Origin of the sequence: Schaalia sp. HMT-172, assembly GCF_030644365.1 — a bacterium.
GTDB lineage: Bacteria > Actinomycetota > Actinomycetes > Actinomycetales > Actinomycetaceae > Pauljensenia.
In genome coordinates, this window is sequence record NZ_CP130058.1 from 2,189,814 (window position 1) to 2,246,795 (window position 56,982).

Consider the following 56,982-nt stretch of genomic DNA (forward strand, 5'->3'; position numbering starts at 1 on the left):
GCGACCCTAGTGTCATGTGCACCGCATTCGGCGCGTGCGCTGCTTGGGTTGCGTGCACTGCACGGACTCCACGCGTTCTTCGTGTTGCCGCCCGCCCCCGCATGATGCGGGGGCGGGCGCTTCGCGTGATGCGTGGGGTGAGGCCCCCTCACGTGCGCGACCGGGCTGACCCGGCGGCACTGACCGGGCTGCTCACGTTCCGGATAGGTTACGCCGATCCGGATAGGTTATCGCCACGTGGATAGGTTAATAAGCTATCCGGATGCTCATAACCTATCCGGATCGCAACAACCTATCCGCGTACACAGCAGCTCGTAACACCACTACTAGTTCAGGAAGCAATGCACTAGTAAGCGCAGCATTGCACGAGCAGCTATACAGCGTCATTCCTCCCCAAGCGGCGCACGATCCCCGAGCAACAAGCTCAATCACGAATTCCAACCACGCCGCCGCCGTGGAGGCTGCCGGAGGGCCGGAGCATTCAACCTCATCGGTAACGTTCAACCTCATCGGGTACACGCCACACCGCAACGAGTATTTTCATGAATTCAGGGGCCAAGGAGCCGCTCCCAACGCCTGCAGGCATCGGCAGGGCCCGAGCCAAACATAAGTCGCACGTAATTTAACGCGGTCAGTTTTAAAGAATGCCCCAAAACGTTGCAATTCCAACGATGCGAATTCAACGTTTGAAATACTCGAAGGGGAATTACGTGCGACATTGATGCGGAGAGACGGGTCCTGGCCGGGCTTCAAGCCGACGTGTCGAGCAGAGTTCGCGGCATAGACAGCAAGCGGGCGGGCAGGCCGCGGTGCCGGTGGGCGGCGGCAGGGCCAGGGCGAGCTCCGAGACGACGCACCGAGCCACACGTCAGCGACCCTGCACCACTGGTTTGGAGGGCGCCGGAGGGTCCGAAGGGCCAGGGCGGGCTTCGAGATCGACCACTCCGAGCGATAGCAAAGCGTGTGGCGATCTCGCGGGCGGCCGGACCCGAAGGCGCCGGGAAAACCCGTGGCGCCGCAAGCACCGCCGGAGATCAGGCGGCGCTGCAAGCACCGGCCCAACCAGTCAGAACTCCTCGTAGTACTCCGGGTTCTGGTCGGCCTGGCGGCCGCCCGGACGCCCGAGCGCGCCGATCGCCGCCATTTGCTCAGGAGACAGCGAGAAGGAGAAGATATCGAGGTTCTCGCGCTGACGCTCAGGGTGACCGGACTTGGGCAGGGGCAGGGCGCCGAGCTGGTAGTGCCAGCGCAGAATGAGGCGTGACGGGGACACGCCCGCCTCGGCGGCCAGGGCGACGATTGCGGGGTCTTCGACGATGCGCCACTTGCGGCCCAGCGGGCTCCACGACTCGGTGCGCACGCCGATCTGCTCGTGGTAGGCCAGCGCCGAGGCCTGCGGGAAGTAGGGGTGCAGCTCGATCTGGTTGACGCTCGGGTACTCGCCGGTCTCAGCGTGCACGCGGTCGAGGTGTTCGGGCAGGAAGTTACACACGCCGACGGAGCGGATCAGGCCGCGGTCGCGCGCGTCCAGCAGGGCTTGGTAGGCCTCGACGTAGAGGCCGCGCTTGGGGTTGGGCCAGTGGATCAGGTACATGTCCCAGTAGTCCAGGCCGGCGCGCATGAGGGATTCTTCGACGGTGTAGACGGCCTCGTCGTAGCGCTGGTGACGCCCGGGGAGCTTGGAGACGAGGCGCAGCTCCTCGCGGGGAACACCGCAGCGGCGCACGGCCGCGCCGAGGGCGCCCTCGTTCTCGTAGTTAAAGGCGCTGTCCAGCATCCGATACCCGGCGTCGACGCCGGACACCATGGAGGCCACGCCCGAGGCGCCGCGCAGGTTGTAGGTCCCCAGCGCGATCGCGGGAACGTCCAGGCCGTCATTCAGGGTGTATGAGGGAATCTCGCTCATGGCACAAGCATAGCTGCCCGGGAGCGTCCTACCATGGGGGTATGGCACAGCTTGAACTGGATGAGGTCCACGCGAACGCAGTGGACTATCAGCATTTCCTTCTTGATTCTCCCACCCCCTATCACGCGGCCGAGGTCGTGGCTCAGCGCCTGGTGGACGCCGGCTTTACGCGCGTCGACGAGAAGGGCGCGTGGGACGCGTCCCCGGGCGGTCACGTGATGGTGCGCGGTGGCGCGGTGGCCGCGTGGTTCGTGCCCGAGACGGTCGCCGAGGACGCGGGTTTCCGCATCGTGGGCGCGCACACGGATTCGCCGGCGCTGTCGGTGAAGCCGTCGGTGCAGTCGACGACGCCGGATGGCTGGGGCCAGATCGACGTCGAGGTGTACGGCGGGATGATGTGGAACTCGTGGCTGGATCGCGAGCTGACGTTGGCGGGCCGCCTGGTCCTGACCAGCGGCGAGGTGGTGTTGGCGCGCACGGGCCCGATCGCGCGTATCCCGCAGCTGGCGATTCACCTGGATCGCGACGTGAACCCGGTCGGCCTGAAGCTGGATCCGCAGAAGCACCTGCATCCGGTGTGGACGGTGGACAACCCGACCGGCAGCGTGTTGGAGCATGTCGCTCAGTCGGCGGGCCTGGAGGACGCGTCGCAGGTCGCGGCCTTCGACCTGATCCTGACCCCCAGCCAGGGCCCCGGTTTCTTCGGCGACAAGGGCCAGTTCGTGGCGGCCTCGCGTCAGGACAATCTGTCGAGCGTGCACCCGGGCCTGGTGGCCCTGGAGCGCCTGGCGGCGGAGGGCACGCCCGCGGGCGGGGATGTCGTGGTGTTCATGTGCTTCGATCACGAGGAGGTGGGCTCGGGCTCGCGCACGGGCGCGGCCGGCCCGATTCTGGAGACGGTGTTGCGCCGCACGGCTGCCGCGCTGGGCCGGGACGAGGATGGCTTCGAACGCATGCTCGCGGCCTCCTCGTGCGTGAGCGCGGATGCCGCGCATTCGGTGCATCCGAATTACGCGGGCCATCACGATCCGGATAACCGCCCGGTGATGGGGCGCGGCCCGGTCATCAAGATCAATTCGAAGCAGCGTTACGCGACGGACGGCGAGGGCGTTGCACTGTGGAATCGGGCGTGCGCGGCGGCGGGCGTGGCCTCGCAGAGTTTCGTGGGCAACAACGCGATGCCGTGCGGCACGACGATCGGCCCGATCACGGCGACCCGGCTGGGGATCCTGACGGTGGACGTGGGTATCGGCCTGCTGTCAATGCATTCGGCGCGCGAGATGAGCCACGTCGATGACCTGCTGACGCTGTCGAAGGCCCTCGCGGCGTACTGGCGCGGCGCCTGAGCGCCTGACGCACGGGCACGCCTGAGCGCATGAAGATACCCCGACCTCGTCCTGAACTGCGCCCCGAAACTTGGACGCTTTAAATGGTAGCCGTTATGCGGCTTCCCGTAGGGCCTGATCCCGGTATTCTGCCGGGGTCAGGCCCTTGAGCTTTACTTGGCGTCTTGTTGTGTTCCAGTGCGTGATGTAGGCGTCGAGGTCGGCTTTGAAGCTCTCGAAGGTCTGCCAGTCTTGGCCGCGAAAGAACTCGTCCTTGATGTGCCCAAAAACCTGCTCGGTGGCACCGTTGTCGATGCAGTTGCCTTTGCGTGACATGCTCTGGATGAAACCGTTCTCGGCAAGCGCACTGATGTAGGTTCCGTGCTGGTACTGCCATCCCATGTCCGAGTGCAAGATCGGCTCGACCCCTGCTGGTTTGGCGTCCATGAGCATCTGGAGCATCTCTTGTTGCTGGGCGAGGTTGGGGCACATAGAGATGGAGTGGGCCACGATCTCTTTGCTGGCAAAATCGTAGACCGGAGCGAGGTAGGCCTTACCGAAGGAGAGCTTGAACTCGGTGACATCGGTACCCATTTTCTGCCAGGGCCCATCGGCTGTGAAGTCGCGGCCGATGATGTTGTCGAAGCTTTGCCCCACGTCCCCCTTGTAGGAGTTGTACCTGTGGTAGTTCGTCTCGCGGCGTATGCCGCAGCGCAGCCCCATCTCACGCATCATCTTCAAGACCGTCTTGTCGGCGATGCGCTCTCCTGCCTCAGCGCGCAGGCACATGGCTACCTGCCTGTGACCGCACCCGTTGGGGGTTCGCGAAAAGATCTGGGCGACCTTGGGCCGCAGATACGCCCTGGTTGGCTGCTGGGGGTGAGCCAGCGCGTAGTAGTAGCTCGACCTGGCAAGACCGGCGGCCTCGAGGAGATCACCCACCGCGTGTCCACGCCCTGAAAGCTCGGCGACCGCTAGGGCTTTGTCCCGGTTTGGGAGCGCCTCTGCGCCTTCAGGGCAATCGATTTTTTTAGGTACGCCACCTGTGCCTCGAGCTTACGCACGCGCTCGGCGAGTTCCTCCTCACGCGTTGGTGGCACTGCCCGTACTGATCCCTTTGGCCTGCCCTTAGGCTTAGGCATGAGGGCCTGCGCGCCGCCCTCACGGTACAGCCTGCACCAATTCTTCAGCGGTGTCGCGCTCGCAATACCGAAGCGCACCATCGCCTCAGGTTTACTCATCCCGTCATCAACCACGGCCCTGGCTGCGGCGACCTTGGTCTCATAGTCGTATTTGGTCCGCTTTACTTCCATGGCAAGAAGCCCATCCTTCCCAATTGCGCGGTACGTCTTCTGCCAGTGTCGCACGGCCTCAGCAGGCACACCCAGCCTCTTGGCGGTCAAACGATAGCCAAATCCCCTCTCAAACATCTCCACCGCCTGCTCCCGAAGCAAACGATCATGCCTCAACCGCAGATCCACAGACATGAAAAGCCTCCCATTCCCTGGACTTCAATTTCGATGTCCAAGAAACGGGAGGCAGTTCATCCACGACGAGGCCGGGGTTCTTGTCGTCTGTCGGGCGTCCTCAGAAGGATGCAACGGCGGTGACGGTGACGGGCACGTTGCCGCGCGTGGCTTTGGAGTAGGGGCACAGCTGGTGGGCGCGGTCGACGAGGGCCTGGGCGCGGTCGAGGTCGACGCCGGGGATGAACACCTCGATGTCGGCGGTCAGGGCGAAGGAGTCGCCCTCGGGGCCGAGCCCGATCGTGGTGCGCACAAGGGAGTCGGTGGTGTCGATGCCCATTTCCTTGGCGGCCAGTCCCATGGCGCCCTGGAAGCAGGCGCCGTAGCCCATGGCGAAGAGGGCTTCGGGGTTGGCGCCGTCGCCGGGGCCGCCCAGTTCCTTGGGCATGCGCATGACGTGGGTGATGCCGAGCGCGGGGACGGAGGAGGTGCCGGCGCGGCCGCCGGTGGAGTCGGCGGTGACGGTGTATGCGATCTTGCTAGGTGTATCCATACCCCTATTCCATCACTAGGACTTCAGTCCCGCAAGGGGTTTGACAGAAACACAAGCGCTTTCGCGCGGGGACGAGGCCGGGGCCTACCCGCGGATCACGCGCCGTCAGGCGGTGAGGAAGTCGGCGGAGGCCTCGGCGCTCAGCGCCTTGGCGACGGCGCGGCGGAAGCGGTCGTTCATGGGCGGAAGCTGGTCGCCGCGGAAGAACGCGGTCTCGCTGTTTTCGCCGTCGGCGGGACTCGGCTCGCCACTCACCCACTGCGCGGCGAAGGCGACGTCCAGATAGGTGGTGACATCCCCGTTGTCGTAGGTGACGGGGCCCACGACCTCGACGGACAGGAGGCGGCGCACGTCGATGCGCACGTCGGCTTCCTCCCAGGCCTCGCGGGCGGCCGCGACGGCGGGTTCCTCGCCGGGGTCGACGATGCCGGTCACGGGGGTCCAGGCCCCATTATCGCAGCGGCGCACGCACAGGACCTCGACGGCCTCGGGCGCGATGGGGCGCTCCCAGTCGATCGCCGCACAGCCCGGGGCGGGACGCGCGATAACGACGGTCGTGCCGGGCATCCACAGGGGCGCGTGGCCGACGTGACGGCGCAGCTCGAGGACAAAGTCGGGGGTAGCCATGGCCCTAGTCTACGGCGCTCACAGGAAGGACGTAATGATCGGCAGGAGCAGGATCTTGATGATGATCGCGAAGGCGAAGAGGGTCGCGTAGGCCGCCTCGATGCGCTCGTCGGTGACGCGGGCGTCGGCGGCCTGCAGGACAGCGGGCTGGCCGAGGAACCCCGCGATGCCGCCGGCGGCGCGCGCGGAGGACAGGCCGATAAACTTCGCGCCGAGGGCCTGAACAGCACAGCACACGCCGACCATGACGGCTGCCAGGACGGCGGCGCGCCAGCCGTCGTGGCTAGTGAGAAGGCTCGCGAATTGGGGGCCGGCGTTCAGGCCGAGGGCGGCGAGGAAGAGCATGAGGCCGATCTGTCGGATCGTCAGGTTCGCGGCGGCGGGCAGGGTCCACACGAGGGGGCCGGTGCGACGCAGGGCACCGAGGAGCATGCCGACGATCAGGGGGCCCGCGGCGGCTCCCAGCTGGAATCCCTGGCCGCCCGGCAGCGGGAAGGAGACGATACCGAGCAGCAGGCCCAGGACGAGGCCGATGCCGAAGGCCATGCCGTCCACCTCGGCAACGCGGCGCTCGGAGTCACCCAGCCACTCGGCGATATCCTCGAGTTCGTCCGTGGGGACGACGACGGCGACGTGGTCGCCGAGCTGGAGGTCGAGGTCGTCGCGGGCCAGGAGGTCCAGGTCCCCTCGGCGCACGCGCGTGATGACGGCGCCGAAGCGCTTGGTGACGTTGAGCTCGGAGACGCTGCGGCCGGCGACGTCGGGGTTGGACACGACGATGCGCTCGAAGGCGAGGTCGGAGCGGTCATCCTCGAGGTTGTGGTCGAGGATCTCGCCGACGAGGGACGCAGCCTCCTTGATGGACGCGGGGTCGCCGACCATGACGACATGGTCGCCGGGCAGCAGGTCCTCGCCTGGAGCTGTGACGCGGGTACGGCCGTCGCGACGCAGGTAGGACAGGCGCACGCGCTGATCGCGCCACGCGCCGATGTCGCGCGTGTTGATGCGCTTGGACACGTGCACGCTGACAGCTTCGAGAGAGGCACCCGCGAGGGAGGGCGTGTCCTTGGGACCCAACCACTTCCTCGTCACCGTGATGGTCACGATGAGGATGCCCCCGATGACGCCGATCGGATACCCGAAGGCGTAGCCGACCGCCGCGTTCGGATCCCCCGTCAGGCGGGTGGCCGTATCGAGGGCGGGGGCGGCCGTCAAGGCGCCCGTGAAGAGACCCGACGCAAGGCCGGACGACAGGCCGAGGAGGCGGCCTCCCACGAGCGCGATGACCGCGCCGACGATGCACACGACCGTGGTGAGGGCCAGGAGGTTCGTCTGCTTGCGAAGGTCCTGGAAGAATGTGGCACCCGCCGAGATGCCGACGCAGTACACGAAGAAGGCCAGGCCCATCGGCTGGACGATCGACATGTGGGTGCTGACGACCTCGGGGTGAATGGCCGACACCGCGAGGCCGACAAACAGCGCACCGGCTGCTCCGAAACGCAGCGGCCCAATCCTGATCGCCCCGATCGCCGCCCCCAACGCGACAACGACAAACAGCGCGAGTAGGGGCGACGACGAGAAGAGAGCAGCCATACCTTTCAGGGTACCTGTCACCCACATCTGCGAGCGTGAGGACCGGAGTAATCAACACGTTATAAGTCTCACGGGATAGGTATAGACTGCAACCAGAAACTGAAAGGATGGTCATGTCTCAACCAGCACCCGGATGGTATCCAGATCCCGCAGGTACCCAGCGTTTGCGCTGGTGGAACGGCGGCATGTGGCTCGACCAGTACCAGCCCATGCCCGGCGCCGCGCCGCAGCAGGGCTTCCCCACCCAGCACAATGCGCCGGCTCAGCCGGGCCTGCCCGCCCAGCACAATGCGCCGGCTCAGCAGGGCCTGCCCGCCCAGCAGGCGGCCCCCGCTCCCGGCCCGCACATGCCCTCCGCCCAGCAAGCACCGACCGTGTCCGCCGACCCATACCACGCGTCGGGGACGACCCCGAGCTTCGGACAGTCGGACACCGGCATGTCCGGCGCGACGGCGCCCGCGGCTTCCACGAGCTCGAGCTCCGGGAAGGGGTGGCGCATCGGGACGGCCGTCGCGTGGGCGCTCACCGTCGTCTTCGCCGTGACCGCCGTGTACACCGGAATGCTCTTCGCGAAGGCGGGTCACGAGCTCTCCGATGCCGAATCCGAGCAGACGAGCGCGCAGCAAGAACTCGATCAGGCCAAGTCCGACCTTGATCAGGCAAAGAAGGAACTCGAGGAGGCACAGAAGTGAGCTACGTTCCGATGCCGGCAGCCAAGACCGGCTCATCCTCCATGGCATTCAAGATCATGACGTTCGTCGGCGCGGCCCTGGCCGTGTGTCTCCTGCTCGCCAGCGTCCTCATGGGCTTCGGCGCGCATTCGCGTTCCGCCCAGGCTGAGGAAGCCCGGTCCAACGCCGAGTCGCTGCGTAACGAGAAGAAGGACACCGACACCGAAACGGCGAGCGTGCGCACGCAGATCACGGCCGCGAAGAGCAACAAGGCAGCCAACAAGTGGTGCGACGGCTTCACTGAGGCCGACTCCGGGTTCGTGGACCTGCTCAACAATGCCACTGCCCTGAACTTCAAGCCCGCCGACGAGCTCGCGGCGATCGCGAAGGCATGCCCGAAGAAGAAGGAGTTCGCGGAGGCGTTCCGCGACGCGCCAAGCCCCGCATTCAAAGGCCAGGTGACGGATTGCACCCTATCGGGCAGCAACGTGACGATGACGGGAGAGCTGACCATCACCGACACGACGCTGAGCAACCTCGGGCCGATGAACGTCACGGTCAACATCTTCCTCACACCGGGCGAGCCTTCCGACTCCGACACCCCCGCCGGCACCGCGTCCTTCACCATTCCGGCCGGAGGCAAGGGGACATTCACGCAGACCCTACCCTCCGGCGGACTGACAACAGGTTCGTGCGCATTCCGAGCCACCAGCCTCTGGCCCAAGGGCCTCTGACCCGATAGTTGCCCACCATCCGTCGGGCGACTAGAATTCCTGACCGAGCAAACGATTTTATTCGACCAGGGAAAGAGAGCCGCGATGAGTGAGCCCGCGGAAGGCTGGTACCCGGACCCGAACGGTGCCCCGCACCTGCGCTGGTGGGACGGACAGGCCTGGACCGACTACGTCGAACCCTACATGGAGCCGACTTCCTCGGCCCACGCTGCCCCGGATCCCTCTCCCGGCGAGGCCCTAACCTCGCCGGGAGAGACCGACCAGCTGGAACACACCCCCGCACCGACGCCCGCGGCAGGCGACGGGGCCACCCACGCCTCGTCCCCCGCCCGTGTGGAACCTCAGCCCACGCGGGACGAACCCGCGCGCTCGGGTACCCTCACGTGGACCCTCGGCGCGGTCGCCTCGTGGTCGCTCGTCGTCATCTTCATCGTTGTCCTCGTCGTCGCATGGTCCCACCTGGGGGCCAGCGGCCGCGTCCACGACGAGGCGAAGGAACGCGCCCGCATCGCACAGCAGGAGCTCGACACCGCCCAGTCCACGCTCGACGACATCAACCGACAGATCGAGGAGGCCCAGAAGTGAGCGCCGCCCCCGCCCCCCTGCGCGCAGCGACCGTCGCCGGCGCCATCCTCGCCGTCATCTTCATCGTCCTCTCCGCGGTGGTGGGCGGTATCAACGTCTGGCGCACCCACTCGGCGGCAGGCTACGACGAGCAGGCCGCCCAGGCTCAGTCCGACAAGGCCGCGCTCGACAAGCAGATCACCGAGGCCAAGACGCGACTCGACGCAGCCAACGTCCAGCGTGAGGCCAAAGAATGGTGCAATTCCGTGACGCGCGAGTCCTCCTCATCGATCCGCGACGCGATCAAGTCCTACGACTCCGCGACGCAGGCCGTCAAGGACACCATCCACACCGAGTGCGCCGAGAAGGAGACGCTCGCCAACGCCCAGCGCACCCTCTCGGACGCTGACTTCGCCATCGCGATCGGCGAGTGCACGACCGACAAGGTCACGACCACGGTCACCGGCACGCTGACCGTCAAGTCCTCCAGCGCCGTCAACTCCCTGGGCCCCCTGGACGTCACCATCGTCGGATACACCCTCGAGAAGAACACCGCTTTCAACTCCTCCACCCCCTACCAGGCAACCACCAACACGACGCTGACCCCCGGCACGCCCGCCACCTTCACGATCTCGGTTCCCTACGATCCGAACATGTCGGATAAGACCGAATGCGGCGCCTCCATGGTCTCCTGGTGGCCCTCCAACATGTGACCCCCAAACAATCACCCCACCCCTCCCGTCCGCACGCAAATTCCCCTAAAATAGCGGGATAGCGCGAAAGGAGTCCACCGTGAGTAACCCCGTCGAAGGATGGTACCCAGACCCCGCCGGAACCGCCCAGCTGCGCTGGTGGGACGGATACTCCTGGACCGACGACTACCTCCCAGACGACACCGTGCAGGACTACGGCGCCGACTCCTACAGCGAGGCGGACCAGGCGTACACGGGGTTCCAGGACGCGGCGCCCACCTACGACGCGGGGTACCGGGACGCGGCGCCCACCGACGGCTCGGTTCCCCATGCGCGGCCCAAGGCCCCGGCCAAGCAGCTCGCGACCACCGTCATCCTGTCGCTGCTCATCGCGGCCTTCACCGTCGGCGCGATTGCGACAACCAGCCTGTTCCTCTCCGCCAACAAGGAGTACAAGCAGGCTGAACAGACGCTGAACCAGGCGAATGAGGACCTGCAATCGGTACAGGGAGACTCGAAGTGAGCACAGTGAATGCCGCCAACGCGGCCGCCAAGAAGGGCATGACGCCCCTGAACAAGGTCCTCGCCATCATTGCCGTCGCCATGGCAGCCATCACGGCCGTATTCGGCGCTCTGGCGGGGCTGCGCTTCTACCAGGCCCGGCAGATGAACGCGGAAGCCGAGCGCGTCACCGCCCAGGCCCAGTCGATTCGCGTCTCCTCGTGGTGCGCCAAGGTCACGCCGGACAACGTCCCCCGCATCGATCAGATCTACGGGGAGTACCGCGCGTTCGAGCAAGAGATGCGCGACGCCGTCGACGCCGAATGCCCCGGGCGCGTCAACGCCGCCTACATGGTGAGCACCTACCGGGCCGCGGACATGTTCACCGCCTCAATCGAGTGCAAGACCATCAAGGACAACACCGCGGTCTCCTGCACGGGAACGGTGACCACGAAGACCGAGAAGGTCCCCTCCCTGGCCAACTACTCGAATACGACGGTGAAGCTCTCCCTCGAGGTTGGCACCTCACAGGGCTTCATAATCCCCGCGCATTCGACCCCCGACGTCGTCACGGTGACGGTTCCCCCATCGGGCAGCACCACCGTCGAGTTCGAGACGAGTTACGACAGCGCGTGGGGCGATTTCTACAAGGTTCCGGTAACCTCCTTCTTCCCCAACGACTAGACCCCTCAAGGAACTCCCGTGACGACACCCGTGCCCGGCTGGTACCCCGACCCTCAGGGTCACCCCCGCCAGCGCTGGTGGGACGGCGCCCGGTGGACCGAGCAGTATCGGCACACGAGCGGCGTCGGCGCCCCGATTTCCGGCCCGCCCGCGGCCATCGCCACGAGTCGGAGGGCGGCCCACGAGGCTGCCGCCCCCATCCCGGCACCTCCCATCGCGGCCACGGCCTCGTCCCCCCGGCCCCGGACTGAGGGCGCCGCTCAACCCCCTATCCCGCAGCCGCCCGCCCCCAGGAGGCTCACGCGCCTGCCGGTCGTCCTGATGGTTCTGTCCCTGTTCTTCGCCGTCAGCGCGATCATCGCCGCGCAGACGTACTCGACGCTCGGCACGCAGCACCAGCGCGCCGAGCAGGAGGTCACAGACGCACAGACCTACCTCCAGAAAGTCAAGGAGCTCTTCCGATGAACGCCCGGAAGAAAGCGGCGACGCCGCGCGCCGCCGCGAAGAAGCGCCTCGGGCCCGCCCACGTGATCCTTCTCGTCATCACCATCGTCCTGGGGCTCGTGGCCGCTACGATGACGACACTCGCCGTCATGCGGGCCAGGGAGGTGCACGCCGTGCGCTCCGAGGCCGCGCAGACGCGCCAGGAGGCCAACGACTTCTACGCGACGCACTGGTGCAATCTGATCGCACCGACGATGAGGGAGCGCATCGCCCGCCACTACAAGGAATACCTGCGGGCCACACCCGAGCAGCGCTCCGCCGTCGACGCGACGTGCCCGGGCAACGTCGCGACCGCCTCCGTCATCGCACAGTACAAAATCTTCAAGAACATCGAATTCAGCGACTACTCCTGCAGCCCTACCGCGGACAGCACCGCGTTCGCGTGCACCATCGACGTGGCCATCGTGAACGAAGACCTCATCAAGAGGCTCCCCGAGTTCAGCTCGTTCGATATGACCATCACCACATACTTCAAGACTGACGAGGGCAACCCCCACTTCTCGCCGGATTTCAAAACGACCGAGACCGTCACCATGACGTTCGACGCACAGGGCCACGGCACCGCCCAGTTCGAGACGAAGTACCAGAAGAACTGGGGCGCAAACTACGCCCTGTCGATCAGCGATTACTACCCGAACGTGTAGGCCGAGACAGGCCGGAGGGCATCAGTAGTGCTCGTGCGAGTCGTAGCCGCGCAGCCGATCCAGCTCCCGGCGCTCCTTCTTCGTGGGGCGCCCGCTCCCCCTCTCGCGCATCGCGATGGGGATGTGCACGCGGGGCCGCTCGGGCGTGCGGTCGTCGTAGGCGGTGCGCGCCTGGGGGTAGGACACGCGCTTGGCCAGCAGCAGGACGACGCCAAGGACTCGATCAAAACCCTCGATGCGCAGGCGCACCTCGTCGCCCACGCGCACTTTGTAGGCGGCCTTCACGGGCTCACCGTTAACACGCACGTGCCCGGCGCGCACGGCGGCGGTGGCCTGTGAGCGGGACTTGAGCTGGCGGGTCGCCCACAGCCACGTGTCGACGCGCACGCTGGCCGAGGCCAGGGCGCCGGGCGGGATGACGACCGTGTCGGGTGCTTCACTCATCGGCGCTGCCTAGTTGATGCGCCGGATACGATTCTGGTGGCGGGGGGTCAGGACGATCGCGACGAGCGCGCACAGGAGCGGCATCCCGATCAGCATGCCGAGGAGGGCACCCCACGGAATGACCGGCGTGAGGGTCACCAGGGTCCCAAAAATGCCCGAACGGGCGAGGGTGATCACGGCGAGAACGCCGACGATCAGACCGGAGAGGACCGCTGTGGGGATCGCGTTGAGGGCCAAGACGACGCCCTGCCACGTCGTGACGTGGCGGCGCATGGCGGGGGCCGCACCGATCGCGTCCAGGGTGTCGAGGTCGGGGCGCATGTCGGAGGCCGAGAGCGCCACGACGAGGGCGACCGTGGCCGCCGCAGCGACGATCGCGATCAGGGCCGCGACGTAGGGCAACACGATGGAGCGCATGGTCGGCGTGATGACCTGGGCCGAGGCCCCCGGGACCTGACGGGCGATGGTCGCCTGGAAGGCCGGCGCATCCACCGTGTTCACGGGCTTGTTGACCGTGAGGAGCTGGCCCAGGGGCACCGAGTTGAGCCTGAGAGCCGTGGCCGCGGCCGGGGACAGGACCATGACGTTGACGCGGGTGAGCGGGGAGGCCGCAAAAGTCTGGGAACGCAGGACGCGCGCGTCGGGCAGGGCGCTGTCACTGACGCCCTGAGCCCTGGCCGCCGCAATGTCCGCCATGTCGAGGCTTCGCAGCTGCACCTGCCCCGCGCCGTTGATCAGATCGGGGTCGGGGACGAGCACGCCGCCGGCGTTGAGGGTGGCCAGCGCACGCACCATGTCGGCCTCCTTGAGGTAGCCGGCCTGACGCAGGTAGGTGCCGTCGTCGACGATGTAGGCGACGTCCAGCTCCGCCATCGGGGCCATATCTGGCCGCTGCGTGAACGTCTTGCCGGTGATCGGGGACACTGCCTCGACCATCGTCTCAGGGCCGCCTGGGCCGCTATTCCACGCCATGCCGCGCAGGGTCGCCTCCGAGGTGACGGTCCGTTCGGCGTCGACGGCCTGGGTCGCGGAGCGCATGAGGGTGTTCGAGCGGGTCACCGAGTCCGTCTTGTCCAGCGTCGAGACGAAGATCTGTCCGCGCTGGCCCACGTGGGGGCGCGAGTTCCAGCCGGCCTCGTTCGAGGAGGAGAGCGTAATCAGCAGGGCGCAGGCGACGAAGACGGTCGTCAGGATCGAGGCCATGGCGGGGAACGTGCGGTGCCCGTTGCGGACCGCGTCGCGCAGCGCCAGGCGCATGCTCATTGAGGCCCGACGGTTGGGGGCGCGCCAGCGGGTGAAGATGTAGGGAATCGAGCCGATGAGGCCGATTTCTAGGAGGGCGACGCCGAGCACGAGCGCGAGCACCGAGCCGCGCCACGCGGCCACGCCCAGCAGTGGGAGACCCGCCAGGAGCGAGATCGGGTAGATCATGCGGCGGCGAACCAGGCGGGAGGGCTCCCACACGCGCCCGCCGATCACGGCGGAGGTGTCGATGTGGGAGGAGGTGTGCGCCGGGGAGACGGAAGCCATGAGGGACAGGAGGATCGGCAGCAGCACCGACAGTCCGAGGGGCCACCAGGGGACGATACCGATGCCGAGGCCGGACCACAGGCCGACGCCGACCATGGCGGCGGCGGACAGGACGACCGAGAACACGGCGGAATACCCGCCGATGACGAGGCCGTGGGCGATCGTCAGGCGACGCCCATCCGAGCGGTCGCCACCGTTGGCGACGATCATCGCGGCGGTACGCATGACGGAGCGCTGGGCGACCGTGTACAGGGGCGAGATGAGCAGGATCATCTCTGTGAGGATGAGGAGGATCCCGGCGACCAGGAGCAGGTATTGCCACGGGTTCGAGGTCAGCGGGGGCTGAGGTAGCTCGTATTGGGCGATCTGTGCGGGCAGGGCAGAGGCGTCCGGCGGGCTGGCCAAGACATGGCGCGAGACGACCGAGAAACCGGAGGCGTTGATCTCGCGGACCTTGTCCCACGAGACGGGGACGGGACCCGTCACGTACCAGGCCGTCTGGGTGCGCCCGGCCACCGCGAGGCGATCGATGTCGAGCGTGCCGTCGCCTATGATCGCCCGGCTGCTGCCACCGATGATGGCGTCGATGACGGCGGAGCCTTCGAGGTCCTGGGTTGTTCGTTCCTTGGCGACCGTGAGCGTCAGGCTGACGGTGTCCCCGACCTGCACGCCGAGGGCGCGCGCGACGTCGTCAGAGAGGACGGCATGGTTGGCGGCGAGGCCGCCGTGTCGTCCGCCCGCCGCGACTCGGGGGGCGTCCAGAGATGCTGTCTGAGTGCCCGAGTCAACCGTGAAGCCTGTCCCATCGGGGGCTGTGACGTGCAGCTGGTACAGGGTATCGACGGCGATAAGATGGTCGCCGTCGGGGACCCAGTTCGTGAGGGTCTCCATGGTGACGTCGATTTCGTCGTCCGAGGCCGTCTTCGAGAGTACGTCGGCGGTGATGTCTTGATCGAGGGCGGTCGATGAGCGACGGAGGGTCACCGCCTGAACGTCGGAGGTGTGGCCCAGCCAGGACGAGGCCTGGTACCGCTGGGAAGTCGTGACATCCCAGAAGGTGATCGAGCCGATCGCGACGATGATCGGCAGGGAGATCAGGATGACAGCGGTGAGAGTCCGCCCGAAACTCTGGCGCGCATCACGAGAGGCGATGCGGAGTACCACTCCCCATCGCCTCATCCGTGTGCTGAGTCGACTCATTAAATCCCTGGTGCTGTGTCTGCCAGCAGGTCCCTCAGTGAGTCCCCGCGCGAGCGGTCGACGATGCGACCGTCACGCAGGAAGACTGTCCGGTCTGCCCATGCGGCCATTCTGGCCTCATGAGTCACGAGGATACCGGCTGCACCCGCATCAATGTGGTCACGCAACACCAACATGATCTGTTCGCCAGTGTGAGAATCCAACGCGCCGGTAGGCTCGTCGGCAAGAATGACCGAGCGGTTACCGACCAGTCCGCGCGCGATAGCGACGCGCTGACGCTGGCCTCCCGAGAGTCTTTCTGGGAAGCGGTCAGCAAGTTCGGCGACGCCGACCTCTTCGAGGGCGGCCATGGCGGCCTCGCGCACCTTCGAGGGGCTCACTCCGTCGAGCTGGAGCGGCATTTCAACGTTTTCGAGCGCCGACAGCGAGGGAATCAGGTTGTAGTCCTGGAAGACGTACCCGATCGAGCGGCGGCGCACCTCTGCACGGTGCACGCTATCGAGCGTCGCCAGGTCGACGCCGTTGACGTAGACGCTCCCGTGCGTGGGGCGCTCGAGTCCGCCGGCGATCGACAGCAGCGTCGACTTACCGGATCCGGACGGTCCCATAACAGCGAGAAGCTCGCCGGGCGCGACCTCAAGGTCGATCCCGTCGAGCGCTCTCACTCGGACGCCGTTTGCGCCGAACTCATGTCCGACGCCGGTCATCCTGATCGGTAGCGGCGCAGGCTGGCTCATCGCACCCCGGCGCGCTCCGAAATGCCAGCCTCAGCCTGGGCCCAGTTCATCAAGCGACCCTTCGCCGCGGCGAAGGCCGCACGGCGAGCGGCCTCGGAGACCGCGCCGGACTCGATGTGGTCAAGCCAGTTGAGCTCGGCCTCGAGGTCGAAGATGTGACGCTCAAGGATGAGCTTCCACGCTAGCTCGCCCTCGTCGGCAGAGGCCTTCAGGCGGGTGACGTCGCGCAGGGAGCCCAGGGTGGAGCGACGCTGGGTCTGGATCATGGCCTCAACGTCGACCGTCGGATCGGCGGCGGCCACAGCGAGCTTCATGACGAGCTCATCGCGCTCGGGATGCTCACGCGGGACCGGAGTGGACCACCAGGCGGTGAGAACATCGCGACCGGCATCGGTCAGCTCAAAGACTTCAGAATCGCGGCCCGCGTTGGTCTCGGCGTGAGACACGACCTGGCCGTCGCGCTCGAGGCGCTGCATCGTCTGGTAGACCTGGCCGATGTTGAGCGGCCAGGCTCCACACGTCTGCTCCTCGAACATCTGCTTCAGACGGTAGACACCCGCGGGCTGCTGCGCGACGAGTGCCAGCAGTGCATTGCGAACCGACATAACTCTCCGTTCGTTGTCGTGACGTGGTGGCGATCGTGGTTGAACAGTATCTATCCTACGCCAAAGTGCCACGTGGAGCGAACAAATCACGGTGGGTTACCTAACAAAAACCCTACCGGATGGTTAGGTCAGACCCCTTGTCATTCCGGGAAATATCGACACTATCGACCGACGGTCCAATAAAAGTGCCAACCATGTTGCAGACGACGGTGAGCAGTTTTCCAGTCATATTGCAATGTTTTATAAGTCAAGCGGTCAGAGTCCTCACACTCGCCGCCACGACACACTCAAAACCGCTAAATTCGACCCCTCCCCACAATTTCAACAATCGAGACTGCGATATTTGACAGCACAAAATCTCACTAGCTGAGACTTTGCTCTCACGCGTCGGACAACCCGCGTGCCCCACCATACATGTCGGCACTGACGCGCCTTCATCCCCACCGCCCTGCGGCCAGCCCGAACGAGAAAACGCGCCGACCTCCCGGGACGCTACACTGGAGACGATCAGGAGGATTCACCGATGAACGTTCCTTTCCCCGCCGACCCAGCCCCGGCCTCGTCCCCCATCCCCACCCTCACTCTCCCCACGGGTTCCCCGATCCCAGTACTCGGCTTCGGCACCTACAAGGTCGCGCCCGAGGACGCCTACGATGCCGTCAGCCGCGCGCTCGAGATCGGATACCGCCACATCGACACCGCGCAGATGTACGGCAACGAGGCCGAGGTCGGGGCCGCGCTCGAAGCATCCGGCATCCCTCGCGAACAGATTTTCCTCACCACCAAGATCGACAACTCCAACCACGAACCCGAACGCGCTGCGGCATCCATCGCCCACTCGCTGGAGGAGCTACGCACCGACCACGTCGACCTGCTCCTCGTCCACTGGCCCCTGCCCACCCTCTACGGGGGCGACGTCACCCTGCCCTGGCCAGCCCTCGAAGACGCCTTCAACGCCGGCGGCGCACGCGCGATCGGCCTGTCGAACTACGAGCGCGAGCACGTGGACGCCGTCCGCGCCATCGCCACCGTCACCCCCCACGTCCTCCAGGTCGAAGCCCACCCCTTCCTCCCCAACGCCGAGCTGCGCGCCTACGCGCACGAGCTCGGCATGGTCTTCGAAGCCTGGTCCCCCCTGGCACGCGGGCGCGCCATCACCGACCCAACCCTGCGCGCCATCGGCGCAGAGCTGGGAGTGAGCGCCGCCCAGGTAGCCATACGATGGGCCATCGACCGCGGCCACGTCGTCTTCCCCAAGACCCTGAGCCGCCAGCGCATGGCCACCAACATCGACGCCTTCTCCTTCACCCTGAGCCCCGACCAACAAGCCCGCATCGACGCGCTCGACCAGGGAGAAGCCGGGCGCACCGGATCGCACCCCGCAACCATGAACAGACTCTGACGACAGGTACGATGAAGACATGGCATCGAAGCTCACCCGCGCCGACCGCGCCATCGTGCGACTCGCCGACGGCACCGTCAAACAGCAGAACCTGCTCACCGGCACGGAAGTCTGGACCGTCCCGGGGCGCGGAAACCGCCCGCTCGCCGCACCCCGCGCCGACCACGACCCCATCGACCACGAGGCGCACGGGCGCCACTGCGCATTCTGCTCCAAACGCTACCTGGAGACACCGCCCGAAAAGTCCCGCCTCGTGCGCCACGACGACGGGACGTGGGAGCAGCTGGACGCCCTTGGCGCCGACAAGCTGAGCGACACGGTCGCCGAGTTTCGGCGCATCCCCAACCTCTTCGAGATCGTCTCCTACAACTACTGGCACCTCAACCACGGGCACGTCCCCTCCGAGAACGACCGCCACCGCATGGCCCGCTACCTGGCCTCGGACGCCGGCTACGAGCACGTCATGAACGTCGTGCGAGCCCGCATGCTGGCCTCGGGCATGAGCGAAGGCGAGTTCGCCGCCACCAGCGAAACCGCGCGCCTCCAGGCCGCCAACGGCTTCTTCTCCGGAGGGCACGACCTGATCGTCGCGAAGCGCCACTTCGTCGACGGCGCCACCGAGGCACACCAGCTCGCCGGGTCGGGCACCCTCACGCCCGAGGAACACGCGCAGTACACCGCCTACACGGCGCGTTCCATGCGCGACCTGTACGACCTCAACCCCGCCGTGCGCTACGTGGCGACGTTCCAGAACTGGCTGCGCCCCGCCGGCGCCTCCTTCGATCACCTCCACAAGCAGCTGGTCGCCATCGACGACCTGGCAGTCCAGACCGAGGCCGAGCTCGAGCGCCTGCGCGCCCAGCCCGACATCTACGACCAGATTTTCACGGTCGCTGCCACCCGCAAGCTCCTGATCGCCCAGAACGAGCACGCCGTCGCCCTGGCCGGATTCGGCCACCGCTTCCCGGGAATCGCGATCTGGCCGCTGCATTCGCCGCGCAACCCGTGGGAGGTCAGCGACGAGGCCATGGCCGGCATCTCGGACATCCTGCACGCCGCGCACGCCGCGACCGGGGCGGAGGTGCCCGCCAACGAGGAGTGGTACCACCGCCCGCCGACCGTGTCCACGCCCATGCGCTGGAGGATCCTCCTCAAGTGGCGCATCTCCACCCTGGCAGGCTTCGAGGGCGGCACCCGCATCTACCTCAACACGATCGACCCGTGGAAGGTCGTCGAACGCACGGTCCCGCGCCTGCGCGAGCTGCGCGACAGGGGCCTCATCGCGCCCATGCGCCTCGGCGACGAGTGCCGGGTCAGCCCCTCGATGCTGCGCGACTAGGCGCGCGCCGCACGCCCGCGAACGGATGGGCCGACACGCAGGGCGTTGCCTCGTCAGCGCGGTGCCTACTCGTCGTCGTCGGAGTCCGCGGCATCGTCGCCTGTCGCCCCGGCCTCGTCCTGCGCGGGGTCGGCGGCGGGGCTCGCCTGCGGTTCGGTCGTGGGTTCCGGCGTCGGGTCGGTCGTGGGCGCCGGAGCGGGGGCGGCGAGGGCCGAGCTCCACGTCGCCAGCCACGCGTTCATCGCGTCCAGGGAGCCCATCGTCTCGTCCGCGACAACGGCGTCGCCGGTGATTCCCATGAGCCACGAGGCCTTCGTATCCGCCGCGAGGACCCCGTCGATCGGGTACGCGGCGCCCGTGGTCGCCAGGGAACGTTGCGCGGTCTCGCCCTGGAGCCACGCGATGAGGGACTCGGCGCCGTCGCTGGCGGGCGCCTTCGTCGCGGCCGCATACATGATGCGGGCGATGCAGGTAGAGGACACCGGCGCCCCGAACGAATCGGCGCCCGTATTCGTCGCGGCCGCCGCGGCCAGGGACCTGGGCGCGACCACGAGCGGGTAGGCGCCCGACGCGCCCGACGCGCTACCCACGACCTCGGACAGGTAGGCGTCGGAGACGCGGTCGCCTGCCGTCCACGCGCCGATCGCCGCCCCCAGGGTGGCGTCCACGCGCGGGCTCATGGACTGCACGAAGGTTCCAAGGCCCTCGCCGGTCTGCGAGGCCGCCTCCTGCACGAAGGCGCGGCCCACCGACGACGAGGCCGGGTCGGGCACCGCGAGGAGGGCGCGCACGCGCGGGGACGACAGATCCGCGAAGGACGTCGGCAGCGGGCGGTTGTTGGCGCTCATCCACGACTTGTCCGCGATGACGCACACGTCGTCGCGGCCGTAAGCCACCGCCGCGGGGGCCCCGTCGACCGCCGTCCCCGCCAGCGTCGTCGTGTCCTGGGGCGCGGCGTCCGCGACCGTGCCCGCCGCGCTCGCCTGCAGCGCGTCCGCGCCGTCCAGGCCCAGCACGACATCTGCCTCGGCCTTCGCCACCGCGTTCACGCCGTCGACGGGGACGACGGCGACCGTGAAGCCCGTGGCCTTCGTGAACTCCTGCGCCGTCTCGGTGGGCAACTGGGCGCCGCCCACGAGCGCCACCGTCACCGTGCCGGACCCGCTGCGCGGGGTTGGGGCGTCAATCGTTCCGTGCCCCCCGCCGGAGGCCGCCGAGGCGCGCGCGCTCTGGCCGGGCACGATCGGGGCCGCGAAAGGATCCTGCGGGGCGCTCGACGACACCGACGGCGAGCAGGCCGCGACGGTCGTGGAGGCAGCCACGAGGGCCGAGAGCGCGAAAAGTAGGCGGGCGCGAGCCATGAGGAATCCTTCGGACGGGGACACTACCTCTCAAGCATAGGGCAGCGGACCCGTGGGCCTCGCACAAGAGGGCCGTGTGGGGCATCATGGAAGCACGCGCGCACGCGCGGGGACAATCAGACTGACGCCAGGAGACATCCATGGATTCCGCCATCATCGAAAAGGTCGCCACGACCGCCGTCATCGCCGGAGCAGCCTTCTTGGCCTCCAAGATCTTTGAAACCGGCTGGAAGATCACCACCAAGCGCCCCGTTCCCGCCGAAGATGCTGACGACGTCACCCTGACCTCGCTGGTCATCTTCGCGGCCACCTCCGCCGCCCTCGCCGCCGTCGCCCAGCGCTACGCCTACAAGGGCTCCCAGAAGTACCTGGCTCCCAAGATCGCCGCGCGCTTCGGCGCACCCCAGCTGGAGGCCTGAGACCCCGGCCCCCTCCCCTGCCCTCACACGAGCGGCAGGAGGGGTCCCAGGTCCGTGCGCTCACCCGAGGCGCTCACCAGCGAGCCCGCCACGGCCTCGTCCCACGTGAGAAGCCCGCACGCCAGCGACAGCCACGTGCGCGCGTCCGTCTCCACGACGGCGGGCGGCGTCCCACGACGATGCGTCGTCCCGGGCAGGATCTGCACCGCGCCCGCGGGCGGCACGCGCACCTCCACCGACCGGCCCGGGTGCAGCGCCCCCAGCTCCTCGAGCGTGAAGCGCACGGCCGTCAGGACCACGGGGCGCGGCGCCTCCCCGCCCCGCTCAACCGCCTCGCGCCACGCGCGCAGCGCCTCCATCCCACGGGCCGTGTCAATCCGTCGTTTCGCCATGCGTCGATTCTACGGCTGCAACGATTCCCGCGTGGGCGCGCATTCCGACCGCTCAGTCAGGCACAATTGAGTGGACAACCCCCAACCGAGAGGCTAACCGTGAGCGAGACAGCATCCCTCATCACGCTGCGCTCGATCCTCGACATCGAGATCGCGCGCACCTACCAGTGGGATGTCGCCACCATCATCTCCATCTCCGGCGTCGACCGCGCCGGCGACCTAACGACGCGCATCGTCGAGCAGCCCGGCGCCCTCACCGACATCGCCGCCGAAGGATTCTCCCCTCACTCCGCCGCCGGCCACGCGCTCTCCCACGAGCTCCACGACGCCATCCAACGCCGCGTGCGCCTGTGGATTGCGGAGATCCCCACCGACCAGCTGCCGCGCCTGCGCGAGGCCCTCGGCTCCGACGTCATTCACGAGGCCGGCGTCCCCTCCGGCGGTTACACGCCCATCGCGCTGTCCCCCCTCACGCTGCTCGAGGCGTGGGCGGACGGCACCGACGAGCAACGCGCCTTCATGCGGGTTGCCATGGCCGGCCTCGATACGCTCTCCACCGCCTCGCACGCCACCCGCGCCTCGCGCGCCGTCGGCGCCTCCATCATCGAACGCTCCGCTTTCCTCAAGCTGTGCCGCAACCCCAAGTTCATCGCCTACGTCGTCGTCCTCGTGTACTCGATGGCGCGGGCCGTGCCCGTCATGTACGTCCCGCACTTCCGGGGCGACTGGCGCATCCTGTGGGCCATCGACATGATCACCGCCATCCCCTACACGTGGGGCCTCATCGAAATGGTCGCCGGACAAAAACTCTGGCACCGCATCGTCGGCGCCGTTACCGCCGCCGTCACCTTCCTGGCCCCCTACGTGTACTTCCTCATGTACGGGCGCCACGCTCCCCCGGGCGTGTGGACCGCCATCGCCCTGATTTTCTTCGGCGGCATCTTCCTGGAGGTCTTCCGCTACCAGCGCGACCGGGCCGTCAAGAAAGGCCTCGCGGAGCTCTCGTAACGCCGATTCCCGTGACCTCGGTTGCTCCGCACGGGCGGAGCACGGGCGGAGCACGGGCGGAGCGCCGCCTCGCCGCACGCCCGCCCCGGCCTCGTCGCCGGCCGCGGGCACCACCCCGCCCCGGCCTCGTCGCCGCCCGAACGAGGCTCGCATAACAAACATCCCCCGAGCGCCAGGCCCGGGGGTGTTCGTCGGTGATCGTGGGGCGGGAGCTACTTGTCCTCGCCGGTGGCCGTGCGGATAAAGCCCGCGACCATGAACCAGCCGCCGCCGACCCAGAAAAGGATGAGCGTCCACAGGGGCTGGACCGGGTAGATGACGACCAGGTACGCGCAGGCGACGATCCACGCGGCGGCGCCGACGATGTTGGGGATCTGGAAGCGCTTGACGCGCGCGGGATGCGTGTAGTGCAGCGGGACGAGCGTCATGATCGCGAGGAAGATCGTCGCCGCGATGTTCACCCACGCGGGGGTCTGCAGGACGTACATGACGATCGCGACGCAGTTCCACGCGGCGGGGAAGCCCACGAAGTAGTTGTCGTTGGATTTTTCGCCGTCGTTCGCGTAGCAGAACAGGGAGGAGACGATGATGACGATCATCATGACGACCGGCACGGGCTGCGGGCCGAAGGGCAGGTGCAGCGCCATGAACAGTGCGGGCAGGAAGGTCCACGTCAGGTAGTCGACGAGGTTGTCGACGACGCCGCCGTCGAACCATGGGATGGCGTCGCGCACGCCGACCTTGCGGGCGAGGGTGCCGTCGACGCCGTCCACGACCAGGGCGATGACGAGCCACAGCCACATCATGGGGATGTTGTTGTTGAGGATCGCGAACAGGGCGAGCGTCGCCCACACGAGACCCGAGATGGTGAACGCGTGGACCCCCCACGCGGCGATGACGCGGCCCAGGCTGGGTTTGTGTGTCGCGGACGAGGCCTGGGCGTCGTTTTGCGATTGGGTATCGATGGCGGTTTCTTCGGGCACGGCGGCTCCTGTAGGACGGTTATTTTCCGTTCCACAGTATGCCAAAGATTGGTGATCAATCGGTAGGACTTTGGGAAAACTCTCAAGAGTTGTATTGTCGCGGGCGACTTGTTCGTTGCCATCCACGACGAAACAGCATGAAACGCATTCAAGCACAGGCACGATAAGGCCACTCCAGAGCGTGTACTGGCAAGCTTTCAGAAACATAACAATGTGCGGAGCGCGGGCTCCGACGGGGGCGTCGGCGCATCGCCGCGTCGGTTGTCTGTACACGTCGTTGACGCGGACAATGAGCGGACAGCGTCGGGGCCCGTGAGAGGACCCTCGAAGGCCTCTGGCGCCACGGCGTTCTCGTCGAAGGCTCCTTCGGACAGTTCGCCCCACCGGCGCGAGACGCCCGGGCTACCGCGCGAAACGAGCATGATCGGTATGCCTGTATTACTACTAATACCTTAGTTGACAGACCCTTCCCGGGAATCTATTCTCAGAGCAATTCCTCTCCAGTGAAAGAGAACACAACGATGTTTCACTCTCAATGTACCGGGTCCAAGCGCCGCGCAGCCATCATCGCCGCTGGCTTGTCGCTCTTGCTGGCGGCATGCTCGCACGCCCCCAAGCCAGACGCCACGCCCACTCCTACCGCCACCCCGGAGCCCACCACGGCCTCGCCGAGCCCGACGGCCACGACACCCTCTCCTACCCCGTCCGCCTCGATCGCGTCGCCGACGCCGAGCGCAATGGCCAGCAAGTCCCCCGAGTGGAACCCGACGCTGGACCAGGCGGTCACGAAGCAAGAATGCGGACAAGGAGACTACCGGCAAAACTTCTGGGAGTCTCTCGATAGTTCGAGAGACACCTCCGCCATCTCGCGCAAGGTTTACAACAACGGCTTCAAATGCGAACTCGAGAAGAAACTGGACGACGGCTCCGTTGAGCTCCTTGTGCCGCAAGGCGCCAAGACCTTTGCCATCACAGCGGGCCAGTCGGACTACTCGCGCGACACAAACATCACGGTGACCTTCGAGATCAGCGACCCTATCTCGGACAAGGTCCTCGACACGGCGTCCCTACGCCTCAACGAGGCGAAGGAGTTCAGCATCGACGTCTCGTCGGTTCCGCGCCTCAAGCTAAAGGTAGTCGCGGAGGCGGCGCAGGGAGAGAGCCGCAAGAGCGACATTAGCGTCATCCCCATCTGGGCAGACCCCAAGTTCTCGTAGGAGGACGCTTCCACGGGGACGACACTGCCGCCTCATCGACTCGGCCCGCGAATCGTGCGATTCGCGGGCCGGCGTCCGTTAATTTAAGCCGCTGGTCCGACGCCTCAGACCAGCGGCCCAGCTGGCATGAACAACGCCGACAAGCAGGCACCGCACAGCGAAGGGGCGCGGGCCGACAGGCCCGCGCCCCCAGGCGCTCGATCAGACGCAACTCAGAAGTGCTTGCGTCCGGTCTCGCTCAGCTCACGCAGCTCGTCGATCGAGGCGATCCAGCCGCAGCCCTCGCCCTCGGCGGCGAGCAGATCCACGCCGCTGATCGCGAGCATGTCACCACCCGTCGTGCCGATGCGCACGGCGTCCACGCCCTCCGCCTCGGCGGCCGCGAACACGGCCTTGAGCGCCGCCTCGGGCACCGCGACGAAGGCGCGGGCCTGAGACTCGGACAGGAGCATCTCGTGGTCGCCAACGCAGTCGCGGCGCGCGGCGCTGGCGACGTCGAAGGTCCCACCGATGCCGAAGCGCAGCGCCGAGTCCACGAGGGACTGCACGAGGCCGCCGTTCGACAGGTCGTGTGCGGCGCGCACGAGGGGCCGACCGTCCGGGCCGTCGGCGGCGCTCAGCGCGCGCACGACGTTACCGAGGGCCACCTCGGCCTTCAGGTCTACCTCGGGCGGCAGGCCGCCCAGGTGCGAGCGGGCGATGCGCGCCCACGCGGACCCGTCGAACTCCTCGCGGGTAGTGCCCAGGAGGATGACGGCGAGGCCCTCTTCGGTGAAGCCGGAGGGGTTGGCGCGCGTCACGTCGGGGAGGATGCCGAGCATGCCGATGACGGGCGTCGGGTTGATCGACGAGTTCGGCAGGCCCTTCTCGGTGCCCGACGAGTTGTACAGCGACACGTTGCCGCCGGTCACGGGGATCTCCAGCTCGATGCAGCCGTCCGCGAGCGCGGTCATGGCGGTCACCAGCTGCCACATGGCGTCCGTGTCTTCGGGGTTGCCGAAGTTCAGGCAGTCCGTGATGGCGACGGGCTCGGCGCCGACGACGGCGACGTTACGGTAGGACTCGGCGAGGGCCTGGCGGGCTCCCGCGGCCGGGTCGAGCTTCGTGTACCAGCCGTTCGCGTCGGTCGACAGAGCGACACCGAGGCCGCTTTCCTCGTCGATGCGGATGACGCCCGCGTCGTCGGGCTGGGCCAGGGCGGTGTTGCCCTGCACGTAGCGGTCGTACTGGTCGGTGACCCACGCTTTGGAGGCCTGGTTGACGTCGGAGAGGACGGCGCGCACGTCGGCGATGAGCTCCTCGCGCGTGGCGGGGCGCGCAAGCTCCTCGGAGGTGGCGGCCTGCAGCTCGTCCTGCCACGCGGGGCGCGCGTAGGGGCGGTCGTAGACGGGGCCCTCGTGGGCGACGGTCTTCGGGTCGACGTCGACGATGCGGTGGCCGTAGTGGTCGATCGTGAGGCGCCCGTCGCCGGTCAGGTGACCGATGACAGCGGCCTCGACGTCCCACTTGTCGATGATCTCGAAGAAGCGCTCGCGATCCTGCGGGGTCACGATCGCCATCATGCGTTCCTGGGACTCGCTCATGAGGATCTCGCCTGCGGTGAGCGTGGGGTCGCGCAGGAGCACGTTCTCGAGGTCGACGTGCATGCCGGAGTCGCCGTTGGAGGCCAGCTCGGAGGTCGCGCACGAGATGCCCGCGGCACCGAGGTCCTGGATGCCCTGGACGACGTCGGCTTCGAACAGGTCGAGGCAGCACTCGATGAGAACCTTCTCCATGAAGGGGTCGCCCACCTGGACGGAGGGGCGCTTGGCGGGCATGCCGTCTTCGAAGGTCTCGGAGGCGAGGATGGAGGCGCCGCCGATGCCGTCGCCGCCGGTGCGCGCGCCGAAGAGGACGACGAGGTTTCCTTCGCCGGTTGCGTTGGCCAGGTGGATGTCGTCGTGGCGCAACTTGCCGATGCACAGCGCGTTGACGAGGGGGTTGCCCTGGTAGGAGGGGTCGAACTCGGTTTCGCCGCCGATGTTGGGCAGGCCCAGGCAGTTGCCGTAGCCGCCGACGCCGGAGACGACGCCGTGGACGACGCGCGCTGTGTCGGGGTGGTCGACGGCGCCGAAGCGCAGCTGGTCCATGACGGCGATCGGACGGGCGCCCATGGAGATGATGTCGCGGACGATGCCGCCGACGCCGGTGGCCGCGCCCTGGTAGGGTTCGACGAAGGACGGGTGGTTGTGGGACTCCACCTTGAAAGTAACGGCCCAGCCGCCGCCGATGTCGACGACGCCGGCGTTCTGGCCCATGCCGACGAGGAGGTTCTTCCTCATGGCGTCGGTCGTGCGCGCGCCGAACTGCTCGGCGAGGTGCTTCTTGGAGGACTTGTAGGAGCAGTGCTCGGACCACATGACGGAGTACATGGCGAGCTCAGCGTTCGTGGGTCGGCGCCCGAGGATGTCGCAGATGCGCTGGTATTCGTCCTCTTTGAGGCCGAGTTCCTTCCAGGGCATGTCCTGGCCGGGGGTCGCGGCGGCGTTCTCGACGGTGTCGGGCAGCTCGCGGGTATTTTCGGAGGTCATTCGTGTTTCCATTCGAAAGATCATGGACGAGGCCGGGGCGCCCTCACGGGAGAGGGCGCGGTGGCGTCGTCAGCCGACGAGGGATGCGAGGACGGAGTGGAAGATGCCCAGGCCGTCGATGCCGCCGTGGTGGCTGGCGCCGTCGGGTCCGAGGGAGAGCGGGCCGAAGCCGACCTCGGTCGCGTGCTCGGGGTGGGGCATGAGGCCGACGACGTTGCCCGCTGCGTTGGTGACGCCCGCGATGTCGTTGGCGCTTCCGTTGGGGTTAACGTCGACGTAGCGGAACACGACACGGCCCTCGCCCTCAAGGCGTTCGAGCTCGGCGGGGGAGGCCTGGAAGTTGCCTTCGCCGTTCTTGAGGGGGACGGTGATGGTGTCGCCGGCGCTGTAGGCGCGCGTCCACGCGGTGTCCGCGTTTTCGATGCGCAGCACCTGGTCGCGGCACAGGAACTTCTGGTGGTCGTTGCGGATGAGGGCGCCGGGCAGCAGGTGCGACTCGCACAGGACCTGGAAGCCGTTGCAGATGCCCAGGACGGGCAGGCCTCGTCCGGCCTTGCGCACGATCTCACCCATGACGGGGGCGGTCGCGGCGATCGCGCCGCAGCGCAGGTAGTCGCCGTAGGAGAAGCCTCCGGGGATGACGACCGCGTCGACGCCGTGCAGGTCGGCGTCCTTATGCCACAGGGACACGGCCTCAGCACCGGCGGTCTCAACCGCGCGGGCGGCGTCACGGTCGTCAAGGGTGCCGGGGAAGGTGACGACTCCGACGCGGGTCACTGCGCGCCTCCCGCGTAACGGGCGTCGGCCTCGTCGATGGCCTCGACGCGCACGACGTCCTCGATGATCGGGTTGGACAGGACCTCTTCGGCGGCCTTGCGGGCCTGCTCCAGGAGCTCGTCGGTGACGGGGCCGTCCACGGTCAGGTGGAAGCACTTCCCCTGACGCACGGCCGTAAAGCTCGTGATTCCGAGCCTGGGCAGCGCCGAGCCGACGGCCTTACCCTGGGGATCCAGGATCTCAGGCTTCGGCATCACTTCCACGATGATTCGCCCCACGGCGTTCCTCCTTGTGTTGTTGGTGAGGATCCCGCCGTGCACCTTGCCCGGCGGGCACGTTGGTTACAGGACCGGGTCGACCCCGGTAAGTCGGCGATACGCCTCGACGTAGCGGGCAGCGGTCGCGGCGGCGACGGCGTCGGGCAGCGCGGGCGGATTCTGCCCGGAGGCGCGGTCCCACCCCGACTCCTCCGAGGTCAGCCAGTCGCGCACGTACTGCTTGTCGAAGCTCGGCGTCACCTGGCCTTCAACCCAGCGGTCCGCGGGCCAGAAGCGCGAGGAATCGGGGGTAAGGATCTCGTCCGCGAGCACGATCGCGCCCGTGGACACGTCGATACCGAACTCGAACTTCGTGTCCGCGATGATGATGCCCCTCTCGGCGGCGATATCGCGGGCGGCCCGGTACAGGGCGATCGACAGGTCACGGATCGCGCTCGCGTACTCCTCGCCGATCCGCTCGACGGTCTGCTCGAAGGTAATGTTCTCGTCGTGCTCGCCCAGCTCAGCCTTCGCCGCGGGCGTGAAGATCGGCTCTTCCAGGCGCGAGGCCTCGGTCAGCCCCTCGGGCAGTATGATGCCGCACACGGACCCCGACTGGCGGTACTCCGCCAGGCCGGAGCCCGTCAGGTAGCCGCGCACGACGCACTCGATGGGGATCATGTACAGGCTGCGGCACACGACCGCGCGCGCGTCAACCTCGGCGGGCACCGCGAAGCGAGTGGCCGGCGCACCCTCGAGGGCGCGCGAGGCCTCCGCCGGGACCTTGCTGCCCACGGCCAGCAGGTGGTTTTCGACGAGGTGACGCAGCTTGCCCATCCACCAGATGGCCAGCTGGTTGAGCACCGCACCCTTGCCGCGGATCTCGGTCGGCAGCACGTAGTCGTAGGCGCTGATGCGATCCGACGTCACCATGAGAAGCGCCTCCGGGCCCACCTTCGCGTGACGCGGGCGGCCCTGGGCGGCGGGCGTGTCCGGAGCGGAGCCCACCACGGCCTCGTCGGGAGCGTAGATGTCGCGAACCTTCCCCGAGCTCAGGGGGGTCCAACCGTGCAGGGAGGCGGGCATAATGCTCCTCAGTATCGTGTCGTTAGTCGAGTGTGACGGCCAGGTCGGCGGGCCACGTTGCGATGTCGCTACGGTGGTGCTCGCCCTCGAAGTGGATGAGGTCCACGCCCCGGTAGGCGAGCGCCCGGGCCTCGTCGAGGGTGGCCGCGCGGGCGACGACGTCGAGAACGCGTCCGCCCGAGTTCACGAGCGCGTAGGTCGGCTCGAAGCCGCAGCATCCGGCCGCAACGTCGGCCGGGTCGTCGGTGATCTCCTCGGAGGTGCCGGCGTGGATGACATGGACGCCCTCCAAGGCCTCGGCCGCCTCGATGCCGGTGATGGGGTGCCCGGTGTCCGTGGCGCCCGGGTAGCCGCCCGAGGCCATGACGACCGTGACGGCGGCATCCTCGCTCCACACGGGGGCGGGGACCTTCGCGAGAGTGCCGGTGGCGGCCGCGTACAGGATGGGCGCCAGCGGGGAGTCGAGGCGTTCGAGAACCACCTGGGTCTCCGGGTCGCCGAAACGCACGTTGAATTCGACGACGCGGATGCCCTTCGAGGTCATCGCGAGGCCGCAGTACAGGAGGCCGCGGAAGGGAGTGCCACGCCGGGCCATCTCGGTGACGACGGGCTGGGCGACCTCCTCGACGATGCGCTGCGTGGCTTCCTCGGGCAGCCACGGGAGGGGGCTGTAGGCGCCCATGCCGCCCGTGTTCGGGCCTTCGTTGCCATCGCCCACGCGCTTGAAGTCCTGGGCGGGCTGGAGCGGGACGACGGTCGCGCCGTCGGCGAAGCAGAAGAGGGAGACCTCGGGGCCGTCGAGGTAGTCCTCGATGACGACCGCTCCCCCGTCGCGCGCCAGGCAGGCGCGCGCGTGGTCCGAGGCCTGGGCGCGGTCGGTGGTCACGACGACACCCTTGCCGGCGGCCAGGGCGTCGTCCTTCACGACGTAGGGGGCACCAAGGTCGTCGAAGGCGGCCTCCACCTGATCCATGGTCGTGCAGGTGAAGGAGCGGGCGGTGGCCACGCCGGCGTCCGCCATCACCTGCTTGGCGAAAGACTTGGAGGCCTCCAGGCGGGCCGCATCTTTCGTCGGTCCGAAGACCGGAATCCCGTAGTCGAGGACCGCGTCGGCGACGCCCGCGACGAGCGGGGCCTCGGGACCGACGACCACGAGGTCGACCTTCTCGGATGTCGCGCGTCGCACGACATCCTTCGGGTCCAGCGGATCCATCGTGAGCGAGCGGCCCAGCTGTTCCAGCGCGGGGTTACCGGCCTGGACGACAAGCGACACGGGATGCTCGGGGGTGGACGTTCGTACAAGCGCACGGGCGATCGCGTGTTCGCGACCTCCGTTACCAACGAGAAGAACCTTCACGTTTCAAGCCTATCGGTGTTTGGTGGCCTTCCGGGCCACCGCGGGGTTTTATGGGTGCACGTCACAGCGAAGTTGAGACGCGCGATCACGACTCACCAGGCACCGTTAGGGTTGCCGCTGCGCTTGTCGTCGGTCTGGTCGCGGCGTTCCTTCGCGCGGCCGCTGTTCTGGTCCTCCAGCTTCTGACGCTGTTGCTTTTCGTCGCTGTTCTCGCCCTCGTAGGGGTCGGACGTCGGGCTGTTGGAGGGGGTCGGGCTCGAACTCGGGTTGGGCTTGGGATCCTGGTTATTCTGGGGATCCTGCTTGTTCTGGTTCGGGTCTTCGCCCTGCTGTTCCTTTTCGGTGTCTTCCTTCTTCTTCTGGACGCGGCTCTTGTTCTCATCCGCGGGGTTCTCCGAGGAGCCGCCCGACTGCTGATCGTCGCCGGATTGGCCCTGGCCTCCGGATTGGCTCTGGTTGCCGGATTGGCCCTGGCCTCCGGACTGGCCGGACTGGCCGGACTGGCCGCCGCCTCCGCCGGCGGTCTGGCACGGCGAGATCAGGTCGACGGCCTCCTGGTAGGCGGCGATGGCGTCATCGAGAGATTTGGCCGAGCGCAGGGCGTCCGCCTGGATTTCGATGCCGATGCCGAGGTTGACGCGCACCCGGCACTCGTAGGAGAAGGGTTCCAGTCGCCCGGGCTGCACCTCGGTGGCCTTGGGCACCAGGTCGTAGGCGGTGCGCAGCTCGGCCACGCCCTCGTCGATGGCATCCTGGCGCACCAGCGTGGTGCCGAGGTTGTAGTGGGACACCCAGCGTTCGATGCCGATGGAGGTCCACGTCATCTGCCCCTCGTACCCTGCCTGCGCTGCCGGGTACTCTCCCTTCGTCCAGTGGCCCAGCGACGAGCGCGACCACAGGGTCATGCCGATCAGGTACGCCGAGATCACAAGGGCGATCACGAGGATCGGGATGGAGTACCACAGGGGGCGCAGGGCTCGCGGGGAACGCTGAATCTTCTGCTTGCCCGACGAGGCCTGGGTGAGCTTGGCGCGCACCGCGGGGTCGACGGAGTCAGCCTGGGGGGCGCCGAAGGGCAGGAGGTCATCGTCGCGGGCGGAGTTCTCAGATTGCATGGGAATTCCTCAGCTGTTGGGCGCGCAGCGCCAGGGTTGCACCCTCCCACGCGAGGAGGCCGCCCAGGATGAGGGCGAAGGGCCAGATGATGTAGCGGTAGGTGGACTGCATATTGCGCGACTCGGAGATCGTCGAGGCGTTTTCCAGGAGCGAGCGCGCGTGGGACTCGATGGCCGACTTGTCGGGCGAGTGCACGTAGTCCACGCCGATGCGCGACGCGACGGAGCGCAGGGCGGCCTCGTCGATCTTGGAGATCGCGATGGGGTCGCCGGGCTGGGACTTGTCGTGAATGTACTCGTCCCCGCCGCCACTCTGCGCGCCCGAGTCTCCCAGGCGCAGGACCTTCATCTTGCCGCCCTCCTCGGTGCCGTAGCCGATGACCAGGCCGCCGTCGACGTACTGCTTGACCTCGTCCCAGTCACTCTCGGAGCCGGTGGGAGCGGTCGACCAGTGATCCTGGTTCGAGGTCTCACCGTCGGAGAAGACGAAGACGGCGCGAATATTCTGGGGGTGACGCTCCTTGTTCTTCTTCAGGAGCTTGGCGAGTTCCGCCGCGGGGCGGTTGGGTGAGGAACCCTGCGAGGAGGAGGACAGCTCGCGATCGAAGCTGCCCATGTAGGCGTCGACCGCGGAGGAGTCGGTCGTCAGCGGCATGTCGATGTGCACCTTCGAATCCCACGACAGGATCGAGAAGCGCGAGCCGGTGAGGGATCCCATGAGGAGCGCGACGTCGTTGCGCACGCCGTCGATGCGGGGCTTGGCGCCGTCCCAGTCCTCCGCTGCCATCGAGCCGGTGCGGTCAATGACGAAGTAGACCTCGAGGGTGGAGGTGACCTCGACGGCCTCGCCGGGGATGGAGGGGCCAGCACCCATGACCAGCACCGTGACAACGATGAGCGAACGCCGGATGACGTCCTTCACGTTCTTGCGCACCGCTCGGTGCCACGTGAGGAACACGAAGACGCCCGCGACGACCGTGATGAGGATCAGCAGGAACAGGTTAATGACGGGGTGAAATACCATGTCAGAGCCTCCCGAAGGCGAGCAGACCAAGCAGTGACACGACGCCCACGAGGGTCCATCCCAGGGCCGCCGTCGGACGGTCGGTTTCGAGCATCTTGCCGTTTGAGTCCAGGTCTTCCTTCTGCTCGGCCTCGATCTGCTGGACCACGCTATCGACGGACGCCGGGGAGGAGGCGTCATAGAAGTCGCCGCCCGTGGACTGGACCTGATCGCGCAGGTCGATGGCCTCGGAGGAGAGCATATCCATCGACCCGGGGTACAGGGCGGTCACGGTCACGTTCTGACGCTTGGCGAAGGCGATCGCCTCACTGAGGTTGTAGATGCCCTCGCCCCACACCTCGTTGTCGGTCGCCAGCAGGATCGTACGCGAGCGGGTCTTGTCCTTGTGGTCGAAGCCCATGACGCACGAGGCCAAGCCGTCACCCACGAGGGAGGCACGCTCCTCGTCGTCGTCAGGCAGCGTCGGCTGGAGGTATTCGATGAGCTCCCGCGTCGCCGTGTAGCGCCCGCCGTAGGAGGAGAAGCCCCGATCAATGACGTCCGACATCTCCGTGAGCGTGTCGTCGGCCATCTCGTAGTCGTCGGTGAGCGGGAACATCGTGGTCGAGTAAACGTTCCACAGCTGCAGGGAGATTCGCTCGCCCTCGAAGTGGGAGATGATCTGCTTGAAAGCGTCGCCGATCTTCGAGTCGTAGGGCAGCATCGAGGCCGAGGCGTCCAGGCAGAGCACGATGTCACGGCTCGCGGACTTGTCGTGCTTGACGTAGCGGTCCACGGGAGCCGCCGCGGACACCGACGCCGCGATAACCGCGATGATGAAGCACACGAGGGCCATCGCCAGGGAAGAACGGGTCCTGCGCACCAGCGCCTGGTACTTGGGCAGGCCACGCAGGTAACCGGAGTTCGCCACCCAGCCCTTCTTGCCCGAACGCTGCCCGGCGCGACGAGCGAACCACCAACCGACGCCTGTCGCGGCGGCGACCGCCACCAGGACGAGGGGAATAAGCCACCAAAACCTCATACGTTTACCGCCTCCACGGCCTTGCTCAACACGTTCGTCACAGCCTCGTGCGAGGGCTGGCCGACGGGGATGTTCTCACCCGTGAAGCTGGGGACCTCGCATGCCTCCAGGACGTCTGCCAGTCCCGGCCACACGGGCACGAGCTCGCGGACCTCACGCACGGTCGCGACCTCAAGGTCACGACCGGTACGCTCCGTGCCGAGTGCGCGCATGAGGCCGGCGATCGCCAGGTGCACGCCGCGGGCGTCCAGGTCCGCGTCGGCGTAACGATCCGCGATCTGATCGATGTAGCGCAGGTACTTCTTGCGGCGCGCATCCGTGATCGTCTGGAGCTCCATGACCTCGCCGATGCGCGAGGTCCACCACCGCCACAGGCAGTAGACGATCCACCCGATGACGGCCGCCAGCAGGGTGACCCCCAGGACCCACATCCAGTTCGGATAGATCACCGGATCCTGCAAGTATTCCTTCGTGTCACCGGACATGTGATCCCCTTTCAAGAGCGCGCATGAGCGCGCGAGGGACTTCCTCGCTGGACGACACGTCCACGTGGATGACTCCCCTCCTGTCGAGCATCTGGGTCACGGCGGCGCAGCGCGCGGCCATGACGTTGGCGGCCTCGCCCGCCAGCTGCGAGTCTCGCAGCAGGAAGTCGGGCAGCGGCCCCTCGTTGACGTCGACGACGTCCGTGCCCTTCTCGAGGCTGGTGGGGTCGACGTCGGCGACACACACCTGGATGACCTGGTGGCGCACGGTGAGGGACTTGATAAGGTCATCGGACTCGCGCGAGGGGGTGGGCTGCGTGGAATCGGTGACGATCACGATGAGGCTGCGCCGCCGGGTGACGGTCCTGGCCCGCGCCAGCAGCTTGGGGACGTCCGAGTGGGGCGACCCCAGGGTGATGTCCTCCTCGATGCGGCGCAGCACCGTTTCCGCGTGCGCGTTACCCGAGCGGGCGGGCATGAAACGCACGCGCTCGGAGTCACCCGCGACGAGGCCGATCTGATCTCCTCGGGCGACGGACAGCCAGGCGATCGCCTCGCACGCCGCCAGGGCGATCTCTTCCTTCGTCTCACCCGAGGGGGCGAGGGCGCCCATCTCGCGGCCCGTGTCCACGACGAGCATGACCTGCAGGTTCGCCGTGGCCTCGTGGCGCTTGATGACCGGCGAACCGGTGCGCGCCGTGGCCGCCCAGTCGATTTCACGCACGTCGTCGCCCGGCTGATAGGGAGCCAAGTCCATGAACTCCCATCCGCGACCCTGCCTCAGCGCAGAGTGCTGGCCGTCCATGACGGACAGCAGCTTGCGCATGACGGGCAGCTGGATGCGCGTGGAGAGCGCGTGGATTTCGCGCGAGCGTACAGGCATGACGTTCCTCTAGACAGTCGACGGGCGTGGAAGCGGTATTCGTTACGGAACGGGGACCGCGTTGAAGACGGCGTCGATGAGGCCCTCAATGGACACGTTGTCGGCCAGTGCGTCAAAGGTACGGATGATGCGGTGGCGCAGGATGCCGTAGCGCATCTCCTTGATATCGTCGGGCATGACGTGGTTGCGTCCCGCCATGAGGGCGAGCGACTGGGCGATCTGCATGAGCGCGATGCCACCACGCGGGGAGGCGCCCACGCGCACGTGCTTGCTCCAGCCGGGCAGCGGGTTGGGGCCCGCGCCTCGGGTCGTGTTGATGATGTCCACGATGTAGGCCTTGAGGGTCTCGTGGATGAAGACGCGGCGGCGCGCCTCCTGCAGGGTGCGCACGTCGTCGAGGGTGATCGGGACGGCCGGGGACGGGATCGTCATCTGGCCGGAGTCGATGCGGGACAGAACCTCGAGCTCCTCGACGGGCGTGGGGTAGGTGATGACCTCCTTGAGGAGGAAGCGGTCCATCTGGGCCTCAGGCAGAATGTAGGTGCCTTCTTCCTCGATGGGGTTCTGCGTGGCCATGACCATGAAGGGGCTCGGCAGCTTGTGATTGACACCACCAATGGTGGTCTGGCGTTCCTGCATGGCCTCCAGCATCGCGGACTGGGTCTTCGCGGAGGAACGGTTGATCTCATCCAGGAGGACCATGTTGGCGTGAACCGGGCCCAGCTGGGTGACCATCTCGCCGCGCTCCTGGTTCCAGATCTGAGAGCCAACGATGTCGTTGGGCATCAGGTCGGGGGTGCACTGGATGCGATGGAAGGTGCCGGACACGGCGGAGGCGAGGGTCTGCGCGGCCGTCGTCTTGGCCAGGCCGGGAACAGATTCGACCAGCACGTGGCCGCCCGCGAGCAGCGAGGCGGTCAGCGCGCGGCGCAGGCCTTCCTGGCCGACGACGGTGTGCTGGTAGATGTCGGTCATGCGATCGAGCAGGCCCTTGGCGTGGGCCAGCTCATCATTCGTCAAGTAGTTGGGCACGGGCTCTCCTTGCGTGCGCGGTCGTATGCCCTCCCAGTGTAGCCCGCCGAGACTCACATGACGCAACCCGGTCAGTTTTCGCACACCTCGTGGCGAAGCCTACACGTCGTCAAAAAGGGGCGAGCCCCGGAGTTTCCTCCGGGGCTCGCCCTCAGGTCCGCGTCAATCAGGCCTGCTTCGCGGCGGCAATGCGCGCGCGGAACTTGGCCAGCTGCTCGGTGATGGCGGCGGGGAGCTTGTCGCCGAACTGCGAGAAGTACTCCTCGGTGTCGTCCATCTCGGCGGCCCAGGCGTCGGGATCGATCGCGAAGAGCTTCGCCCACACGGCCTCGTCAATGTCCAGGCCGTCGAGGTTGAAGTCCTCGAACTTCGGGTAGCGGCCGGTCACGCCGTCGATGGCCTCAACCTCGCCGGCGGCGCGGCGAACGATCCAGTCCAGGACGCGGGAGTTGTCGCCGTAGCCGGGCCACATGAAGTTACCGTCTTCATCCTTACGGAACCAGTTGACCTGGTAGACCTTCGGGAAGCCCTCGCCGAGCTTGTCCTGCATCTCCAGCCAGTGGCCCCAGTAGTCGGCCATGTTGTAGCCGCAGAAGGGCAGCATGGCGAAGGGGTCATGACGCAGCGAGCCGGCCTTGACGTCGGTCGCGGCAGCGGTGACCTCGGAGGCCACGGAGGCGCCGATGAACACGCCGTGAGCGGGCTCGTACTGCTCGGCGACCAGCGGGACGTTGGTGGCGCGGCGGCCACCGAAGAGGACGGCGTCAACCGCGACGCCCTCGGGGGCTTCCCAGTCGGGGCAGATGATCGGGCACTGCGAGGCGGGAACGGTGAAGCGGCTGTTCGGGTGAGCAGCCTTCTCGCCGGACTCGGGGGTCCAGTCGTTGCCGTGCCAGTCGATCAGGTGCGCCGGAACGTCACCGTCGATGCCTTCCCACCACACGTCACCGTCGTCGGTCAGGGCGACGTTCGTGAAGATGGAGTTGGCCTTGCCGGTCTCCATGGCCATGGGGTTGGTCTTGTAGGAGGTGCCGGGGGCGACGCCGAAGAAGCCGGCCTCGGGGTTGATGGCGCGCAGGCGGCCATCCGGGCCCGGGCGCATCCACGCGATGTCGTCGCCGACGGTCTCGACCTTGTAGCCGGGGATCGTGGGCTGGAGCATGGCGAGGTTGGTCTTGCCACAGGCGCTCGGGAAGGCGGCGGTGACGTGGAACTGCTGGCCGGTGGACTCGCGGGTCAGGCGCAGGACGAGCATGTGCTCGGCCATCCAGCCGTCGCGGCGGGCCATCGTCGAGGCGATACGCAGGGCGAAGCACTTCTTGCCGAGCAGGGCGTTGCCGCCGTAACCCGAACCGAAGGACCAGATCTCGTTGGTCTCAGGGAAGTGAGTGATGTACTTCTCATCATTGCAGGGCCAGCTCGAGTCTTCCTGACCGGGCTCAAGAGGAACGCCGACGGAGTGAACGGCGGGAACCCACACGCGGCCCTCATTGATGAGGTCCATGGCAGCAGCACCCATGCGGGTCATGATGCGCATGTTGACAACGACGTAGGGAGAGTCGGTGATCTCAACACCGAGCTGGGAGATGGGGCCACCAAGGGGACCCATGGAGAAGGGAACCACGTACATGGTGCGACCCTTCATGGCACCCGTGAACTTCTCGTGCAGGGTGGCCTTCATTTCCTTGGGGTCGGCCCAGTGGTTGGTCGGGCCCGCATCCTCTTCCTTCTCACAGCAGATGAAGGTACGGGACTCAACACGCGCAACGTCGGACGGCTTGGAGCGAGCAAGGAAGGAGTTGGGGCGCTTCTCCTCGTTGAGCTTGGTGAACATGCCACTCTCGACCATCTGAGAGGTCAGGCGATCCCACTCTTCCTGGGAGCCGTCGCAGAACTCGATGGCGTCAGGGGTGGTCAGCGCAGCGATTTCAGCAACCCACTTGATGACATCTTCGGGAGCGTTGGCCGGAGCCGCCGCACGAACGTCCTGTTCGGTCACGGACATTTTGCCTCCTGAGGCATTTTGAATTGTCGAGGCCGCGTCTGCGTCCCCGATTGACAGAATCAATCATGCCGGAACCGATGCCCACGCTTGCGGGCGCTTGGTCCCGGTCACACCACAATCGTAGTCGAACCAGTCACAGGCCGCCCGACCGACAGGGACTTTCTGCCCACCCACAAGGCGTTTCGTGTCCGCGCGAGCACGCCCAGGCCTCGTCCATAGGACCGAAGATCAAACCCCGGCCGACCCCGTGAGATAGAACACGATCATTGGTGTAACAAAAGCGCATCTGAACTTGAAGTCTGCCCACCCCATGACGGACGATTACAGATAGCACAACAGTGCCGTTCACCATTGGAAGGACCGAATACACCATGGGATTCCGAAACAAGACCCAAGGCCCTGACTTTTTTGAAGACTTCACCTCCCAGGCCCGCCAGCTCGTGCAGGCCGTCGAGTTCCTGACGCACATCTACGCCGCCTCCCCCGAAGAGCGCATCGCCCTGCGCGACCAGCTCCACGAGGTCGAGCACCGCGGCGACGAACTCAACCACGACATCGTCCAGCGCATCAACTCCTCGTTCATCACCCCCTTCGACCGCGAGGACCTGCAGTCGCTGGCCTCCCACCTGGACGACTGCCTCGACTTCATCGACGAGGCCGGCGACCTCCTCGTCGTCTACGGCATCGCCGACATCCCCTCCTCCCTGGTCTCCCTGCTGAACACGCAGATCGAGGTCATCAAGAACTGCGCGGACCTGACCGCGGAGAACATGCCCAAGCTCAAGTCGCCCATCGACATGCGCGACTACTGGATCGAAATCAACCGCCTCGAGAACGAGGGCGACCTGGCCTACCGCCGCACCCTGACGGCCCTGTTCGACTCGGGCCTCGACCCGGTCACGATCATCAAGCTGAAGGACATCGTCCAGGGCCTCGAATCCTGCGCAGACGCCTTCGAGGAGCTGGCCAACGTCATCGAGTCCCTCGCACTGAAGGAATCCTGAGCCGTGGATCTGAATCTGATCCTCGTCTGCGTCGTCATCGTCGTCGCGCTGTTCTTCAGTTACACGAACGGCTTCCACGACGCGGCGAACGCGATTGCGACCTCCGTGTCGACGCGCGCGTGGACTCCCCGCGCGGCGCTCCTCATGGCGGCGACGATGAACGTCATCGGCGCCATGATGGGCACGGCCGTCGCCAAGACGGTCGGTAAGGGCATCATCTCGATCAGCGACTACGCCGAGTCTCCACTGCCGGAGATGCAGCAAAAGGGCCTGGTCATCATCCTGGCCGCCCTGCTGGGCGCCTGCATCTGGAACCTGATCACCTGGTGGTTCGGACTCCCGTCGTCCTCCTCGCACGCCCTCATCGGTGGCATGGCGGGCGCCGGCCTCATGAGCGGCACGGTCGTTCACTGGTGGGGCATCATGAGCCACGTTGTGATCCCGATGTTCGCCTCCCCCATCATCGGTTTCATCGTCGGCTACATCGTCATGAAGTTCGTTCTATGGCTGCTGCGCAAGGCCCAGTATCACCGCACGATGCGTCGTTTCCGTGCCGCCCAGCGCATCTCCTCGGCTGCGATGGCCCTGGGCCACGGCATCCAGGACGCGCAGAAGACGATGGGCATCATCGTCATGGCGCTCATGGCGGGCGGTTACGGCCAGCACCACAACATCCTCGATCCGATCACGGGCGAGATGAACGTGCCCCTGTGGGTGAAGATTTCGAGCGCTCTGGCAATTTCGCTGGGTACCATGGCCGGTGGTGGGCGCATCATGCGCACCATTGGCCGCAAGATCATCGACCTGGATCCGGCTCGCGGCTTCACCGCCGAGGCCGTGTCCGCCTCGATCCTGTACCTGTGCTCCTACGTCATCCACGCCCCCATCTCGACGACACAGGTCGTGTCGACGGCGATCATGGGCGTGGGTTGCACGAAGCGTTTCTCCGCGGTTCGCTGGGGCGTCGCGGGCAGCATCGTCACCGCGTGGTTCCTCACGCTGCCGGCCGCGGCCGTCGTGTCTGGCATCGTGTACCTCCTCGTGGCGCTGCCTCTGGGGGTCCACTAGTGGCTTCCCGTCGTCTCGTCGGCCTGGTCGCGGCCCTCGCGCTTCTCATTCCGCTCGCCGCGTGCTCGGATTCGTCCGTCATGCACATGCGGGTCGGCCAGTGCATCCTCATGCCCGAGGACAAGACCGCGACCACGGTTGAGACGACCGGCTGCACCCGAGAGCATGACGCCGAGGTCTTCTACGTGACCTCCGCCGACGACGGGGATTTCCCCGGCGAGGAGGAGCTCAACAAGCAGGCCGGCGCCCAGTGCCTCGAGCATTTCAAGGAGTACATCGGATCGAGCTACCTGACGTCCACTCTCGACATGACGTGGATGATTCCGACGAAGGATTCGTGGGCGCACAACGATCGGGCGATTGTGTGCCTAGCGCGTCCCATGGATCGCTCCACACTCACCTCGTCGGTGAAGGATTCGGGCCTGTAGGCCTTCCCTCGTCGGCGCCGTCGGGTGGCACGCGGCCTTTGGGCCGGGTGCCACCCGTTGCATGTACCACCCCTCATCGCTGCTGCTATAGTGTGCGAACGCGACGCCATCCCCGTCGCATGAGCGGCGCGGCTTCCCCGAGGCCATCGCCCCCTCAACACAAGGAAGATCATGTCTCACCTCTCCCGTTCCTGCATGCTTCTCGGCATCGGCGCGGCCCTCATGAGCCTGGGCCTGTCCGCTTGCTTCCCCGTCTCACTGAGTCCCCGCAGCTCCTCCGGGGGCTCGTCCGGCGGTTCTTCCGGGGGCTCTTCCGGGCCCACCAGCTCCGTCCTTGACCTATACGTTGGCCAGTGCATCCAGGACCCGGGCGAGGGCACTGTTTACGACGTCGAGAACGCGGTGTGTACGACGGAGCATTGGGGGGAGGTTTTCCACGTCATGACAATCACCTCCTCGCAGATGCCCTCCGAGGACGATATGAATGCCATGGCCTCGGACACCTGCGTTGACGCCTTCGACGCCTACGTGGGCAGGCCCTACGACGAGTCCGAGCTGGATTTCACATGGTACGTGCCGTCCCAGGAGAGCTGGGCGGAGGGGGATCGCACCATCCAGTGCATCGCGATCCGCACGGACGGCGACCCCCTGTATCAGCCGGTGCGCAATTCGGGCCTTTGAGCAGCCTCCGGCCGTGGCGTGATGTTGCTGTGGCTCGTGAGGCGGCCCGGCATGACCCGGACCACCTCCCCTTTACCGTACGGTATTTGAATTGTTATAGTGACAACAGCATGGCGACGGGCACCACCCTGGGCCCGCGTCGTCGCAGCTGAGCGGTTTCGCCTCCCGCGGTCCGCGATCCCATCTCATCAAGGAGCACTATGTCCCACGCAATGCGTCCCGCCCTGGCTCTCGGCGCCTCCGCCGCGATCCTGGCCCTCGGCCTGTCCGCTTGCTCTGGCCTGCCCTTCGGCGGCCGCACCCCGTCCGATCGTTCCTCCGAGACCTCCTCGTCGCGCTCCTCGGAGAGCCCCTCCCCCGAGGCCACCGGCTCCGACACCTCCGCGTTTGCGATGTACGTCGGCCAGTGCATCAACACCCCCGACGGCGCCGCCGCGACCGTCGAGGAGTTCAACTGCAACCAGCCGCACAACGGCGAGGTCTTTTACATCCACAAGCTGACGGATGCCTCGCGCCCGTCCGAGGACGACATGGAGAAGAAGGCAACGGACGCCTGCCTGGCAGCCTTCTCCCCCTACGTCGGCAAGGACTACGAGGACTCCAACCTGAGCATCGTGTGGATGTACCCCACGGTTCAGACCTGGGCGACGGGCGACCGCGAGATCGTCTGCATCGCGACCACCGATGACGATTCGACGCTGAACCAGTCCATCAAGGGCTCCGGCATGTGATTCGCATCCTGTGCGGCGGCGGTTCGGCTTCGGCCGGGCCGCCGTCGGCGTTTCTGGGCGCTCCCGGGCAGTTCCGATCGTGGGCACCAAGAACCCGGATCGTGCGGTCGCCGCGGCGTTGTATAGTGGAAATAGCACTACGATCAGCAATCAGGCTCGCCGCGCCGCGCTCTTCCATCACGTGTGCGAAGGCGTCGTTGCTCCAAGGAGAATCATGTCTCAACGTTCCTTCGCATCCCGCACCGCGCGCCCCGCGCTGATCCTCGGGGTCTCGGCCACCATCCTGAGTTTGGGCCTGTCCGCCTGTTCCGTGTCAATGTCTGGAACTCGCAAGCCTTCGAATGGCTCCCGCACGCCGGCGGCCTCCGCGACGGTCGATACGCAGACGCAGCAACACATCGGGGAGTGTTTCCAGTTCGGGCCCGATGAGGACAGTGAAGTCACCAGCGTCGACTGCAACCAGCCTCACGATGGGGAATACTTTCATATTTTTGACTTCGCAGGCACGAACCGTCCGTCCGACGACGAGTTTAACGAGGAGAGCGACGAGGTCTGCGGCCTGATCTTCGAGCACTACGTCGGCAAGCCCGTCGCGGACTCCACGTTGGACTACGACTGGATGCTTCCCGTTTCACAAACCTGGGAAAAAGGTGACCACACGGTGCAATGCTACCTCTTCGCCAAGGACGACAGTAAGCTCACCGGTTCCGCGAGGAACTCCAACATGTGACCCTGTTCCTTCGCGCGATCGTGGCGGCTCGGCTAATGCCGGGTCGCCTCAGTGCTTCTTGGAGGCCTTGCGCGGCTGGATTGCGGGGTTCTTCGTGGTCACGCCGTGCGTCTCCAGGGCGACGACGAGGGGCCCGTCGGCCCCCAGCTCGACGTGGGCGACCAGGATCTGGCTGTGCTTGAGGGTGGGGAGGTCGCCGCCCGCGACCGTGTTTGCCCCGTAGGCCCGGAGTTCCTCGACGATGAGGTCTCGTGCGGCTCCGGTCACAGACACGAGCGTCGTACCGCCCGGCTCGCGTAGGCGCTGCGCGGCGAAGGCACGCACCCGGCCCGCTCGAGCGTCCGCATCGATCTGTTCGGCGGCCTCGGGCTGGGTACCGAGGGCATCCACGAGCGTCACGGATCCGCCGCCGAGCGCTGCCCACGGCGCGAGAGCCTGGCGCGCCCGGGCGCTCGGGGACGCGAAGGCGCGATCGACGCCGAACGCGCTCAAGAGGTCGACGAGGTCAAAGGCCTGTCGCACGCCGAATCGGCCGAGGGGCGGATCGTCGGGCCGTTGGGCGTTCCGCGTCGTCAGGGCCGAGGCCCGCTCCACCTGCGCTGCCCGGCGTGCCGCCGCAGAGGCGACGATCGCGGGGCTGGGCACCGGGCGCGGCTTGGGGGCTGCGGCGGGCACGGTCGCGGTCGCGGCGGGCGTGGGGGTCGCTGGCGTGGGGGTCGCTGGCGCGGCGGGCGCGGGCGCATCCGCTGACGCGGAGGCGCTCTCAGGCGCGGTGTCTGCGGGCCCGGGGCGCAGAATCAGGATCGTGGAGGTGACGAGGCGTCCTTCGCTGGCGCGGGCGACGAGGTCGGCGAGGAGACGACGGTCGCCTCGCCGGGTCAGCATGTCGGAGGCGGCCTCGGGGCTGGCCCACCTGGTCTGGTCGATTTCGGTGCGCGGCGCGCGAGCGGCGGGGGCACGCAGGCGCGCGGCGGCGGCGTCGGCGGGCAGGGGCGTGCCGACCCAGTAGTGGACTTCCTTGGTTTGCCCGCCGCCGAGCCGGTAGCGCTGGGTGGTCAGGGGCGCGCCCAGGGTGATGATCTGGCCTGTCTCTTCTTCGACTTCGCGCACGGCGGCGGCGAGGAGCGGTTCACCGTTTTCGGCCTTGCCTTTGGGCCAGGACCAGTCGTGGTAGCGGGGGCGGTGGACCATGAGGACTTCGATGTCCGCGGGGTCGATGGGTTCGCCGGGGCGCGCGACGCGCGTGGGGTCGGCGAAGCGCCAGACGAGCGCGCCCGCGGAGCGAACGAGTCGCTGGGGGCGTGGGGCTGGCATCGGGCGCATAGGGTCCAGGGTAGTCGCCCCGCGCCGACCGCGCCCTGATGGGCGCGCCACCTTCACGAGGTCGGGGTTGCGCCGGGCGCGAATCCGGCGGCCTCGTGGGCCGTGACGAGCGGGCGGAAGGGGCGGCGGGGTGCGGGCTCCGCGCCGGTGGACGTGTCTCAGTCGAGCGTTCCGACGGCGGCCTCGCGGGCCGCGACGTCGAGCTCGTCGGCGGTTGCCAGCAGGGCACAGTGGCGCATGGTGACGCGGTGGGCGAGCGGGTCGGTGGGGTCTTCGATCCACAGGGCCCCGGCCTCGCCGGCGGCGAGGACGCGCATGGCGCGGGAGGCCTCGCCGAGCACGTACCCGAGGTCGTCGTCGGTGAGGTCGCCCCTCAGCAGGGAGTCGACCTCTTCCATGATGAGGCTCAGGGAACGCAGCTCGACGGGGGCCTCGAGCCCCTGGATGATAGGCGCGCGCGAGCCGTCGGCGTAGCGCTCGGCCACCAGGAGCGGATCGCGGTGGTACCACTCGTGGAGCAGGTAGACGCGCCACAGGGCGCCGGGGAGAGTGAATTCGGGGCTGCGCGACCACACGTGGGCGATGGTGTCGATGCCGCGGGTGCGCACTGTGTCGCGCAGGCGCGCCACGTCCTCGTCCGTGAAGGTGTCGTCACCGATGCCCATGAGCGCCCACGCGGCGGTGTGCGCGACGGCGGCGAGGGAGGCGGGATCTTCGTCGCCGATGATCGTTTCCGCCCGCGCGGCGTCGAGCATGGCCGGGCGGCGAGGAGTGTTTGATTGGGCCATGGGGACCGCTTCCTTCTACAATGTGGGCATGGGCCTATAGCTCAATGGTAGAGCAGCGGACTTTTAATCCGTAGGTTGGGGGTTCGAGTCCCCCTGGGCCTACCGCGCGCCCCGGATTGTCCGGGGCGTTCACGCTATCTGCGGGCGCGTGCCCGCGCTGGAGGTGCACGGATGGATCCTCGTTTGTCTCGCGCGCATGGCGCTCTGGCCGGGCTGGCGCTCGGAGACGCGCTGGGAATGCCGACGCAGGCGATGTCCCCGGAGCAAATTCGCGCGGTGTACGGGCGGATCGCGGGCCTGGTGGATGCGGATGCGAGCCAGCCTTACGCTCCGGGTATGCCGGCCGGTTCGGTCACGGATGACACGGAGCAGGCCCTGTTGGTTGCTTCCCTCCTGGTACGAGGCCGGGGCTCCTCTTCGGGTCACGCGGCCCTGGACGCGGGCGAGTTCGCTCACGCGCTGCTGGCCTGGGAGGATTCGATGATTGCGCGCGGGTCGCTCGACCTGCTGGGCCCCTCCACGAAGGCGGCGCTCGAGCGCGTGCGCGCGGGCGAGGATCCGCTGAGCGTGGGCGGGGCGGGAACTACGAATGGCGCGGCGATGCGCGTGACCCCGATCGGCATTGCGGTGTCGACGGCGGATCCGGAGGCCTTCGCCGAGTCCGTGTGGTCGTCCTGTCAGGTCACGCACGCGACACGACAGGGCTTCCAGTCGGCCGCGCTCGTGGCGGCGGCCGTGTCCCTGGGGATCGATGCGGCTTCGTCGTCCGCCTCGGATGTGCGGGCGCTGTTGTGGGAGGCCGTGTCCTACGTCGCTTTCCTGTCCCCGCGCGGCGCGTGGGCGCCGGACCCGGACGTCGTGGCGGCCACGCGCCGGGCGCTGGAGCTAGCGTCCACTCCCCCGTCACCATCCCTGGAGTTGTTGGCCGAGCAGATCGGCTCCTCCGTGGCCTCGGCGCAGGCGATTCCCATGGCCTTCGCACTGCTCGCGCGCAACCCCTCCCCGCGCGCCCTCCTGGATGCCGCGAATCTGGGCGGCGACACGGACACGATCGGCGCGATCGCGGGCGCGATCCTGGGCGCGGCAGCGGGGGTCGGGGTCTTCGACGGCCGCGCCCTCGCTCAGGTTGAGGAGGTCTCTCGCCTCGGCCTGCAACCAATCGCGAGCAAGCTCCTGGAGCTGCGTGCGGCTCACGAGCCTGCCGCGAGCGCGCCCCCGGCCCGCGAGGGCGAGGGGATGATTCCCGAGGAGGAGGCCCCGGCCTCGTGCCCCGAGCCGAGCGCACCGGCGGGCCGCGTCGTCCTCATGGGCCAGATCCTCGTCGACCTCGCCGTGCGCGGCGACGCCCTTCCGGGGCCTGGCGGCGACGTGTGGGCCGTCGACGAGGGGATGCACGTGGGCGGGGGCTTCAACGCCCTCGTGGCGGCGCGGCGCATGGGGGCCGAGGCCGTCTCCCTCAGCCCGATCGGCGAGGGCCCCTACTCCTCGCTCATCCAAGCGGCGCTGGCGCGCGAGGGGATCGCGGATGCCGGGCCTCGCGTCGCGGGCATCGACAACGGGTTCTGCATCGCGTTCACGGACCGCACGGGCGAGCGCACGTTCATCTCGACCAAGGGCGCCGAGACGATGGTACCCGCGAGCGCGTGGGCTGATGTCGTGCGCACGATGCACCCGGGGGACGTCCTCTACGTCGACGGATACCTCATGGATCACCCCGCGAACAGGGAAGCCGCTCAGGCTGCGCTGCACGCCCTGCCCGAGGGTGTGCGCGTCGTGCTGGACGTCTCCCCCGTCATCGGAATCCCGGACGGCTTGCCGACGCGCGACGTCATCATCTCGATGAACCACAGGGAAGCTCAGGAGATCGGGAAGCGGACGGCCGATCGGAGCCTTCTCGACCGGTGCGGAGAGCCGCTCGGGGCCGCCGAGGCCGTGTGTGCGGCGGTGCGCCGCCCCGTCGTGGTGCGCGCGGGAGCTGCGGGCGCATATGTCGCTCGTCCCTCGGTGGCTGCCACGGATGCCGTCGATGAGGACGCGTCCCACGTCCCGACTCCTCACGTCGAGGCGATCGACACGAATGGCGCTGGCGATGCGCACTCCGGGGTGCTGGCGGCCTCCCTCGCACAGGGGATCCCCCTGGGCAGGGCGCTTCTCCTCGCCAACTGTGCGGGTGCGCTGTCAGCGACGGTCGTCGGTCCGGCCTCGTGCCCGTCGCGCGAGGAAATCGAGGCCGCGGCGGACGCATTGGAGGCACGAGCGGACGGGGAGTGAGCGCGGTCGAGGAGTGAGCGCGGTCGAGGTGTTGGCCGAGCGGGACCACTACGCCTGAGCACATGTGGGCATATCAGCCCCTGCGGGGTGAGAGATTCGTCAAATATTCAACCGAGGTACCTATTTTATATTCCCCCAGGGACGCACAATTACCCCATGACGACTAACGACACCCAGGACCGCAGCGGCATCGTCGGCGGGGCCCTCACCGTGGCCCTGCTGATCACCCTAGCCGTGCAGAACGCCGTGCCCCCGATGGCGACCGACATGTACTCGGCCGCGTTCCCGCAGATCACGGCGGACCTGGCGACGAACTCGACGATGCTCGGGTTCACGCTCACGACCTTCTTCGTGGGCTACGCGTCCGGGCAGGTCCTGGGCGGTGCAATCTCGGACCAGATCGGGCGACGCCGCCCCATCATCGCCGGCGGCGTCATCGCCCTGATCGGCTCCATGATCTGCGTGCTTGCGCCGAACATCTGGGTACTCCTCGTGGGCCGAGTCTTCCAGGGCCTCGGCGGCGGCGTCGCCTCCTTGGTGGCGCGCGCGATCCTCGTGGACGTCGCACATGGCAAGATGCTGGCGCGCGCGATGAGCCTCATCCAGGCGATCGTCGGTTTCGCGCCGATGCTCGCCCCGGTCCTCGGCGCGTTCATCATCACGCACGCAACGTGGAGGGTCATCTTCTGGGCGCTCGCCGCGTTCACGCTGCTCATGGCGGCCCTCGCTTGGTTCGTCGTGCCCGAGTCGTTGCCCGAGGAGCGCCGCCACCCCGGCGGTATCCCCCGGTTCTTCCACGGCCTCGTCCAGGTCGTGCGCATCCGCCCCTTCGTGGGTTTCATGCTGGTCAACGCCTTCTCGAGCTTCTGCATGTTCGGCTACATCTCGAACGCCACCTACGTCCTGCAGGGACCGCTGGGCCTGTCCCCCATGGCTTTCGCGTGCGTCTTCGCGTTCAACGCGCTGCTGTCGACCGGATTCGCGCTGGTCAACGTGCGCCTGATCTCGCACTTCACGCCGCGCACGCTCATCATTACGGGCCTCACAATCGCCGCGACCGGCGTCGTGACGCTGGCGGTGTCGACGTTCCTACTCGACCTGCCGCTCATTCCGACGTGCGTGGGCTTCGCGCTCATTATGACGGCGAATGCGTTCATTTTCGGTAATTCGGGCGCGCAGGCCATGAGTGAGGCGCGCGAGCAGGCGGGCACGGCCTCGTCCGTCATGGGCGTGTTCCAGTCTCTGGCTAACGGAGTCGCGGCCCCCCTGGCAACCTCGGGCGGCGACAGTGCCGTGCCGATGGTGCTCGTCATGATCGTCGGCTCCGCCGGCGCGTGGTTCGCGTTCTGGGTGATCGCCCGCGGCGGCAAGCACACGCCTCGCCAGCTCAGCCTCGACTGACGAGGCGTCAGCGCGGACGAGGCGTCAGCGCGCGGGACACAGGATCACCGCGCCCTGGATACAGATACATCGCGCACATCTGGATAGGTAACGCGCATCCGGATAGGTTATTAACCTATCCAGATCGTCACAACCTATCCAGATAGGTAACACGCATCCTGATAGGTAACGCACATCCGGATAGGTAACGCACATCCGGATAGGTAACGCACATCCGGATAGGTTATTAACCTATCCAGATCGTCACAACCTATCCGGATCGTCACAACCTATCCAGATAGGAAACACGCGTCCTGATAGGTAACGCACATCCGGATAGGTAACGCGCATCCGGATAGGTAACGCGCATCCGGATAGGTAACGCGCATCCGGATAGGTTATTAACCTATCCGGATCGTCACAACCTATCCGGATCGCCACAACCTATCCAGAAAGTGCGCCTCATCGCGAAGAATTCACCAGAGGGCGCCAGCTTTCATGCCCCGGTCGCGACTATCGGTTGGGACAGCGCCGCCCACTCCGCTCGATGCGCGGATCACGCGCGCGAGGCGAGCCACACAGCGACCGACACGAGGACCAGGCCGATCAGCTCGAAGGCACCCGGAATCTGGCGCAGCATGACGGCTCCGACCAGCGCGGACATGGCCGGGAGGATCGCGGCAAACAGGGCGAAGGTGGAGGCGGCCAGGCGACGCATCGCGATCGCCTCGAAGCTGTAGGGGATGGCTGTGGAGAGCAGTCCCACGCCCACGACGATCGCGATCAGTTTCCACGAGGTCGTGGCCGCCATGGCTCCCGGCCCGAGGATGGGCGCGAAAAACAGGGAGCCCCACGCGCAGCCGAGGGCCAGGTTCGTCACCCCGTCGCGGGTGGAGGAGGCCCGCTGGCCCACGACGATGTACGCTGACCACGCGAGCGCGGCCAGGAGAATCCATGCGACGCCGACCCGCACGCTCGCGACGCTCAGGTCGAGGGCGAGTCCGCCGATGCATGCGACTCCCGCGAAGGCGAGGACGGCGGCGACGCGCGGGCGCCAGCCTCGGCCTCGGATGACGGCGACGGCGACCGGGCCATTGAACTCGATGGACACGGCTGTGCCCAGGGGAATGCGCGCGATGGCCTCGTAGAACGACGAGTTCATCGTCAGGACGATGACCCCGAAGAGCGCGGAGATCGCCAGGTCCGAGCGCGTCAGGCCGCCGCGCCAGGGGCGCTTCCACGCGAGGAGGACGACCGCGCCGGTGACCACGCGCCACCAGGCGACGGACGCGGGTTCGACGGATGCGAAGGCGACGACTGCGAGCGCCGCGCCCACGTACTGGATGAGGCCCGAACCGACGATGTAGAGCTGGGGCGGGATGCGGTCGGCGACGGAGGCGCGACCTGCCGGGCGCTTCGGCGCGGCGGCGCTTCGCGGCCCGGCCCTGGACGAGGCCGGGGTTGCGTGCCCTCCTCGGCGCCGGGCGGGCTCGTTCACTGGGCGGGCGCGAAGGTGAGCGCCGCCGAGTTCATGCAGTAGCGCAGGCCGGTGGGCTGGCCGGGCGCGTCGGGAAAGACGTGGCCGAGGTGGGAGCCGCAGGTCGCGCAGCGCACCTCGGTTCGGGTCATGCCGTGGCTGGTGTCGACGTGCTCGGTCGTGGCGCCGTCGCGGGTCTGGAAGAAGGAGGGCCAGCCGCAGGAGGAGTCGAACTTCGTGTCGGAGTCAAAGAGTGTGGAGCCGCAGGCCGCACACGAGTAGGTGCCGACGCGGGCCTCGTTGAGGAGCTCGCCGGTGAAGGGGCGCTCGGTGCCCGCCTCGCGCAGCACGTGGTAGCGCATGGGGCTGAGGAGCTTCTTCCATTCGGCGTCGGTGCGGGCGGCGGGGTCGGTAGCGTTCATGGTTCCATTGTCGCGCGCCGCCCGCGGGCGCGCACTCTCGGGTGCGGCCGCGGGCGGCGCGGGGTGTTTCGCCGGCGTCATGGACGAGGCAGTGGTTGCCTCGCGGGGACGCTCACTTGGCGGTGGCGGACTTGGCGGTCGAGGTTTTCTTGGTCGCAGCCTTCTTGGCGGAGGCCTTTTTTGCGCTTCCCTTCTTGGCATTCGCCTTCTTGGTCGCCGTCTTCTTGGCGGGAGCCTTCGCGTCCTTGGCGGCGGCTGATTCTGAGGCGTTTTCCGCCTTGTCCTCGTCCTCGGTCACTGCCTTCTTGGCGCTCGACGAGGCCTTCTTGCCTCCCTTTTTCGCTGTCTGCGCCTTCTTCGCGGCCGCCTTTTTCGCGGGCGCCTTCTTGGCGGAGGCCGTGGCGGGCTCCACCTCGTCGGAGCCGTCGGGGGCGGCACTGGCCGCGTCCGCAGCCTTGGCCGCGGCGTCGGCGGTCGGCAGCACGAGCGTCTCGTCGAGTGCGGGCTGTTCCTCGATGGTCGGCAGGACCTGGGTGGCCTCAGCGTCGACGGTCACGGCCTCGGCGGTCTCGACGGGCGTCATGACGGTGGTCGCCTCCTCGGCGTCAGCCTGGTCGTCAGCCTCTTCGGCATCCCCCGCCGAATCCGCCGCATCCGCGGTGTCGGCCGCCGCGTCCACAGCATACTCGGGGTCAGCCTGGTCGTCTGCCTCTTCGGCGTCCTCCGCCGAATCCGCCGCTTCCGCGGTGTCGGCCGCCGCGTCCACAGCATCCTCGGCGTCAGCCTGGTCGTCTGCCTCTTCGGCGCCCTCCGCCGAATCCGCCGCATCCGCGGTGTCGGCTCCCGCGTCCACGGCATCCTCGGCGTCAGCCTGGTCGTCCGGCACGTCGTCGCCAGCCGAATCCGCCGCTTCCGCGTCGGACTCGCCGGACTCGGCGAGAGCCTCGGGCTTCTCCTCGGCGTCACCCGCGGCGGGCTCGCCCTCAGCGTCCGTTTCGACGCTGCCGACGGCGGGAATCTGGCCGGTGACGGCGCGCAGCATGTCGGCCTCGGCGCCGGTGGGTGCCACCGCGGGGAAGAAGTCCATGATGGACACGCGCGCCGCGGGCTCCACCTTGGGGGTGGGGCGCGTTTCGGCGTCCAGGCGCGCCTCCTCGGCGACGGCGTACCAGCCGGGGTGGACGACCGGCTCGTCCGGGGTCTCCTCGTCGGCGAGCGACGCGGCCATTTCGGCGGGGGTCGGCTCCGGCGGCGGCACGAGCGCGGGCGCGAGTGCCTGCACCGTGTCGGTCATGACCGGGCGGCCGGTGCGCGCGGGAGGCGGCACCTGAACCGGCTGTTTCACGGATGTTTCACGCGCGGGGATGGGCGTGGTCGCCTGCTCGTCCTCGCTCGCTGCCTCGGCGGGCGCGCCCTGAGGAGCGTCCTCGGCGGCGGCCCGGGAGGCGGGTTCCTCACCGTCGGACGAGGCCTGGGCAGCCTCGTGCGCGTCGCCGTCGGCGGGCGCGGGAACCTCGGCGGGCGCGGAAACATCGGCGGGCGCGGTCTCCTCGACAGCTTCGGCGACCTGCGCGGAGGCGTCTTCCTCGGGCTCGGCATCGGCGACCTGCGCGCCTGCCGCGGTCCCTCCCGCGGCGTCGTCGGTGTTGGATGAGTCCTCCGCATTCGCGGGTGCGGCCGTGTCGGCGGGCCCGTTGGCAGGCTCGCGCTGCTCGGCGACTCCCCCGTCGGAGGCTGGCGCTTCGGTGTTCGCCGCGACAGCGTCACCAGCGGCGGACTGAGCCTCCGCCGGTTCCTCGGCAGCGGCCTCGGCGGGTTGGTCGGGCTCGACGGGTTCCACGCCGACAGCGGCCAGCGCCACGGTGGCCTCGGGGTCCAGCGCCTCGCGACGGTTACGTCCCTCACGGCGATCCTGGGCGCGGCGAGCATCGGCCTCGCGCTCGGCGTAGGCCTCCTCGCCGGGGCCGGCGAGTGCGGCCGCGCGTTCCTCGGCCTCTGCGGAGCCGGAGAAGAAACGCTCACCGCGGCCGATGGACGTGGCCGTCAGGGTCTGGGTGAGCTGCGGGTTGGGGTTACCCGCCGCCTCAATGATCTTGCGCAGCGCTGACTTGGAGATCACCTGCGTCTCGTCGACCGGAGCGCCGCCCTCGGCGAGCTCGCGCTGACGGTCCGCCATCGCGCGACGGCGGGCGCGCTTGGCCTTGCGGCGGGCGGCCACCATGCGCGCGGCGTGAGCCGCGTCCTTGGGCTGCTCGCGCACGCGCTCGGCCCCCGAGGCGCCGGCCAGGGAGGCCGCGCCACCCGCGGCGGAACCCTCCGCGGCGCGCAACGCACCACCCCCATGGGAGGAAGGACTGCCCGTCGCGGCCACGGCCTCGTTCGTGCCGGAAATGCCGGCGAGCTCGGCGGCCAGGCGCGCGACGTGTTCGCGGCTCATGTCCTTTTCGACGGTCACGGTCTCGCGCGGCTCGATGCGCTGGGCGGGGCGCGCCCACGGCTCGTCGGTGACGATCCAGGAGATGACCTGTTCGCGCAGGTAGGCGCGCAGATCGTTGAGGTTTCCGGAGTTCGCCGCGGACACGAGAATGCGCACGGTCACCGTGTACTCGTCGGAGTCTGTGATCTGCACGGCCCACGTGCGCCCGTCCCACAGGTCTGTGGCGGTCAGGAGCTGCTCGACCTTGGTGCGGATAAGCGTCATGGGCGCGGACCAGTCGAGCTTGAGCTCGACGGTGCCGAGCTGGGCGGCGGCGCGGCGCGTCCAGTTCTCGAAGGGGGTCTGCGTGAAGTAGCGGCAGGGGATGATGAGGCGGCGCTCATCCCAGATGCGCACGACCACGTAGGAGAGCGTGATTTCCTCGACGGAACCGGTCTCGTGCTTGTCGCCGGCGACGACGACGTCACCCACGCGGATCGCGTCCGTGAAGGCGAGCTGCAGGCCGGCGAAGACATTGCCGAGGGTCTGCTGGGCGGCGAGGCCGCCGATGACCGAGAGGACACCGGCGGAGGCTAGGACGGTGGTCATGGCCTGGCGTGCGGCCTCGAAGGTGCCGATGATGGCGATCATGCCGACGACCACGACGATCCCTTGAGTGAGGCGCCGCAGGACCTGCGCTTGGGTTTCGAAGCGGCGCGAGCGGCCCCGGTCGGAGGCCTGGCGGGCCTTGGCGGCGTCTTCGAAGACCCAGGCAGCGGCGTACCCCATCCAGGTCAGGCACGCGAGACCTGCGATGAGGAGGATGTGCATGAGGAACGTCGTCACCGACGAGCCGTTCCAGTCCGACAGGTTCGGGTTGACCAGTGCGATGCCCAGGCCCACCCAGGCACCCCACGTCGCGAGGGTCAAGTGCAAGGGGCGTCGCACGCGGGCCAGGATCGACGAGGCCGTGGCGGACTTCGCGAGCGCCTTGCGGGCGAGGACGGCGAAGACGACCGACACGACGACACCCACGAAGGCGCCGATGATGGGGCCGAGGATCAGGAGGGTGAAATCGATAGTGGTGGCCACGGCGGCCTCCGCGCCGGATTGTGGGTCGGCGGCGACACGCGAGAGCGTGTCCGAGGCTTGGGCGAGGGCGCCGAGTACGGGTATCGTAGTCATGTATCAAGGGTAGGCCGCCTTGCTGATGAAATCCTGTGAATTCCGCACAATTGCAACATTTTCTGGTAACGTGTGCGGGGTCACCCTATTTTGTTTTGACGCGGCGCGCGACTTCTGCCTAAACTATCTCCCGTCTTCGGACGCCAGTTCGACGGCCAAGCAGGCCCCCATCGTCTAGCGGCCTAGGACACCGCCCTTTCACGGCGGCGACACGGGTTCGAATCCCGTTGGGGGTACCACCGGTCGCAATTGTGATTGGAATAATTCAATAGGTCTTACCTGTTGTAAGGCCCCGTAGCGCAGTTGGTTAGCGCGCCGCCCTGTCACGGCGGAGGTCGCGGGTTCAAGTCCCGTCGGGGTCGCCGACCAGACCATATCGGTTCAGGTCTTGGCTCTGTAGCTCAGTTGGTAGAGCGTTCGACTGAAAATCGAAAGGTCACCGGATCGACGCCGGTCGGAGCCACCAGCAATCCCCGAAGCATTCGCTTCGGGGATTTCGTTTTGCTTGTCGGCTGCTGCGTGCCTTCCGCTTCCTGTGGCGTAGTTGCAACTGCCCAACCAATGCGACAGCGCGGACAACATCGGCGCGCACGGCAACATCTAGAGCAGCTCCCTCTCATGTGCACACCCCTCTTCTGTGCACGTTAACCCGCTATTCCGCACGTTAACCCGCTAATGCGAGCCTGGGCAGCCTCGCCCACACTCCAAATAGCGGGTTAGCACTCGCAATAGCGGGCCCACGTGCGAACAAAACCCATGCCAGAACACCGCCGCGCCCAAAACGCAGACCACTTCGCCCATAACAGCCCGTTTCCAGCGTTTTTCACCAAGGTGGTCTGCGTTTTGGGCGCCGCGCCACCTCAAGTCGCGGCGTCACTGCCATCAATCGAGGGGAATTGCACCATCCAAGCCTCAGCTCGAGCAGCTTGCCGCGCAGATCACGCCATCAATCGGGGGAATTGCACCATTAGGGGCGCGACACGCCGGCGACACGCCGTGGCGGTGCGTCTAATGTTGCAAAACCCCCATCAATGCCGACGCATCGAGCGATCCTTGCGCGCAGGCCGTGCGACCCACGCACCACAGCGCCCAGCCCGGACAAATGTCGCACGCCATTTCGGACTGCTATTTTGAGCACACCCTAAAACGTTGCAATGCCCAGGGCAAAGCAGGTCCTATGAGCTTTATCGCTCAGACAACTCGAGGAACGCGAACGCGCCCACGCGGAGCTCGTGATCGCCGGGAGAGTGAGGCGGAGACCGGCGGCGCGCGGTCGCGTGGGCGCGTCCGTTTACACAGAACGTTTCAACAGAGAGCAATACTCAGAAGAAACAGTGACTAGCGTAACAGGCAACGAGTTATCGCGGGCACGTTCGGATGATCGTTTTTCGACGTATTCTCACTTCGCTTTTCGCGCGGCCACTAGGGTCCGCCCGAGCTGCAACGAAAGGACTTCTAGCCTTCGTCGGAGTCATCCGCGATGCGCTAGGGCACGAGGATGAATTGTTCCTCGTCCCAGTCGTCGTCGTGATTGTAGGCGCCATCGAGGCCGTCGACCATCGCGGAGGCACGATCAAGCCTCTCTACGGCCTCGAGGATTTCTAGGGCGATGCGGGTGCGGTCGTACGCGTCGGCGTGGCGCCGCGCATCGACGGTGAGGATGACGTGCGGGAGCGTCGTGGAGAGCGCGAAGGGGTTGACCCAGACTTCCCAGATGTCGTTCCAGGGGCCGACGTGGAGGATCGGGGTGACGGTCTCCCACGTGGCGTCGGTGTTGATGTCCGTGAGCTCGAAGGAGATGTCGCGGATGGCGGCAGCCCACTCTGCGATGCACAGCTCGCAGGTACCCGAGGTCACATCACGGCGATACTCGCTGCCCACGTGCGCGATGCGGGTGCGGATCCGCGTCTTCGCCGCCCCCGCGCGCCCTACTTCGTCGCCTGTACCGTGTCCGCCTCACCGTGCATCACCGTCGGCTCACCAGAACCCAATTGCGCCACCATTGCCGCGTCCATGTTTTCGCCTTCTCCTTCATCCGATTGCGGGTAGCCGTGTGGGACACAGCGGGGAGGGAGGGGAGCGCAAGGGTCGTTATCTTTTATTCCGGTGGGTATGCACACCAACGGCGCACCGGAGAACCCCGCGGTTGCGGGGAATACGTGTACCACAGGGACTGGTGTTTGATTCCCAGTGGTTCATCCCCGCGCGAGCGGGGAAAACTACCCGCTGGTTGCGGACTGGGATCTCAAGTCGGGTTCATCCCCGCGCGGGCGGGGAAAACACTCTCGGCGGTAACGGCGCGCTCAACAACGCGGGCTCATCCCCGCGCGAGCGGGGAAAACCGGGTGGCAGCCATGCCATCAAG

The 56,982-nt window shown here is 67.3% G+C and carries 53 protein-coding genes, 4 tRNA genes and 1 CRISPR repeat array (1 of these 58 cut by a window edge); of the genes, 26 read left to right on the forward strand and 31 right to left on the reverse strand.

The genetic code is table 11. The features are described from left to right. Positions 1-1,066: 1,066 nt before the first annotated feature. On the reverse strand, positions 1,067-1,906 hold the full coding sequence (locus QU663_RS09145; protein ID WP_021610718.1) for an aldo/keto reductase: 840 nt from the start codon (positions 1,904-1,906) through the stop codon (positions 1,067-1,069). Between the two features lie 41 nt (positions 1,907-1,947). Between QU663_RS09145 and QU663_RS09150 the strand changes: the two genes are divergently transcribed. Beyond that, positions 1,948-3,252, forward strand: a complete 1,305-nt coding sequence (locus tag QU663_RS09150; RefSeq protein WP_021610719.1) for a M18 family aminopeptidase — start codon at positions 1,948-1,950, stop codon at positions 3,250-3,252. Positions 3,253-3,345: 93 nt separating this feature from the next. On the opposite strand, the gene QU663_RS09155 is transcribed toward QU663_RS09150, so the two are convergent. From QU663_RS09155 to QU663_RS09175, 5 genes are all read right to left on the reverse strand, one after another. After that, positions 3,346-4,173 (reverse strand): IS3 family transposase, encoded by an 828-nt coding sequence (locus tag QU663_RS09155; protein ID WP_021610621.1) that lies wholly within the window; start codon positions 4,171-4,173, stop codon positions 3,346-3,348. 32 nt (positions 4,174-4,205) lie between these two features. Then, a complete protein-coding gene (locus QU663_RS09160; RefSeq protein ID WP_021610620.1) occupies positions 4,206-4,718 on the reverse strand; it encodes a helix-turn-helix domain-containing protein in 513 nt (170 codons plus the stop codon). A gap of 100 nt (positions 4,719-4,818) precedes the next feature. After that, positions 4,819-5,250: an Ohr family peroxiredoxin gene (locus QU663_RS09165; protein WP_021610882.1), complete on the reverse strand. Its 432-nt coding sequence runs from the start codon at positions 5,248-5,250 to the stop codon at positions 4,819-4,821. A 105-nt stretch (positions 5,251-5,355) separates the two neighbouring features. Continuing rightward, a complete protein-coding gene (locus tag QU663_RS09170) occupies positions 5,356-5,877 on the reverse strand; it encodes an NUDIX domain-containing protein (RefSeq protein WP_021610881.1) in 522 nt (173 codons plus the stop codon). An 18-nt stretch (positions 5,878-5,895) separates the two neighbouring features. Continuing rightward, complete coding sequence (locus QU663_RS09175; protein ID WP_021610880.1) at positions 5,896-7,470, reverse strand: aspartate:alanine exchanger family transporter; 1,575 nt, start codon at positions 7,468-7,470, stop codon at positions 5,896-5,898. A 113-nt stretch (positions 7,471-7,583) separates the two neighbouring features. Between QU663_RS09175 and QU663_RS09180 the strand changes: the two genes are divergently transcribed. The 8 genes from QU663_RS09180 to QU663_RS09215 all read left to right on the forward strand — a co-directional run bounded on the left by QU663_RS09180 (position 7,584) and on the right by QU663_RS09215 (position 12,464). Then, on the forward strand, positions 7,584-8,162 hold the full coding sequence (locus QU663_RS09180) for a DUF2510 domain-containing protein (protein WP_051267727.1): 579 nt from the start codon (positions 7,584-7,586) through the stop codon (positions 8,160-8,162). Beyond that, positions 8,159-8,875 (forward strand): hypothetical protein, encoded by a 717-nt coding sequence (locus QU663_RS09185; protein WP_051267726.1) that lies wholly within the window; start codon positions 8,159-8,161, stop codon positions 8,873-8,875. The genes QU663_RS09180 and QU663_RS09185 overlap by 4 nt, the downstream gene beginning before the upstream one ends. A gap of 84 nt (positions 8,876-8,959) precedes the next feature. Then, the gene (locus QU663_RS09190) at positions 8,960-9,460 is read left to right on the forward strand and encodes a DUF2510 domain-containing protein (protein ID WP_021610877.1); all 501 of its coding nucleotides are present in this window, start codon (positions 8,960-8,962) and stop codon (positions 9,458-9,460) included. Continuing rightward, on the forward strand, positions 9,457-10,152 hold the full coding sequence (locus tag QU663_RS09195; RefSeq protein ID WP_021610876.1) for a hypothetical protein: 696 nt from the start codon (positions 9,457-9,459) through the stop codon (positions 10,150-10,152). Before QU663_RS09190 ends, QU663_RS09195 begins: the two co-directional genes overlap by 4 nt. 79 nt (positions 10,153-10,231) lie before the next feature. Then, a complete protein-coding gene (locus QU663_RS09200; protein WP_021610875.1) occupies positions 10,232-10,654 on the forward strand; it encodes a DUF2510 domain-containing protein in 423 nt (140 codons plus the stop codon). Next, positions 10,651-11,316 carry a hypothetical protein gene (locus tag QU663_RS09205; protein ID WP_021610874.1) on the forward strand — a complete coding sequence of 222 codons (666 nt, stop codon included), beginning with the start codon at positions 10,651-10,653 and terminating at the stop codon, positions 11,314-11,316. Before QU663_RS09200 ends, QU663_RS09205 begins: the two co-directional genes overlap by 4 nt. An 18-nt stretch (positions 11,317-11,334) precedes the next feature. Further along, positions 11,335-11,781: a DUF2510 domain-containing protein gene (locus tag QU663_RS09210; RefSeq protein ID WP_034480270.1), complete on the forward strand. Its 447-nt coding sequence runs from the start codon at positions 11,335-11,337 to the stop codon at positions 11,779-11,781. Continuing rightward, positions 11,778-12,464 carry a hypothetical protein gene (locus QU663_RS09215; protein WP_021610872.1) on the forward strand — a complete coding sequence of 229 codons (687 nt, stop codon included), beginning with the start codon at positions 11,778-11,780 and terminating at the stop codon, positions 12,462-12,464. The genes QU663_RS09210 and QU663_RS09215 overlap by 4 nt, the downstream gene beginning before the upstream one ends. 21 nt (positions 12,465-12,485) lie before the next feature. Here the strand turns inward: QU663_RS09215 and QU663_RS09220 are convergent, their stop codons facing one another. The 4 genes from QU663_RS09220 to QU663_RS09235 are packed head-to-tail and all read right to left on the reverse strand — an operon-like array spanning position 12,486 to position 16,980. After that, a complete protein-coding gene (locus QU663_RS09220) occupies positions 12,486-12,908 on the reverse strand; it encodes an RNA-binding S4 domain-containing protein (RefSeq protein ID WP_021610871.1) in 423 nt (140 codons plus the stop codon). Between the two features lie 9 nt (positions 12,909-12,917). Next, positions 12,918-15,617, reverse strand: coding sequence for a hypothetical protein (locus tag QU663_RS09225; RefSeq protein ID WP_021610870.1), 2,700 nt, complete (start codon positions 15,615-15,617; stop codon positions 12,918-12,920). A gap of 20 nt (positions 15,618-15,637) precedes the next feature. After that, positions 15,638-16,375: an ABC transporter ATP-binding protein gene (locus tag QU663_RS09230; RefSeq protein WP_021610869.1), complete on the reverse strand. Its 738-nt coding sequence runs from the start codon at positions 16,373-16,375 to the stop codon at positions 15,638-15,640. Next, positions 16,372-16,980: a PadR family transcriptional regulator gene (locus QU663_RS09235; RefSeq protein WP_021610868.1), complete on the reverse strand. Its 609-nt coding sequence runs from the start codon at positions 16,978-16,980 to the stop codon at positions 16,372-16,374. Before QU663_RS09235 ends, QU663_RS09230 begins: the two co-directional genes overlap by 4 nt. 523 nt (positions 16,981-17,503) lie before the next feature. Between QU663_RS09235 and QU663_RS09240 the strand changes: the two genes are divergently transcribed. Together QU663_RS09240 and QU663_RS09245 are read left to right on the forward strand one after the other, a co-directional pair. Beyond that, on the forward strand, positions 17,504-18,382 hold the full coding sequence (locus QU663_RS09240) for an aldo/keto reductase (protein ID WP_021610866.1): 879 nt from the start codon (positions 17,504-17,506) through the stop codon (positions 18,380-18,382). A gap of 19 nt (positions 18,383-18,401) precedes the next feature. Then, complete coding sequence (locus QU663_RS09245; protein ID WP_021610865.1) at positions 18,402-19,721, forward strand: DUF4921 family protein; 1,320 nt, start codon at positions 18,402-18,404, stop codon at positions 19,719-19,721. 65 nt (positions 19,722-19,786) lie between these two features. On the opposite strand, the gene QU663_RS09250 is transcribed toward QU663_RS09245, so the two are convergent. Next, the gene (locus QU663_RS09250; RefSeq protein WP_304990560.1) at positions 19,787-21,082 is read right to left on the reverse strand and encodes a hypothetical protein; all 1,296 of its coding nucleotides are present in this window, start codon (positions 21,080-21,082) and stop codon (positions 19,787-19,789) included. A 140-nt stretch (positions 21,083-21,222) separates the two neighbouring features. On the opposite strand from QU663_RS09250, the gene QU663_RS09255 reads away from it, so the two are divergent. Next, entirely contained in the window at positions 21,223-21,501 is a 279-nt protein-coding gene (locus QU663_RS09255) for a DUF4235 domain-containing protein (RefSeq protein WP_021612518.1), read from the forward strand. 23 nt (positions 21,502-21,524) lie between these two features. Here the strand turns inward: QU663_RS09255 and QU663_RS09260 are convergent, their stop codons facing one another. After that, positions 21,525-21,893 carry a sterol carrier family protein gene (locus QU663_RS09260; protein ID WP_021612519.1) on the reverse strand — a complete coding sequence of 123 codons (369 nt, stop codon included), beginning with the start codon at positions 21,891-21,893 and terminating at the stop codon, positions 21,525-21,527. Between the two features lie 99 nt (positions 21,894-21,992). Here QU663_RS09260 and QU663_RS09265 point away from each other — a divergent pair, with 99 nt between their 5' ends. Continuing rightward, on the forward strand, positions 21,993-22,901 hold the full coding sequence (locus QU663_RS09265; protein WP_021612520.1) for a hypothetical protein: 909 nt from the start codon (positions 21,993-21,995) through the stop codon (positions 22,899-22,901). Between the two features lie 212 nt (positions 22,902-23,113). Here QU663_RS09265 and QU663_RS09270 read toward each other — a convergent pair whose 3' ends face one another. Beyond that, on the reverse strand, positions 23,114-23,884 hold the full coding sequence (locus QU663_RS09270; RefSeq protein ID WP_009057087.1) for a phosphatidylcholine/phosphatidylserine synthase: 771 nt from the start codon (positions 23,882-23,884) through the stop codon (positions 23,114-23,116). Positions 23,885-24,405: 521 nt separating this feature from the next. Here QU663_RS09270 and QU663_RS09275 point away from each other — a divergent pair. Beyond that, a complete protein-coding gene (locus QU663_RS09275; RefSeq protein WP_198010210.1) occupies positions 24,406-25,101 on the forward strand; it encodes a hypothetical protein in 696 nt (231 codons plus the stop codon). Positions 25,102-25,313: 212 nt separating this feature from the next. Here the strand turns inward: QU663_RS09275 and purL are convergent, their stop codons facing one another. The 12 genes from purL to QU663_RS09335 form a co-directional block, all read right to left on the reverse strand. After that, on the reverse strand, positions 25,314-27,671 hold the full coding sequence (gene purL, locus QU663_RS09280) for a phosphoribosylformylglycinamidine synthase subunit PurL (RefSeq protein WP_009059508.1): 2,358 nt from the start codon (positions 27,669-27,671) through the stop codon (positions 25,314-25,316). A 69-nt stretch (positions 27,672-27,740) separates the two neighbouring features. Continuing rightward, entirely contained in the window at positions 27,741-28,448 is a 708-nt protein-coding gene (gene purQ / locus QU663_RS09285; protein ID WP_021611410.1) for a phosphoribosylformylglycinamidine synthase subunit PurQ, read from the reverse strand. Further along, on the reverse strand, positions 28,445-28,726 hold the full coding sequence (gene purS / locus QU663_RS09290) for a phosphoribosylformylglycinamidine synthase subunit PurS (RefSeq protein WP_009059502.1): 282 nt from the start codon (positions 28,724-28,726) through the stop codon (positions 28,445-28,447). The genes purQ and purS overlap by 4 nt, the downstream gene beginning before the upstream one ends. A 63-nt stretch (positions 28,727-28,789) precedes the next feature. Next, positions 28,790-29,791: a phosphoribosylaminoimidazolesuccinocarboxamide synthase gene (locus QU663_RS09295; RefSeq protein WP_021611412.1), complete on the reverse strand. Its 1,002-nt coding sequence runs from the start codon at positions 29,789-29,791 to the stop codon at positions 28,790-28,792. A 22-nt stretch (positions 29,792-29,813) separates the two neighbouring features. After that, positions 29,814-31,148: a phosphoribosylamine--glycine ligase gene (purD, locus tag QU663_RS09300; RefSeq protein WP_034480836.1), complete on the reverse strand. Its 1,335-nt coding sequence runs from the start codon at positions 31,146-31,148 to the stop codon at positions 29,814-29,816. A gap of 92 nt (positions 31,149-31,240) precedes the next feature. Continuing rightward, entirely contained in the window at positions 31,241-32,263 is a 1,023-nt protein-coding gene (locus QU663_RS09305; RefSeq protein ID WP_021611414.1) for a hypothetical protein, read from the reverse strand. Then, positions 32,253-33,287 (reverse strand): vWA domain-containing protein, encoded by a 1,035-nt coding sequence (locus QU663_RS09310; RefSeq protein ID WP_021611415.1) that lies wholly within the window; start codon positions 33,285-33,287, stop codon positions 32,253-32,255. Before QU663_RS09310 ends, QU663_RS09305 begins: the two co-directional genes overlap by 11 nt. A gap of 1 nt (position 33,288) precedes the next feature. Next, positions 33,289-34,308 (reverse strand): hypothetical protein, encoded by a 1,020-nt coding sequence (locus QU663_RS09315; protein ID WP_021611416.1) that lies wholly within the window; start codon positions 34,306-34,308, stop codon positions 33,289-33,291. Further along, positions 34,305-34,793, reverse strand: a complete 489-nt coding sequence (locus QU663_RS09320; protein ID WP_021611417.1) for a hypothetical protein — start codon at positions 34,791-34,793, stop codon at positions 34,305-34,307. Before QU663_RS09320 ends, QU663_RS09315 begins: the two co-directional genes overlap by 4 nt. Then, complete coding sequence (locus QU663_RS09325; protein ID WP_009059504.1) at positions 34,783-35,676, reverse strand: DUF58 domain-containing protein; 894 nt, start codon at positions 35,674-35,676, stop codon at positions 34,783-34,785. Before QU663_RS09325 ends, QU663_RS09320 begins: the two co-directional genes overlap by 11 nt. A gap of 42 nt (positions 35,677-35,718) precedes the next feature. Beyond that, a complete protein-coding gene (locus tag QU663_RS09330; RefSeq protein ID WP_009059513.1) occupies positions 35,719-36,708 on the reverse strand; it encodes a MoxR family ATPase in 990 nt (329 codons plus the stop codon). A gap of 166 nt (positions 36,709-36,874) precedes the next feature. Further along, the gene (locus QU663_RS09335) at positions 36,875-38,713 is read right to left on the reverse strand and encodes a phosphoenolpyruvate carboxykinase (GTP) (RefSeq protein ID WP_021611418.1); all 1,839 of its coding nucleotides are present in this window, start codon (positions 38,711-38,713) and stop codon (positions 36,875-36,877) included. A 371-nt stretch (positions 38,714-39,084) separates the two neighbouring features. Between QU663_RS09335 and QU663_RS09340 the strand changes: the two genes are divergently transcribed. The 6 genes from QU663_RS09340 (at position 39,085) to QU663_RS09365 (ending at position 43,355) form a co-directional block, all read left to right on the forward strand. Beyond that, a complete protein-coding gene (locus QU663_RS09340) occupies positions 39,085-39,717 on the forward strand; it encodes a DUF47 domain-containing protein (protein ID WP_021611420.1) in 633 nt (210 codons plus the stop codon). 3 nt (positions 39,718-39,720) lie between these two features. After that, positions 39,721-40,785: an inorganic phosphate transporter gene (locus QU663_RS09345; protein ID WP_021611421.1), complete on the forward strand. Its 1,065-nt coding sequence runs from the start codon at positions 39,721-39,723 to the stop codon at positions 40,783-40,785. After that, the gene (locus QU663_RS09350) at positions 40,785-41,213 is read left to right on the forward strand and encodes a septum formation family protein (RefSeq protein ID WP_021611422.1); all 429 of its coding nucleotides are present in this window, start codon (positions 40,785-40,787) and stop codon (positions 41,211-41,213) included. Before QU663_RS09345 ends, QU663_RS09350 begins: the two co-directional genes overlap by 1 nt. A gap of 171 nt (positions 41,214-41,384) precedes the next feature. Further along, a complete protein-coding gene (locus tag QU663_RS09355; protein ID WP_051267747.1) occupies positions 41,385-41,894 on the forward strand; it encodes a septum formation family protein in 510 nt (169 codons plus the stop codon). Between the two features lie 200 nt (positions 41,895-42,094). Beyond that, positions 42,095-42,625, forward strand: coding sequence for a septum formation family protein (locus tag QU663_RS09360; RefSeq protein ID WP_051267749.1), 531 nt, complete (start codon positions 42,095-42,097; stop codon positions 42,623-42,625). Positions 42,626-42,839: 214 nt separating this feature from the next. Next, positions 42,840-43,355: a septum formation family protein gene (locus QU663_RS09365; RefSeq protein WP_021611425.1), complete on the forward strand. Its 516-nt coding sequence runs from the start codon at positions 42,840-42,842 to the stop codon at positions 43,353-43,355. Positions 43,356-43,403: 48 nt separating this feature from the next. On the opposite strand, the gene QU663_RS09370 is transcribed toward QU663_RS09365, so the two are convergent. Together QU663_RS09370 and QU663_RS09375 are read right to left on the reverse strand one after the other, a co-directional pair. After that, positions 43,404-44,669, reverse strand: a complete 1,266-nt coding sequence (locus QU663_RS09370; protein WP_304990706.1) for an NUDIX domain-containing protein — start codon at positions 44,667-44,669, stop codon at positions 43,404-43,406. A gap of 167 nt (positions 44,670-44,836) precedes the next feature. Beyond that, positions 44,837-45,466 carry a hypothetical protein gene (locus tag QU663_RS09375; RefSeq protein ID WP_034480478.1) on the reverse strand — a complete coding sequence of 210 codons (630 nt, stop codon included), beginning with the start codon at positions 45,464-45,466 and terminating at the stop codon, positions 44,837-44,839. 30 nt (positions 45,467-45,496) lie between these two features. On the opposite strand from QU663_RS09375, the gene QU663_RS09380 reads away from it, so the two are divergent. From QU663_RS09380 to QU663_RS09390, 3 genes are all read left to right on the forward strand, one after another. Next, positions 45,497-45,568: transfer RNA gene (locus tag QU663_RS09380), tRNA-Lys, on the forward strand. 69 nt (positions 45,569-45,637) lie between these two features. Continuing rightward, on the forward strand, positions 45,638-47,737 hold the full coding sequence (locus QU663_RS09385; RefSeq protein WP_021611083.1) for a PfkB family carbohydrate kinase: 2,100 nt from the start codon (positions 45,638-45,640) through the stop codon (positions 47,735-47,737). Positions 47,738-47,893: 156 nt separating this feature from the next. Then, positions 47,894-49,138, forward strand: coding sequence for a multidrug effflux MFS transporter (locus QU663_RS09390; RefSeq protein WP_021611082.1), 1,245 nt, complete (start codon positions 47,894-47,896; stop codon positions 49,136-49,138). A gap of 535 nt (positions 49,139-49,673) precedes the next feature. Here QU663_RS09390 and QU663_RS09395 read toward each other — a convergent pair. The 3 genes from QU663_RS09395 to QU663_RS09405 form a co-directional block, all read right to left on the reverse strand. Beyond that, positions 49,674-50,498 (reverse strand): DMT family transporter, encoded by an 825-nt coding sequence (locus QU663_RS09395; protein ID WP_034480894.1) that lies wholly within the window; start codon positions 50,496-50,498, stop codon positions 49,674-49,676. 113 nt (positions 50,499-50,611) lie between these two features. Next, positions 50,612-51,016 (reverse strand): peptide-methionine (R)-S-oxide reductase MsrB, encoded by a 405-nt coding sequence (gene msrB / locus QU663_RS09400; RefSeq protein WP_021611503.1) that lies wholly within the window; start codon positions 51,014-51,016, stop codon positions 50,612-50,614. Positions 51,017-51,128: 112 nt separating this feature from the next. Beyond that, a complete protein-coding gene (locus QU663_RS09405) occupies positions 51,129-54,617 on the reverse strand; it encodes a mechanosensitive ion channel domain-containing protein (RefSeq protein WP_304990562.1) in 3,489 nt (1,162 codons plus the stop codon). A 163-nt stretch (positions 54,618-54,780) separates the two neighbouring features. Between QU663_RS09405 and QU663_RS09410 the strand changes: the two genes are divergently transcribed. From QU663_RS09410 to QU663_RS09420, 3 genes are all read left to right on the forward strand, one after another. Then, positions 54,781-54,856 (forward strand) — tRNA-Glu (locus QU663_RS09410). 49 nt (positions 54,857-54,905) lie between these two features. After that, positions 54,906-54,979, forward strand: a tRNA-Asp gene (locus QU663_RS09415). Positions 54,980-55,007: 28 nt separating this feature from the next. Next, a tRNA-Phe gene (locus QU663_RS09420) sits at positions 55,008-55,083 on the forward strand. Positions 55,084-56,102: 1,019 nt separating this feature from the next. On the opposite strand, the gene QU663_RS09425 is transcribed toward QU663_RS09420, so the two are convergent. Continuing rightward, positions 56,103-56,498: a hypothetical protein gene (locus QU663_RS09425; RefSeq protein WP_021612782.1), complete on the reverse strand. Its 396-nt coding sequence runs from the start codon at positions 56,496-56,498 to the stop codon at positions 56,103-56,105. Between the two features lie 311 nt (positions 56,499-56,809). Next, positions 56,810-56,982: a CRISPR direct-repeat array (repeat unit 28 nt) (it continues 8,394 nt past the right edge of the window).

Coding starts and splice junctions, on each gene's coding strand:
- QU663_RS09250 (WP_304990560.1), bottom strand. CDS start 21,082: ATGGCTCGCGCCCGCCTACTTTTCGCGCTCTCGGCCCTCGTGGCTGCC.
- QU663_RS09260 (WP_021612519.1), bottom strand. CDS start 21,893: ATGGCGAAACGACGGATTGACACGGCCCGTGGGATGGAGGCGCTGCGC.
- QU663_RS09305 (WP_021611414.1), bottom strand. CDS start 32,263: ATGCAATCTGAGAACTCCGCCCGCGACGATGACCTCCTGCCCTTCGGC.
- QU663_RS09190 (WP_021610877.1), top strand. CDS start 8,960: ATGAGTGAGCCCGCGGAAGGCTGGTACCCGGACCCGAACGGTGCCCCG.
- QU663_RS09255 (WP_021612518.1), top strand. CDS start 21,223: ATGGATTCCGCCATCATCGAAAAGGTCGCCACGACCGCCGTCATCGCC.
- QU663_RS09230 (WP_021610869.1), bottom strand. CDS start 16,375: ATGAGCCAGCCTGCGCCGCTACCGATCAGGATGACCGGCGTCGGACAT.
- QU663_RS09215 (WP_021610872.1), top strand. CDS start 11,778: ATGAACGCCCGGAAGAAAGCGGCGACGCCGCGCGCCGCCGCGAAGAAG.
- QU663_RS09355 (WP_051267747.1), top strand. CDS start 41,385: ATGTCTCACCTCTCCCGTTCCTGCATGCTTCTCGGCATCGGCGCGGCC.
- QU663_RS09315 (WP_021611416.1), bottom strand. CDS start 34,308: ATGAGGTTTTGGTGGCTTATTCCCCTCGTCCTGGTGGCGGTCGCCGCC.
- QU663_RS09175 (WP_021610880.1), bottom strand. CDS start 7,470: ATGGCTGCTCTCTTCTCGTCGTCGCCCCTACTCGCGCTGTTTGTCGTT.
- QU663_RS09385 (WP_021611083.1), top strand. CDS start 45,638: ATGGATCCTCGTTTGTCTCGCGCGCATGGCGCTCTGGCCGGGCTGGCG.
- QU663_RS09370 (WP_304990706.1), bottom strand. CDS start 44,669: ATGCCAGCCCCACGCCCCCAGCGACTCGTTCGCTCCGCGGGCGCGCTC.
- QU663_RS09150 (WP_021610719.1), top strand. CDS start 1,948: ATGGCACAGCTTGAACTGGATGAGGTCCACGCGAACGCAGTGGACTAT.
- QU663_RS09245 (WP_021610865.1), top strand. CDS start 18,402: ATGGCATCGAAGCTCACCCGCGCCGACCGCGCCATCGTGCGACTCGCC.
- QU663_RS09240 (WP_021610866.1), top strand. CDS start 17,504: ATGAACGTTCCTTTCCCCGCCGACCCAGCCCCGGCCTCGTCCCCCATC.
- msrB (WP_021611503.1), bottom strand. CDS start 51,016: ATGAACGCTACCGACCCCGCCGCCCGCACCGACGCCGAATGGAAGAAG.
- QU663_RS09340 (WP_021611420.1), top strand. CDS start 39,085: ATGGGATTCCGAAACAAGACCCAAGGCCCTGACTTTTTTGAAGACTTC.
- QU663_RS09320 (WP_021611417.1), bottom strand. CDS start 34,793: ATGTCCGGTGACACGAAGGAATACTTGCAGGATCCGGTGATCTATCCG.
- QU663_RS09165 (WP_021610882.1), bottom strand. CDS start 5,250: ATGGATACACCTAGCAAGATCGCATACACCGTCACCGCCGACTCCACC.
- QU663_RS09375 (WP_034480478.1), bottom strand. CDS start 45,466: ATGGCCCAATCAAACACTCCTCGCCGCCCGGCCATGCTCGACGCCGCG.
- QU663_RS09275 (WP_198010210.1), top strand. CDS start 24,406: ATGTTTCACTCTCAATGTACCGGGTCCAAGCGCCGCGCAGCCATCATC.
- QU663_RS09145 (WP_021610718.1), bottom strand. CDS start 1,906: ATGAGCGAGATTCCCTCATACACCCTGAATGACGGCCTGGACGTTCCC.
- purL (WP_009059508.1), bottom strand. CDS start 27,671: ATGACCTCCGAAAATACCCGCGAGCTGCCCGACACCGTCGAGAACGCC.
- QU663_RS09325 (WP_009059504.1), bottom strand. CDS start 35,676: ATGCCTGTACGCTCGCGCGAAATCCACGCGCTCTCCACGCGCATCCAG.
- QU663_RS09220 (WP_021610871.1), bottom strand. CDS start 12,908: ATGAGTGAAGCACCCGACACGGTCGTCATCCCGCCCGGCGCCCTGGCC.
- QU663_RS09365 (WP_021611425.1), top strand. CDS start 42,840: ATGTCTCAACGTTCCTTCGCATCCCGCACCGCGCGCCCCGCGCTGATC.
- QU663_RS09405 (WP_304990562.1), bottom strand. CDS start 54,617: ATGACTACGATACCCGTACTCGGCGCCCTCGCCCAAGCCTCGGACACG.
- QU663_RS09310 (WP_021611415.1), bottom strand. CDS start 33,287: ATGGTATTTCACCCCGTCATTAACCTGTTCCTGCTGATCCTCATCACG.
- QU663_RS09160 (WP_021610620.1), bottom strand. CDS start 4,718: ATGTCTGTGGATCTGCGGTTGAGGCATGATCGTTTGCTTCGGGAGCAG.
- QU663_RS09170 (WP_021610881.1), bottom strand. CDS start 5,877: ATGGCTACCCCCGACTTTGTCCTCGAGCTGCGCCGTCACGTCGGCCAC.
- QU663_RS09180 (WP_051267727.1), top strand. CDS start 7,584: ATGTCTCAACCAGCACCCGGATGGTATCCAGATCCCGCAGGTACCCAG.
- QU663_RS09235 (WP_021610868.1), bottom strand. CDS start 16,980: ATGTCGGTTCGCAATGCACTGCTGGCACTCGTCGCGCAGCAGCCCGCG.
- QU663_RS09295 (WP_021611412.1), bottom strand. CDS start 29,791: ATGCCCGCCTCCCTGCACGGTTGGACCCCCCTGAGCTCGGGGAAGGTT.
- QU663_RS09390 (WP_021611082.1), top strand. CDS start 47,894: ATGACGACTAACGACACCCAGGACCGCAGCGGCATCGTCGGCGGGGCC.
- QU663_RS09225 (WP_021610870.1), bottom strand. CDS start 15,617: ATGAGGCGATGGGGAGTGGTACTCCGCATCGCCTCTCGTGATGCGCGC.
- QU663_RS09360 (WP_051267749.1), top strand. CDS start 42,095: ATGTCCCACGCAATGCGTCCCGCCCTGGCTCTCGGCGCCTCCGCCGCG.
- QU663_RS09335 (WP_021611418.1), bottom strand. CDS start 38,713: ATGTCCGTGACCGAACAGGACGTTCGTGCGGCGGCTCCGGCCAACGCT.